General features: G+C 41.5%; 38 protein-coding genes and 2 pseudogenes. 19 read left to right on the top strand and 21 right to left on the bottom strand.

Annotated features, from left to right (window positions below):
* The coding region (locus ENH88_RS12465) for a proline racemase family protein (protein WP_304182570.1) at positions 1 to 999 on the bottom strand (999 nt) is incomplete at its 3' end.
* 217 nt (positions 1,000 to 1,216) lie between these two features.
* Complete coding sequence (locus ENH88_RS12460) at positions 1,217 to 4,210, bottom strand: TonB-dependent receptor (protein WP_304182568.1); 2,994 nt, start codon at positions 4,208 to 4,210, stop codon at positions 1,217 to 1,219.
* A 293-nt stretch (positions 4,211 to 4,503) separates the two neighbouring features.
* On the opposite strand from ENH88_RS12460, the gene ENH88_RS12455 reads away from it, so the two are divergent.
* Together ENH88_RS12455 and ENH88_RS12450 are read left to right on the top strand one after the other, a co-directional pair.
* Positions 4,504 to 5,355 carry a GNAT family N-acetyltransferase gene (locus ENH88_RS12455; RefSeq protein ID WP_283709025.1) on the top strand — a complete coding sequence of 284 codons (852 nt, stop codon included), beginning with the start codon at positions 4,504 to 4,506 and terminating at the stop codon, positions 5,353 to 5,355.
* A 326-nt stretch (positions 5,356 to 5,681) separates the two neighbouring features.
* On the top strand, positions 5,682 to 6,650 hold the full coding sequence (locus ENH88_RS12450; RefSeq protein ID WP_283709024.1) for a dihydrodipicolinate synthase family protein: 969 nt from the start codon (positions 5,682 to 5,684) through the stop codon (positions 6,648 to 6,650).
* Between the two features lie 191 nt (positions 6,651 to 6,841).
* Here ENH88_RS12450 and ENH88_RS12445 read toward each other — a convergent pair whose 3' ends face one another.
* The 6 genes from ENH88_RS12445 to ENH88_RS12420 form a co-directional block, all read right to left on the bottom strand.
* Positions 6,842 to 7,606, bottom strand: coding sequence for a hypothetical protein (locus ENH88_RS12445; RefSeq protein WP_304182566.1), 765 nt, complete (start codon positions 7,604 to 7,606; stop codon positions 6,842 to 6,844).
* Positions 7,581 to 8,420, bottom strand: coding sequence for a hypothetical protein (locus ENH88_RS12440; protein ID WP_304182564.1), 840 nt, complete (start codon positions 8,418 to 8,420; stop codon positions 7,581 to 7,583). Before ENH88_RS12440 ends, ENH88_RS12445 begins: the two co-directional genes overlap by 26 nt.
* Positions 8,421 to 8,860: 440 nt before the next feature.
* The gene (locus tag ENH88_RS12435) at positions 8,861 to 9,529 is read right to left on the bottom strand and encodes a GntR family transcriptional regulator (protein WP_064664536.1); all 669 of its coding nucleotides are present in this window, start codon (positions 9,527 to 9,529) and stop codon (positions 8,861 to 8,863) included.
* A 133-nt stretch (positions 9,530 to 9,662) separates the two neighbouring features.
* Positions 9,663 to 11,159 carry an aldehyde dehydrogenase (NADP(+)) gene (locus ENH88_RS12430; protein ID WP_192540332.1) on the bottom strand — a complete coding sequence of 499 codons (1,497 nt, stop codon included), beginning with the start codon at positions 11,157 to 11,159 and terminating at the stop codon, positions 9,663 to 9,665.
* Positions 11,160 to 11,172: 13 nt separating this feature from the next.
* Positions 11,173 to 12,174, bottom strand: coding sequence for a 4-hydroxyproline epimerase (locus ENH88_RS12425; RefSeq protein WP_064664538.1), 1,002 nt, complete (start codon positions 12,172 to 12,174; stop codon positions 11,173 to 11,175).
* Positions 12,174 to 12,356 carry a hypothetical protein gene (locus tag ENH88_RS12420; protein ID WP_064664539.1) on the bottom strand — a complete coding sequence of 61 codons (183 nt, stop codon included), beginning with the start codon at positions 12,354 to 12,356 and terminating at the stop codon, positions 12,174 to 12,176. Before ENH88_RS12420 ends, ENH88_RS12425 begins: the two co-directional genes overlap by 1 nt.
* 210 nt (positions 12,357 to 12,566) lie before the next feature.
* On the opposite strand from ENH88_RS12420, the gene ENH88_RS12415 reads away from it, so the two are divergent.
* The 3 genes from ENH88_RS12415 to ENH88_RS12405 all read left to right on the top strand — a co-directional run bounded on the left by ENH88_RS12415 (position 12,567) and on the right by ENH88_RS12405 (position 15,894).
* Complete coding sequence (locus ENH88_RS12415; protein WP_283709020.1) at positions 12,567 to 13,856, top strand: NAD(P)/FAD-dependent oxidoreductase; 1,290 nt, start codon at positions 12,567 to 12,569, stop codon at positions 13,854 to 13,856.
* A gap of 25 nt (positions 13,857 to 13,881) precedes the next feature.
* Complete coding sequence (locus ENH88_RS12410; protein WP_304182563.1) at positions 13,882 to 15,102, top strand: M24 family metallopeptidase; 1,221 nt, start codon at positions 13,882 to 13,884, stop codon at positions 15,100 to 15,102.
* Between the two features lie 135 nt (positions 15,103 to 15,237).
* Positions 15,238 to 15,894, top strand: a complete 657-nt coding sequence (locus ENH88_RS12405) for a DsbA family oxidoreductase (protein WP_304182562.1) — start codon at positions 15,238 to 15,240, stop codon at positions 15,892 to 15,894.
* Between the two features lie 58 nt (positions 15,895 to 15,952).
* Here ENH88_RS12405 and ENH88_RS12400 read toward each other — a convergent pair whose 3' ends face one another.
* Both ENH88_RS12400 and ENH88_RS12395 read right to left on the bottom strand, forming a co-directional pair.
* Positions 15,953 to 16,693: an SIMPL domain-containing protein gene (locus tag ENH88_RS12400; protein WP_304182561.1), complete on the bottom strand. Its 741-nt coding sequence runs from the start codon at positions 16,691 to 16,693 to the stop codon at positions 15,953 to 15,955.
* A 121-nt stretch (positions 16,694 to 16,814) separates the two neighbouring features.
* The gene (locus tag ENH88_RS12395; RefSeq protein ID WP_304182559.1) at positions 16,815 to 17,132 is read right to left on the bottom strand and encodes a hypothetical protein; all 318 of its coding nucleotides are present in this window, start codon (positions 17,130 to 17,132) and stop codon (positions 16,815 to 16,817) included.
* Between the two features lie 350 nt (positions 17,133 to 17,482).
* On the opposite strand from ENH88_RS12395, the gene ENH88_RS12390 reads away from it, so the two are divergent.
* A complete protein-coding gene (locus ENH88_RS12390) occupies positions 17,483 to 18,895 on the top strand; it encodes a YfcC family protein (protein ID WP_304182557.1) in 1,413 nt (470 codons plus the stop codon).
* Between the two features lie 111 nt (positions 18,896 to 19,006).
* Here ENH88_RS12390 and ppiC read toward each other — a convergent pair whose 3' ends face one another.
* From ppiC to ENH88_RS12365, 5 genes are all read right to left on the bottom strand, one after another.
* Positions 19,007 to 19,285 (bottom strand): peptidylprolyl isomerase PpiC, encoded by a 279-nt coding sequence (ppiC, locus tag ENH88_RS12385; RefSeq protein WP_064664548.1) that lies wholly within the window; start codon positions 19,283 to 19,285, stop codon positions 19,007 to 19,009.
* A gap of 62 nt (positions 19,286 to 19,347) precedes the next feature.
* Entirely contained in the window at positions 19,348 to 20,256 is a 909-nt protein-coding gene (locus tag ENH88_RS12380) for a hypothetical protein (RefSeq protein WP_304182555.1), read from the bottom strand.
* 17 nt (positions 20,257 to 20,273) lie between these two features.
* Entirely contained in the window at positions 20,274 to 20,699 is a 426-nt protein-coding gene (locus ENH88_RS12375; protein WP_304182553.1) for a thiol-disulfide oxidoreductase DCC family protein, read from the bottom strand.
* Between the two features lie 57 nt (positions 20,700 to 20,756).
* Positions 20,757 to 23,111 carry an alpha-glucosidase gene (ygjK, locus tag ENH88_RS12370; protein ID WP_304182574.1) on the bottom strand — a complete coding sequence of 785 codons (2,355 nt, stop codon included), beginning with the start codon at positions 23,109 to 23,111 and terminating at the stop codon, positions 20,757 to 20,759.
* Between the two features lie 4 nt (positions 23,112 to 23,115).
* The gene (locus ENH88_RS12365; protein WP_064664551.1) at positions 23,116 to 24,879 is read right to left on the bottom strand and encodes an MFS transporter; all 1,764 of its coding nucleotides are present in this window, start codon (positions 24,877 to 24,879) and stop codon (positions 23,116 to 23,118) included.
* A gap of 65 nt (positions 24,880 to 24,944) precedes the next feature.
* Here ENH88_RS12365 and ENH88_RS12360 point away from each other — a divergent pair, with 65 nt between their 5' ends.
* The 5 genes from ENH88_RS12360 to ENH88_RS12340 all read left to right on the top strand — a co-directional run bounded on the left by ENH88_RS12360 (position 24,945) and on the right by ENH88_RS12340 (position 32,070).
* Complete coding sequence (locus ENH88_RS12360; RefSeq protein WP_064664552.1) at positions 24,945 to 27,413, top strand: hypothetical protein; 2,469 nt, start codon at positions 24,945 to 24,947, stop codon at positions 27,411 to 27,413.
* Positions 27,414 to 27,686: 273 nt separating this feature from the next.
* Positions 27,687 to 28,499 carry a hypothetical protein gene (locus ENH88_RS12355; RefSeq protein WP_064664553.1) on the top strand — a complete coding sequence of 271 codons (813 nt, stop codon included), beginning with the start codon at positions 27,687 to 27,689 and terminating at the stop codon, positions 28,497 to 28,499.
* Positions 28,500 to 29,540 (top strand): extracellular solute-binding protein, encoded by a 1,041-nt coding sequence (locus ENH88_RS12350; protein ID WP_304182550.1) that lies wholly within the window; start codon positions 28,500 to 28,502, stop codon positions 29,538 to 29,540. It abuts the gene before it with no gap.
* Entirely contained in the window at positions 29,540 to 31,039 is a 1,500-nt protein-coding gene (locus ENH88_RS12345) for an ABC transporter permease (protein ID WP_304182549.1), read from the top strand. The genes ENH88_RS12350 and ENH88_RS12345 overlap by 1 nt, the downstream gene beginning before the upstream one ends.
* A 14-nt stretch (positions 31,040 to 31,053) precedes the next feature.
* A complete protein-coding gene (locus tag ENH88_RS12340) occupies positions 31,054 to 32,070 on the top strand; it encodes an ABC transporter ATP-binding protein (RefSeq protein ID WP_304182548.1) in 1,017 nt (338 codons plus the stop codon).
* A 61-nt stretch (positions 32,071 to 32,131) separates the two neighbouring features.
* On the opposite strand, the gene ENH88_RS12335 is transcribed toward ENH88_RS12340, so the two are convergent.
* Complete coding sequence (locus ENH88_RS12335) at positions 32,132 to 34,906, bottom strand: collagenase (protein WP_084447939.1); 2,775 nt, start codon at positions 34,904 to 34,906, stop codon at positions 32,132 to 32,134.
* 311 nt (positions 34,907 to 35,217) lie between these two features.
* Positions 35,218 to 36,756 carry an EAL domain-containing protein gene (locus tag ENH88_RS12330; protein WP_304182547.1) on the bottom strand — a complete coding sequence of 513 codons (1,539 nt, stop codon included), beginning with the start codon at positions 36,754 to 36,756 and terminating at the stop codon, positions 35,218 to 35,220.
* A 328-nt stretch (positions 36,757 to 37,084) separates the two neighbouring features.
* Between ENH88_RS12330 and ENH88_RS12325 the strand changes: the two genes are divergently transcribed.
* Positions 37,085 to 38,116 (top strand): LacI family DNA-binding transcriptional regulator, encoded by a 1,032-nt coding sequence (locus ENH88_RS12325; protein ID WP_304182546.1) that lies wholly within the window; start codon positions 37,085 to 37,087, stop codon positions 38,114 to 38,116.
* A gap of 17 nt (positions 38,117 to 38,133) precedes the next feature.
* On the opposite strand, the gene gtfA is transcribed toward ENH88_RS12325, so the two are convergent.
* Positions 38,134 to 39,606 (bottom strand): sucrose phosphorylase, encoded by a 1,473-nt coding sequence (gene gtfA, locus ENH88_RS12320; RefSeq protein ID WP_304182545.1) that lies wholly within the window; start codon positions 39,604 to 39,606, stop codon positions 38,134 to 38,136.
* 176 nt (positions 39,607 to 39,782) lie between these two features.
* Here gtfA and ENH88_RS12315 point away from each other — a divergent pair, with 176 nt between their 5' ends.
* The 3 genes from ENH88_RS12315 (at position 39,783) to ENH88_RS12305 (ending at position 44,654) form a co-directional block, all read left to right on the top strand.
* The gene (locus tag ENH88_RS12315; RefSeq protein ID WP_304182544.1) at positions 39,783 to 41,012 is read left to right on the top strand and encodes an MFS transporter; all 1,230 of its coding nucleotides are present in this window, start codon (positions 39,783 to 39,785) and stop codon (positions 41,010 to 41,012) included.
* Positions 41,013 to 41,180: 168 nt separating this feature from the next.
* A complete protein-coding gene (locus ENH88_RS12310) occupies positions 41,181 to 43,577 on the top strand; it encodes a TonB-dependent receptor (RefSeq protein WP_304182543.1) in 2,397 nt (798 codons plus the stop codon).
* Positions 43,578 to 43,706: 129 nt separating this feature from the next.
* Complete coding sequence (locus ENH88_RS12305; protein ID WP_304182542.1) at positions 43,707 to 44,654, top strand: carbohydrate kinase family protein; 948 nt, start codon at positions 43,707 to 43,709, stop codon at positions 44,652 to 44,654.
* A gap of 84 nt (positions 44,655 to 44,738) precedes the next feature.
* Here ENH88_RS12305 and ENH88_RS12300 read toward each other — a convergent pair whose 3' ends face one another.
* The 3 genes and pseudogenes from ENH88_RS12300 to ENH88_RS12290 form a co-directional block, all read right to left on the bottom strand.
* Positions 44,739 to 45,119, bottom strand: coding sequence for an STAS/SEC14 domain-containing protein (locus tag ENH88_RS12300; RefSeq protein ID WP_304182541.1), 381 nt, complete (start codon positions 45,117 to 45,119; stop codon positions 44,739 to 44,741).
* Between the two features lie 125 nt (positions 45,120 to 45,244).
* Positions 45,245 to 45,712 (bottom strand): annotated as a pseudogene (locus ENH88_RS12295) (cupin domain-containing protein); the annotation flags it as partial.
* Positions 45,713 to 45,858: 146 nt separating this feature from the next.
* The gene (locus tag ENH88_RS12290) at positions 45,859 to 47,322 is read right to left on the bottom strand and encodes a carbon starvation CstA family protein (RefSeq protein ID WP_304182540.1); all 1,464 of its coding nucleotides are present in this window, start codon (positions 47,320 to 47,322) and stop codon (positions 45,859 to 45,861) included.
* A 295-nt stretch (positions 47,323 to 47,617) separates the two neighbouring features.
* Between ENH88_RS12290 and ENH88_RS12285 the strand changes: the two genes are divergently transcribed.
* From ENH88_RS12285 to ENH88_RS12270, 4 genes and pseudogenes are all read left to right on the top strand, one after another.
* Positions 47,618 to 49,156, top strand: coding sequence for a catalase (locus ENH88_RS12285; RefSeq protein WP_304182539.1), 1,539 nt, complete (start codon positions 47,618 to 47,620; stop codon positions 49,154 to 49,156).
* A 77-nt stretch (positions 49,157 to 49,233) separates the two neighbouring features.
* Positions 49,234 to 49,685 (top strand): annotated as a pseudogene (locus ENH88_RS12280) (ankyrin repeat domain-containing protein).
* A 199-nt stretch (positions 49,686 to 49,884) separates the two neighbouring features.
* Complete coding sequence (locus ENH88_RS12275) at positions 49,885 to 50,538, top strand: TetR/AcrR family transcriptional regulator (protein WP_304182538.1); 654 nt, start codon at positions 49,885 to 49,887, stop codon at positions 50,536 to 50,538.
* Between the two features lie 3 nt (positions 50,539 to 50,541).
* Positions 50,542 to 51,024, top strand: coding sequence for a putative 4-hydroxy-4-methyl-2-oxoglutarate aldolase (locus tag ENH88_RS12270; protein WP_304182537.1), 483 nt, complete (start codon positions 50,542 to 50,544; stop codon positions 51,022 to 51,024).
* Positions 51,025 to 51,178 lie beyond the last annotated feature (154 nt).

Genomic DNA, 51,178 nt, shown 5'->3' with positions numbered 1-51,178 from the left:
TGTATGTTTGCCTGTAACAAAAGCTGTGCCTGTAACACGAGGAATAATTGCAGTATGTGTTTTAACATTGCATGACTGCCAAATGTTCACGTTAAATACTGAACCCAAAATACTTTCAATGTTAACACTTTGCCCTATCGCCAACTCACCTTTTGCGAACGCAAGTGCAGCGCGGGCACTAACGCCAGTACCGGTTGGGCTTCTATCAAGCTCACCTTCTGCAAAAATACATACATGTCGGCTAAAATGATTGCTCTGCGATACCTGGCTATTGGAGTAAAAAATAACCCCGTATAAAAAACCAAGTGCCTGATCAGTTGGGTGCTTTGGTTGATATTGTTTTGTTACCTGCTGTTTAATCGTTTTACCAAGACTAATGATCTGTTCATGATTATCTGGTGCTAAGCTTAAATCAACAGTATCAGCATCAACAAACGCATAATAGGCGCCACCAAATGCAATATCACAGCTAACCTCCCCAACCATAGGCAATTTAATTTTCACGTCGAGCTTATCGACAAAACTGGCTACATTATCAAAATATACTTGCTGTAACTGAGCATTTTTAAGCTCAACATACGCTGTAATCAGCCCTGCTGGGGTATCAATCCGTAACTCATTAATTCCATCAATAAAATTAGCAATACCACAGTCTTTTGCAGCCGTAGCTAAGGCTATAATGGCATGCCCGCACATAGTGCTATAACCTTCGTTATGTAGAAAAAGTACGCCAAAGTGGCTACTCTCACGCTCAGGAGCCGTAATTAATGCACCGTACATATCAGCATGCCCGCGCGGCTCAAACATCAATGCTTTTCGTAAGTCATCAAAACGCGCCAAACAATCAGCACGCTTCTGGTGCATGGTTTGCCCTTGCACATCGCTAAAACCATCAACAATAATCCGAAGGGGCTCACCACCTGTGTGCATATCAAGTGTATTTATTGATAACCAATCATTATTTGGCTGTTGCCAGTGAGAGAATAAAGTATGGGTCATATGTCACTCTTTCTATTTTTGTATACAGTATATCTTTTTTATTTATACTGCAATCGTTTCAAGTCTAGTAATAAGAAAAATGCCGAGCAGTTACCTACTCAGCATCAGGGCTGTGTTACTCACTATGAGAATGTGCTTAAACATTTTGTCAATTTTAGCTTTCGCTTGTTAGGTGATATGTACTAAAACGACAACTTACAGCCACTTACCAGGGAACTTAAAATTCTATACGCGCGGTTAACGATACATACCGAGCTCCTTGTCGGCCTGTAACTAAACCATAATCAGGGTTAAGCTCTAAGCCATTATCACCGTACTGAGCGCGTTCCTCATTTATTGATAGCGCGCTATCACCATCAAATAAGTTATAAACGGTGCCTTTGAGTGTCATATCAGAGCCAAAAAAGTCAGTGTAATAAGTAAGCGACATATCTACGTTAGTTAACCAAGGTAAATTGCCTTTACTACCACGAGGAGCTGGGTTACCGTTTTCATCATAATGCGATGCCTGGTCGTAGTATTTACTAATACACGCATCCCAAGGATTACCTTGCTCACAGCTATCTACACCTTCAGGGTGAACTGAGAAGTAACTTTTTGGTCGACCCGATGTTGTTCGCGCAACTAAGCCAACGGTTAATGAATCGGTAATACTGTAGGCACCGCTAAATTTAATCGCATGGCGGTGATCGTTTGGTAAATTACCATAACCATGATCCATCAAATCGCCATAGTCATAAGAAGTTGTCCAGCCCGGATCAGCTTGGTCGTTGTCCGTTTTAACTAAGCCCTCTGTATTACCGTAACTGTGTGACCATGTATATGATGTGTTGATCCGTAAATCATCGGTTACATTGCCATCTAAAGTAAATTCAAGCGCCAAATATTTACGCTGTGCTTCAGGTAATGCTAGCTCTTCAACACTTAAATTAACGTTATCAACTTGCCCATCGCCATCAAAATCATACGACATTTGGATCGCTTCACCTGGGTTATTCAAAACATAGTATGAACCTTGACCTACGTTATCGGTGATCCCCATCTCGGCTAGCTTTTTAGCAAGTACAGGACCTACATCGGTGTCTTCAACACTGCGACCTAAATCACGATAGATAGCGCGTACTCCCGCCGACATAGTATCAAACACTTCTTGCTGATAGCCTATCGTAAACTCATCACTGTACATTGGCTTCAAAGAAGCAGAAGCAATAAGTCCTGGCTCTGTAATACCACGTTGACGCCAGCGTCTATCACGTAACATATCACCTCTGCTAGGTGAACCATCCGCTAATAAAGTAGGTGAACCATTGCCTTCTAATTGATCTAATTCGAAATACTCAAACCACTCAATAGATGCCGATCCTTGAGTAATATTCATGTTGGCCGATACAGGCTGAAAGTAGCGACCAAAGGTTGCGAATACTTTAGCACTACCATCACCACTTACATCATAGATAGCTTGTAACCGCGGTGCGATTTGGTTATCAATATCAACAAAAGCGCGGCCATCCGATACGGTGTTTTCAAATTGACTGTAACGCAAGCCCATATTAAGCACTAAATTATCAGTTGCTTGCCATGAGTCATTAATATAAAACGCTAACGAAGTGGTATCTGAATCGACTTCACGGCTACGCACGCGTCGCTCAATAAAATCACTGCCCAGCGCTGCACCCGAGATATCATTTTCACCTGCGGTTTTTATTGTCCACCAGCCTTGTGCATCACCCACCCCGTTTTGCCCTTCCAAGTAATCAACTTTCACGTTGGTGTAGTCAATACCAAACTGGATTGAATGCATATCCAAGTCCCAGTTAAAATCAATTCTGGCTTGGTCTCGAATATATTCTTCTTCCGTTATATCGGAATTTGTATGCTGACTTAACGTTACAAAGCCATCACGTTCATCCCACACACCTGGGTTAGGTGATGCTACAACGTTTTCAACATTTTCTGTAACACGGCCAACAACAGCTGACACTGAAAATGTATCAGTCAGATAGCCATTGTAGTTAATACTGTATACATTGCCGCCATCTTCGCCAGGTGCATCTACACCCTGTTGGTCACCTACCACATTATCTTGCCAGTTATAAGCGAATGTTTTATCGGTCCACGTACGTTTGTTATTCATCGCAGAGAAACCTACTGAATGGTCTTCATTAATGAACCAGTCGACCTTGGTAAACCAGCGGTCTTCATCACGCTCAAAATCAGAGAAAGTGGTTTGTCCCGCACTGTTAGTCTCTTCTCTGCGTGGAGCAAATAAACCATAGAAGAAAAGCGTATCTTCAATAATCGCACCGCTCGCCCATAACTGTACTTCTTTAAAATCGTCACTACTTTGTTGAGTATTAGTATCGATAGTTCCACTATCTTGGAATATTGAATCATGCTGACTACGAAGACTATCAGGATCCCAGCGCACCTCTGCACCAAATTTAAAATCATTATCACCTGATTTAGATACAGCGTTTACAATACCGCCTAATGCACCACCAAATTCAGGGCTTACACCACCGGTTTTAACTTGAGTTTGAGAAATAGCTTCCCACGGTAGACGAATTGAACCCAACCCTGTGCGAATACTTGTTACATTTAAGCCATTAAAATAGTAGCCATTTTCAGCTGCTGATGAGCCACCAAAACTAGAGGCGCCTTTAAAATTAGAACCACCCGGAGCTGCGGTACCTGGTGCAAGTAACGCAATACTCTCAAACCCCGTATTTACTGGCATTGCTTTAAGCTCAGCATCGCTAAACGTTAAACCAGAGGTTGAAGAAGCCATATCAACACGGCGTATTGCTGAGCCGGATACTGCGATACGCTCAATGTCAGTGCCAGCTTTAAAAAGTTGTACATCAAGAATAATGGATTGACCAATGGTCACAGCCACATCTTCTTCAACCATTGTTTGATAACCATCTTTCACAATAGTGACGTCATAAGTACCCACTGGCACATTACGCAGTAAATAATCGCCTTCAGCATTACTTGTAATGGTATACACAAGACCTTTCGTTTTGTGTTTAAGGGTAATTTTTGCACCAATCAAATCATTGCCAGATTGCGCCACAATATGACCTTTTACAATACTACTGCCATCAACGGCTTGCGCAGCAGGCGCCATCATTAATGCAGCAGTAACCGCCGTTGCTAATAGGGTTTTTACACCCGCTCCCCGAGTTTGCTTTTTATTATATGTAAACATGAAAATGTTCCTTTGATCCTGTTAATTTTTTGTTGTCTGTCTAACCTCTGACGAAAAAAATATACACCCATTACATATTGTATACAATATTAAATATACATTTATTTTTTAGGATCGTCCTAAAATTCCATGCTGTTAATCGCAAGCTGTGGTAAAAACATCACCATGGAAAAATTAAAAATAAGCCTATTATTAAACGCTTGTGTGAAAATAACTGTGCAATTTACACGCTTCGTTCTATGCTTATACGCTCAACAAAAAGTGCAGAATTAGCAAAAATTAAAAGGACTCACATGCAAGAGCAGCGCTTAACCATCAAAGTTATGTCTAAAGAAGAAGTGAATATTGCCGTTGAATGGGCCGCGCTAGAGGGCTGGAACCCAGGCCTTAATGATGCCCATAATTATTATCAGGCAGATCCCCATGGCTTTTTAATTGGCTACCTTGGCGATGAAGCTATCGCAACCATTTCCGTTGTTAAATATGATAACGATTTTGCTTTTTTAGGCTTTTACATCGTTAAACCTGAATATCGGGGCAAAGGTTATGGCATGAAAATTTGGCAAGCGGGCCTTAACTATCTGAAAAACTGTAATATTGCCCTTGATGGCGTACTTGAACAGCAAGATAATTATAAAAAATCAGGATTTAAACTGGCCTACAGTAATATTAGATTTGCAGGAGCCGGTGGCGGTCAATTGCCAAACAATGACGATATTATAGAGCTTGCAAGCTTGCCATTCTCAGCAATAAGCGATTACGAAAAACCCTTTTTCCCAGCAGTTAGAGCAGATTTTTTGCGAAGCTGGATAAGCCAGCCCAATTCTCAAGCTTTGGGAATTTTAGACAAGGGTAAATTAGCAGGTTACGGTGTGATCAGGGCATGTCGCGAAGGATTTAAAATTGGCCCTCTATACGCGAACACTCCTCAATTGGCAGAGTCGTTGTTTCTCGCATTAAAGGCATCAGTTCCTACAGATGAAACTATCTACTTAGATGTGCCTAATATAAACCAAGCCGCAATGGCTTTAGCGCAACGCTATAATATGCAGCCATCGTTTGAAACAGCCAGAATGTATACACAGCCCTCCCCCACTACCCCTTTAAGTAAGGTGTTTGGTGTAACCTCTTTTGAAATAGGCTAAGCCTAGCGCCTATTTATAGCTGCAAGTTTACCGCGCAGCTTTTGCCTCGCCAAGCATTCATTATTAACCTTTATATTCATATATATTCATATTTTCACAACAGTGAAATCGGCCTTAAATATTAAATGCGAGTTAAGTCACTTTAGCATGGCTCATGCTTGCTCTGCATGTTTACGCAAGCTTTCTGGAACACTGCTGCTCTGTTAATTCTTACCAAACTCTAAACTAGGTGTCAGATTTATTTTTATCACGGCTTTGCCAAAGATAATTTAACTGATACACTCTCAATGTATAATGTATACAATATATTCACAAGAGGAATTATAATGGAAACTAATAGTAAAGATTGGCGATACACTGTTATGCCAGCTGTATTTACATGGCTAAAAGAAACTGAATCCGGCACTGTTGAAATTGATCTTGAAGCAACACAAAAATACGCTGCAGATATTTTAAAAGTGCAAGGTAAACATGGAACTAGAATGGGTGGACTAGTCGGCTCAGGTACACTCGGTGAAAATAACTATCTAAGCGCGGAGCAGCGCCTTTCTTTACTAAAAGCCCTCTCTAGCGTTGCGAAAGAGTACAATGTTCCATTGATCAGTGGCGCTGCGGCACAAACAAAAGAAGAACTTGCCAAAATAGTTACAGAGCTTGCGACTGTTGGCGTAGATACCGTTATGGTAATGCCACCAAAAACGAAGGAAGCGCCTTGTGATGAACAAATGTATGCGTATTACGCACTTTCTGCAGCGGCTGCAAAAGCAGCGGGCATAACAATAATGCCCTATAACAACCCTGACGCAGCCGGCTATCATGCGCTCTCAACTGATCTACTTACAAGACTTGCTGCCCTGCCTGAAGTCACCGCGCTTAAAATATCGACTATCGACGTGTCAGTTATTGAAACAATGATGTTAGAGAACAAAAACTTAAAAGTATTGGCCGGTGTTGACACTGTGACTATTCATGCAGGCCTTGCTGGCGCATGTGGTGGCATTACAGGTGTTGGGTGCATATTCCCAAAAGCGAGTATTACTATGCAAGAATATGTAAATAATGGAGAGTGGGCTGAGGCAAATAAAATTTCTCAGGCGATGAATTCTATCTCCTACCTTGATGCACAACCGTTACTTTTAGAGTACCTAAAGTTTGCTTTTGGCATTCATCATAATGATCTAACTGGTGGGCTTCGCACCTTTGGCAAGAAGTTAACCCAACAGCAAATTGATGATGTTCATACAAGGTATACCCTAGCAAAAGAACGACTTGAGATCCTCGATTTACTAGACTGATCTTTTAAAGTATTCAAATCGCGAACTCCGTTGTTACGGAGTTTTTTTGTATCTACAATTTACTGTTGCAATAAAGGAAGTAAACGAATTTTTTTATTGATTTAGGATTGACCGTCAATTTATAAAAACGGTAAAAAAATACTAGTGCCTATTGGCAGAGTTAAGGCTCATTTGTGTTAGCTGAATTTTCATCAGTAGTATCGAGTAAAACACTCTTTATACTCACCATCGTCTAGAGCCGACATAAATAACTGAATCATGTCATTCATAGTTTTGACTGACCAAGCTGCCACTTCTTCGGATTGCAATAAATCAATCCAACTAGTCGTCCCATCAACTTCAGAGATAATTCGTTTGGATTTTAGCTGTCGAATAAACTTAGGGTAAGACTTTAAATCAATATTTGGCTTAGATGCAGCACCGTCAGTAACCATGACCTCGGGCTTATTGTGCACTATCGCATTTCTGACCTCGACAAGGATTTTAAATGATTCGAATACAGATTGTGACTTAAAGTCTTCATTATCAAAAAATAGCTTCAACGCATAAAAGTATTTATCCTGTAATCGTTCTCTTTCAGCGACCATCCTATGCATTTCAAAGGCATACTCTCTGACTGTATAACAACTCCTAGCTCCAGAACCTAAATAGCGCCTGTATTCAAATGATTCATTTATAAATGATTCGAGAACCGATGCGCAAAACACAATACACGGTAGAGATTGAGCAGAATCCAGAGCTACCACTCGCTGTGTATTTATAGCTATATCCCTCAACACTGGTGTGTTTGGGGAAAAATGATATGTTTTAATCATTGATACTCCTGATTTAGCTAACTCCCAGCTCAACTGCGTAGCAAGCTGGCGGGCTTTTTTGGAACAAAAAGCGTGACAGTTTGCGGAGTCAGATTGCAGCTGCTTGTTAAATGCATTACTCCGCTGGTTTCTGAAGTTCATCTACCAGTTGCTTTGAAGATTTATCTTCAAGAAAGCCCCTCTTCGTTTGAAGTTTCTCAAGCAGGTAATGATTTGCTAAATCAAACTCGGCAAATATGGTTCCCCAGGTTTTTACATACCCTTTTATCCGGTCATTTTTGGTGCTGAACACTAGTCCAGGTTCGTTATTAGCATCTGCCGTTTCTAAAGCTGAGTTGATATCGAAATCTTTATCAGAGATTTTTCTACCGACCAGTATTATTTCAAATCTCATTTTCTCCATTGAGAAGCCCGAGTGCTCGGATATTATTCGCGCATAGTCTCGGATTTGCTTAAGATGCTTTTCGTTGAGTGCAACTGCTGGCCTCTTTATTTCGATGATCGTACACTGGTAGTAAGACTCCCCTCTAGAATTGAATCCAATATTCTTTCTAGCTAAGAATAAGTCTACCTGTCGTCTGACCCCCTCAATATCTAACCCACTTTCTAAATCCATTGACTCAAAGTCACCTTCATCAATTGAATCTATTCCTTTTACATGATTCCTAAGATTCAAAGATATTTTTTGGAAGTCATCCTCTTCAGCACCGAGCATTGTGTATTTGTTACCGAAAAGCCAAGTATTACTTTCAATAATTCCTTGCAAATCAGGCGTTTCTAGAACTTCTTTATAATGTTTAACCATTATTTCTCGAAGCTTGTGGACAGCAAATTCCCTCTTTTGAAGGACTTCAATAGTACTAATAATATTTTCTAACGATGAGTTTTTAACCTGCTCCGAGAATTTATTTAGTCGAGAACTGACATTTTTGTTAACCGAGAATAAAGTACGCATATCACAATAAAATCAATCGCTTACTTTAAATTTAAAAAACCAAGCAAGAATTAATGCTAATTACATACCGAGAATTTTAGTATCGAAACCGCAAGCTTCTATTAAAGGAACAACTTAACCTTGTTTTAGCGATACAAAAATGAACCGCACATACAGTTATGAACGCTTGCAAAAAGATACGCTGCACTGTTGAAATTCAAAGTGCTTAGTTAAGTCTCGTTTAATTAGAAAGGCGGTAAAACACAGCGAAAGGGTATGGTTTGAGATATGAAACAAAACCGTTCATTTCATATCTCAATACTTGCTTACTTGCTATCAATGACGTTGCACTCAGTGCACGTATGATGCCTTACTTGGGTGACTAATTTACTGAAAAGTACATCTCTAAGGCAATGAACTATTAAGTGGATACTGCACAGTGCAGCTACAACTTATAAAGGTTACCTTTTCTCGTCTTCAATTTTTAGTAATAGCTTTTTAATGTCGTTTTTGGCGCCTAAGATATGTTTTTTCAAAAAGTCACAGGCTTTTTTAGTGTCTTTTGCGCGGCAAAGCTCTAGTAAAGTACGGTGCTCTTCGGGCGCGGTGGTTAAGCCACCTGCAAGTAAAATATGCATGCGTACATAGCGCTCTGAATTTTTACTATACATATCTACCAGCTCACGGGTTTGTGGCCGTTGCGCGCGCGAATATAATTTACCATGAAATCGACTATTTAAATCGCCTGTGGCAAGGTGGGTGTCGCCCGCATCCATAGCGCTTTCAAGCTCAGTTAAAATAAGCTCAGCGTCGATTAAATCTTGATCTGTTAAACCGTCTATTGAATGGCTTAGTAGCTCTGCTTCAAGTAAGGCTCTTAAATCAAAAATCTCATCAATTTGTGATGCTGAAAGCTCTGTTGCAGTCGCTCCTTTGTGCGCTTCGAAGTTAACAAGCCCTTCTGCTTCTAGTTGAAGAAGTGCCTCGCGTACAGGAATACGGCTTACATTAAGTTCCGCAGCGAGTGCAGCTTGACGTAGCGGATCACCGGCTTTGATCTCACCTGTTAATATTTTTTCACGGATTGCTTCTGCGACTAATTGGGTACGGGTTTTGTGCTCGATCGCCATGGTGAACCTCTTACATTGCATTTAGCATACATTATACGCAAGTTCACCTATATGCCAAGCGAGAATCTGCCTGAACCTATCTAAAAATAAGGAAAGCGGGAATATGCAATTTACCTATCCCGCTCAAGAATAGTTATGCTTGATAACAAATTGGTCGCATAAAACGTAACATTGCATTTGTGCCCACAGAGGTACTGCGTACATCAGTTGAACTTGGGAATGGTCCACCGTGGTTCATTGCAGCGCACACCTCAACACCTGTTGGCAGCTGATTCTTTATCAAACGGCCTACTTTATATTGCAGCGCTTCGATAAGGCTATCAGCGTTGTTTAAATCAGCTTCAGTGCCATGAATACTGGCGGTTAACTGCCCTTGTAATTGGTTTATCAATGTCATGAGCTGCTGTTCACTGTCGTAGCGCACCACTAACGCAGCAGGGCCAAACACTTCTTCTTGCAAAGCTGAGATTGCTAAATAGTCATCAGCATTACAAGCAAATACATGTGCATTTGCATGAAATTCATGCTCCAGCTTGCCTTTACCCAGCACGCTAAGCTTATCAAGCTGAGTTCGCTCTGCTATTTGGTGTTTAAAGGTTTTAACAATCCCTGGGGTGAGTAAAGTGTCTGATGGGGCATCATTAATACACGCTGTTATATGTGCTTCGAGTTCGTCACACCCGGTTGGTACTAACCAAAGCCCTGGGCTAGTGCAAAACTGCCCGTTCCCCATCAGCATTGACTGGCAAAGTGATTGTGCCATCTCTTTGCTATGTTCAATGGCTTTATTGGGTAAAATAACTTGTGGGTTAATACTGCCAAGCTCACCATAAAATGGTATCGGCTCTTCACGCTTGGCAATTGTTGCTTGCAGCTTGCTGGCCACATTAAATGAGCCTGTAAACCCCACCGCTTTTATTGCCGGCGCAGCCACTAATTGATGCGATATGTCGTAGGCTTTGCTTTGTACCATGGCAAACACGCCTAACGGCATTGCACATTCTTTAATGGCTGCAAGCGCCACACGTGCCATCAACTCACCCGTTCCTGGGTGCGCGGTGTGGTTTTTTACAATTACTGGGCAGCCTGCTGCAAGGGCTGCGGCGGTATCCCCGCCCAGTGTTGAAAAGGCGTACGGGAAATTAGATGCACCAAATACAGCCACCGGCCCCAGCGGTAAATAGTTAAGTTCAGTGTGCGGCTTTGGTAACGGTGCTCTGGTGGCATCTGCTTCATCCACTATTTTTAAACCCAGTGGCGATTCAGGGTTGTCACGTAATGCATTAGCAAAGGCTTTAAGCTGATTTACGGTGCGCATACGCTCACCTTGCAAACGTGCCAGCGGTAAGTTGGTTTCTTGCTGTGTTTGCTCAAGTAACTCATCACCAAGCGCTAAAATATGATCAGCAATACATTCTAAAAAATCTGCTCGTTGTGCAAAACTGGTTTTACGATATTCATAAAACGCCGATTGTGCGGCTTCTATTGCACTGTCTAACTCAGTGGCGCTGAGGTTAAAAAAGCGCGTTGCGAGTGGTTCATTGCGGGCGGGGGAAAATGCGTTAAATTCACCATTTCCAGAGTGACCGAGCCATTGCCCTGCTACTAAACTTTGTCCTGTTAATGTCATGCTTTGCTCCTCATTAAATTACTTGAAACCCAAATGCGTATGGGTCATCGTCATCTACGGTGATAGCACTTGTGCCCGTCACCCTAGACCAACCTTGAATACTTGGTAAGATAGCTGTTATGCCTGCGATCTCTGTTACGTGTTCAATGCAACCAATAAACTGGCTGCCAATATAACTTTCGTGAATAAAATTTTGCCCTTGAGCCAACTGCCCTTTGGCAAATAGCTGTGCCATTCGGGCGCTAGTGCCTGTTCCACATGGCGAGCGATCAATGGCTTTATCACCATAAAAAACTGCATTTGCGGCGTCTGAATTGGCATTTTTTGGGGTGCCTGTCCATAAAACATGGCTTGCGCCTTGAACGGTTGAGTCAAGCGGATGAACACATTTAATTTTGGCGTTTATTGCATCACGCACTAGCGGGCTATATTGCAAAATTTGCCCAGCCGTTAAATGTTCAATGCCTTTATAATTACCTTGCGGTTCAACAATAATGTAGAAGTTGCCGCCATAGGCGATATCTACTATCAGCTCGCCCAACTCAGGTACTTCAATAACAATCGACTGGTGTGCTAAATAGGCAGGAACATTATAAATTTTTACCCACTGCACTTTACCACCGGTCATTTCATAATTGATTTGAACACGCCCAGCAGGTGTGTCTAACAATAGGGTCCCTGGCACTTTTGCATGTAACAAACCATGCTCTAAAGCAAATGTAACAATGCCCATTGTGCCGTGGCCGCACATAGGCAAACACCCAGATGTTTCAACAAATAAAATAGCGGCATCGCCGTCTTCCGTGGTCGGTGGATATAAAAATCCTCCCGACATCATGTCGTGACCGCGAGGTTCAAACATCAGTGCTTGGCGTATCCAATCGTGATTTTGCAAAAAATCTTGGCGCTTCTCACTCATGCTCAGTCCGCTCAATTGCGGGTGACCACTGGTTATAAGCCTCACGGGGTTACCACAAGTATGGCCGTCAATACAAAAAAAACTTCCTTTACGCATCACCTAGCCCACTTTAATTTTGTTAGGTTAGTAGGGCTTGCTATAGCCAGTGCAATCATGCCGTGAACAGCTTTGTTGATCAGTTCATCGCTCATGTTTGCTGTTGTTGCAAAGTTAATGGAGTCGTCTGCACTAAACTGAGCCATTACTGCTGCACAGACTCCTTGCCAAGTTACTGTCATTTTAATTACCTGATTGATGTTTAGGCTTGATATCATAGGTATATTGTATACAATAATCAATATCCCAATTTAATATTTTCTTACTTCATTCATAGTACGAGGTGTTTTAGGGCTAGATATTTGACTAATACATTGATAAAAAATGCAATTAATCACAACTCGGCATGCTTTCGGGATAATCAGCAAATTGCATAATTGAGGGTATACATTTTGAAACATCAAAAAACACAGCATGTAGCTGTAGTTGGGGCGGGGATCATTGGTATTTGCTGTGCGTTAAACTTACAACGCGCTGGCTTTATGGTCACTTTATATGATGAGAATGGCTTAGCCCAAGGCTGTTCAAAAGGCAATGCGGGGCACTTTGCCACTGAACAGGTTTTTCCGCTTGCGCACCCATCACTAATAACAAAACTACCGGCCATGCTATTAAACCCATTAGGGCCACTGCACATTGATTGGCGTTACCTATTCAAAGCCCTGCCGTGGTTTTGGCAATTTGTTAGAAACATGCCTACAAAAACCTATCATGCAAACACACAAGCACTTAAAGCATTAAACCAACAGGCTATTCCTGCTTACGAACGACTGTTAAATGACTATGAGTTAGGGCACCTGCTGACTAAAAAAGGCAGCTTGCTCACCTTTGAGACCACTTCACTCAACAAAATTAACAGCTTATTACAAAGCTATGTTGCACAGGGTATTAATGTTGAATTACTTGATGCTGAGCAAGTTCAGTTACTCGAGCCTAATTTATCGAAAACGATTCGCTACGCATTATTGTTTAAAGACGTTGCCCACAGTGTCGATCCACACTTATTTTGCCTAAGCCTCGCTGAGCAATTCAGTACTTTAGGGGGACAGTTCTGCCAACAAAAAATAACGGCTGTACAACAGACTACACAAGGATATGAGCTGATCAGCCAAGCGCAAACAAACATGGCCGATAAAGTTGTGATTGCGGCAGGTGCGTGGAGTAAAGCGTTACTAAAACCACTCGGTTATAAAGTACCACTTGATACTGAGCGAGGTTATCACTGCATGTTGGCAAGTGATCATGGACTTGCACGTCCTGTAGCTTCAGCCGAGCGCAGCTTTATTATGACACCAATGAGCCAAGGTTTACGCTTGGCTGGCACTGTGGAATTTGCTGGGATAAAACGAAAAATGAACAATAAACGCGCCTTAGCATTACTGCCAAACGCAAGAGCGCTGCTTCATCCATCAACAGCTTCGTTACATGCAAAAAGTACCTGGATGGGTTGTAGGCCATCGCTACCGGATTCATTGCCCGTTATTAGTAGAGCCCCAAACCACGACAACCTGTACTTTGCTTTTGGCCATCAGCACTTAGGATTAACCCAAGGCGCCGTGACCGCAGAGCTAATAACCGCCCTGTGTTTAAATCGCCCGCCGCAAATAGATATACACCCTTATTGTGTGAGTCGCTTTTCAACGCAACCCGCTTGCAGTAAAGCACAGCCACACGCACAATAGCCGCATATAAATAAAGGAGAGCACCATGACAACATTCGGAATTGGTACGCAAACTAAAGAACAAGCACTCGCCAGTTTAAGCAATATGACTGACGACTTAACCCCCATTCAGGCAGATGAACATCTAGCACGCATTGCCAAAGCGCAAGCCTATATGCAAGCTAATGGTATTGATGCCATCTACTTGAATGCTGGCACCAACTTAACCTATTTTACTGGCATGCGCTGGTACGCTAGTGAACGACTAGTTGGTGCTATTTTACCCGCCAAAGGTGATGTGCAATACATAGCGCCATTTTTTGAGATTGGTTCGCTGAACGGCTTTAAAGTCATAGACGGGCCCATTCGCGGCTGGCAAGAGCATGAAAGCCCGTATGCTCTGTTTGTAAAAATAATCACTGAAATGGGCATTGCTGCCAATGGCACTGTGGGAATTGACGAAAGCGCGCAGTTCTTTATTTTTGACGGTATCAATAAAGCGCAAACAGGCTTAAAGCTTATCAATGCACAACCTGTCACTGCGCACTGCCGTATGCATAAATCAGCAAATGAATTAGCGCTGATGCAGCGAGCGATGGATATGACCTTAGCTGTGCATCAAGCCACTGCAAGTATGCTTTATGAAGGTATTAGCACCACCGAAGTGGAAGCCTTTATCAAGCAATCCCACCAAAAAGTTGGGGCGCCAGGTAACTATTTTTGCATCGTATTATTTGGTGTAGCAACCTCGTTTCCCCATGGCGTGAAAGACCCACAAATTCTTAAAAAAGGCGATATGGTTCTGATCGATACTGGCTGTAAAGTACATGATTACTTATCAGATATTACCCGCACCTATGTATTTGGTGAAGCAACTCAGCGCCAACGCCAGTTTTGGGACTACGAAAAAGCCGCTCAAATCGCCGCGTTTAATGAAGCAAAAATTGGCCAACCATGTGAAGCCGTGGATGCTGGCGCCCGTAACTATTTGGCCGCCCAAGGGTTAGGCCCAGAATATCAAACACCGGGTTGCCCACACCGCACCGGCCACGGTATCGGTTTAGATATTCACGAATGGCCTTATTTAGTAGGCGGTAACAAAACCCCTCTCGCAACTGGCATGTGTTTTAGTAATGAACCTATGCTAGTGGTGCCTGACGAGTTTGGCGTGCGCTTAGAAGATCATTTTTACATGACCGACAACGGCCCAAAGTGGTTTACCGAGCCTGCTCACAGTATTGAAAATCCGTTTGGTTTAACCGATTGATCTAAACCAGAACATAGTAAACCACTGCACGGTAGTTTCCCCCGTGCAGTTTGTTAGTTAAAAATACTCAGCTCTTGAATTAACGCCCCCTCGCCTGCATATCCCAGTTACATTTGGTAAAAAATAGGCTCACTCATGAAAAAGCTTAAAATCGACATCGTTTCAGACGTTATGTGTCCGTGGTGCATCATTGGTTATAAAAATCTTGAAACCGCATTGGCGCAATTAAGTGACGAATTTACAGCTGAGATCAGCTGGAAGCCATTTGAACTAAACCCTGATATGCCAGTTGCAGGGCAAGATTTAAATGAGCATTTAGCGCAAAAATACGGCCTAAGCGAACAACAAGGCGATGAAAACCGTCAACGTATTTTAGAGATGGGTGAACAGGCAGGCTTTGACTTTAATTTTGACGGCAAGCGCATCATGATCAACAGTTTTGATCTACATAGATTACTAACATGGGCTGCCAGTGAAGGCAAACAAACTGAATTAAAACTGGCATTTTTTAAAGCACACTTTACTGATTTAGTGTATTTAAATGAGCAAGATACGCTGCTTGATGTGGTAGCAAGTGTTGGTCTTGATAGAGCCCGCGCAAAACAGATTTTAGACTCAGGCGAGTATTTCCAAGACGTTCGCAGCGAACAAAATACGCTACAACAAATGGGCATTACCTCAGTGCCAACCTTTATCATCAACGATCAATTCGCCCTCACCGGCGGCCAACCAAGCGATGCATTTGTGCAAGCATTTAAGCAAATCGCCGAGCAAGAAGCGCAACAACAGTAATAAAATTAAAAGCCATGTAACAACTAAGTTATCTGGCTTTTTACCCTAAGTGCCAACTTTAGGGAGCTGTCGGATCTGTGAGTTCTAAATCAAATACGGCACTGACTGATGCCGAAAAAATAATATTTTCCTGCAAATACTTACCTGGACTTGCAAATTGCTGAGCCCGATTACCCGTCACTACAATCCGTTCAATAGCTTGATTTTCGCCATACCGATTAAAACTATTATTGGTCGCCGAGTTGATACTATAAATGCCCCCAAGCCTCGCACCAAACGCCTTGGCTAATGAAATAGCCTTCTCCTTGGCATCACTCACAGCCAGCACATTGACTTGCTCTTTTAGGGTCTTCGCTGCGGATGATTTTAGCTCTATACTTTTAATTGCATCAACTTTTACGCTCAGTGCAAAATCCAGGAGTGCATTCAGGCGCTTAATATCCGTTAATGTTACTTTAATACTGCGGTTAGCTATATAGCCTTCCAATTGCTGTTTATCATTCTCGGAATACGAATAGCTTGGCTGCGTGTTAATAGTTGAAGCAGAAACATTCGTCTCATCAATATTAAAGTTAGAGATGCCAGCTAAAAAACTATTGATCCTATTATCAACATCCTTTTTCGCATCTAAACTAGAGCCTTGCAAACTTTCTACTTCTAAGTTAATCACAGCAATATCTGGTTTTGCTTTTAACTGCGCCTCCCCGATGACTGCAATATGTCGGTTTGCGGGCAAAGCCGTATTTGCATTGACACATGAAGTAAAAATCAAGAAGGCAAAAATACTAACGTAGTTCATAATATCCCTTTTCCAAAATCTAAATTTGTAGCGACAAGGCAACTTTACGGCGTTTCTGTTTTGATTACTCTAATATTGCTAAACCAACGATAGCAGCTTTAAGGGTATCGCTGACGATGAATTATTTAGCTGTACTGCTTGCTTCCACCTCAGTTTTATTTTCGCCACATTTTATTTCTTTCTCTCCAAGATGATAAGTATTATTAACTAAAACATAAGTACCAGAAATAATAGCAGATGTAGGAATGAGGATCGGTGATAAAATCAACCCACCAACTGAATAAAAAGAATTGGTCTCTTCGGCTACATCAACTATTTTGAGGACTTTCATATTTGTTGATAATTCGCATTTATGCGTATGAGATTTATCAACAACAGGCACGGTAATACAGCCATATAATAAAGTTGTCAGTGAAATGATCAAAATACATTTTTTCATGATCTATCCTTGAAAGTGATGATACTCACTAAAACATAACGAGCATATAGAAACACTTGATTTTAATTTATTTTTTATTGATGGTTCACCATAGCTGAGTTCCTATTTGGGTTCAATTGTTTACTTTAATTTTATGTAAAAGCTTTATTGTTCACTACGCACCAGCCATTTCTCAGCAAATTTAACTAACACCTTTCATGCACTTTCTTTAATGAAGCTCATAATTTCAACTTAGTTACATTCCTTTACAGTCCACGTTGCTATTTTTATTGTGATTTTACAACTCGTGTTATCCTTAACAAAAAACAGCGAAGCTTCATTCGCTGTGCCAATTATAAAATGGAGAATGTATGAGTAACTCTTTCAAAGTGCCGCATACTTTGATTTTACTGCTGGGTATGATGGTCACTGCGTTAGTTGCTACCTGGTTAGTACCACAAGGCTTTTTTACTACCACACTATCTGATTCAGGCCGTGAAATGGTCGTTGCGGGTACCTACCAAACGGTTGCAGAGCGTCATTATTTGACCCCTTGGGATTTATTAACAGCAATACCGCGGGCATTTGCAGCGGCGCAAGATGTGATATTTTTTGTATTGATTGTTGGCGGTGTTCTTGCCATTGCCCGCGCTACCGGCACGGTTGATGCGTTAATTGGTCGCTTACTTGAGCGTCATGGCAAAAAACCGCAACGACTTATATTTATGGTGGTATTTTGTTTTGCTTTAGCATCAAGCAGTATTGGTACTGCGGGTGAATACATTCCATTTGTGCTAATTTTAGTGGCTTTATGTAAAGCCATGCGCCTTGATGCGATGACTGCGGTGGGGATGATTGTCGCAGGTTACGGTATTGGTTATGGGGTGTCTGCGTTTAACCCATTTACGGTACTCATCGCGCAACAAATTGCTGAAATCCCAGTTTACTCTGGTTTATGGTTACGTTTAGCGATTTTCGTACCATTTGTACTCATTGGTTTTCATCATGTATGGCAATACACCAAACGTGTTGCCAATGATCCCAGCAAATCAATGATGTTGGATGTACCCTGCCCACTTAATGATAAAGCCACGCCAAATTATCCTGAACTTGCACTGCGTCACAAACTGATTTTAGGCAGTTTTATCATAACCCTTGCTATCGCGGTATGGGGCATTGCCACTAAAGGTTGGTACTTATACGAATTAGGCGGGGTATTTATTGCGTGGGGTGCTGTGGTTGCAGTGCTTGGCAAATTATCAGCGGATGAAACTGCAAATCGTTTTATTGAAGGGGTCTCAGATCTCGTCACTACTGCTATTTTAATCGGTGTAGCTCGAGGTATCGCTTTAATTTTAGAAGATGGGCAAATACTGCATAGTTTAGTTCATGGCATGTCGCTACCGCTTTCGTATGTGAGTGCGGAGATTTCCGCCATTGGTATGTTAGTTATTCAAACAGTGCTGAATACCTTTATTCCATCGGGCTCAGGGCAAGCGTATGTCACTATGCCATTAATGGCACCACTGGGTGATTTAGTCGGTGTGCCACGCCAAGTCGCTGTGCTTGCCTATCAATTTGGTGATGGTTTTTCCAATATGATTATCCCTACAAATGCGGTATTGATGGGTATTTTAGGTATGGCAGGTGTGCCCTATGGTCACTGGTTCCGTTTTTGTTTACCACTGTTGATCAAACTGATGGTCGCGGCTTCCATTGTATTAGTGCTTGCAGTGATGTTTGGTTACGGTTTAGATGTACAACCTAGTGCCGTTGGCAGTTAAATAGTTTGGCTATTTAAACGTAAAAACCACCTTTATTGGTGGTTTTTACGTTTAAATCAAAGTCATTCGTTTTTCTAGCTAACTTTACTCTCACTAACTCGTCACTAAATTCTAAGTCCTGTATAGCACTTTAACTACATGCCAACCGAATTTGGTTTTTACTAAATGCGGTTCAAGAATTTCTCCGCTAAAAGCCACTTTATCAAACTGCGGTACCATTTGGCCGCGTTTAAATTCGCCTAAATCACCGCCTTTTTTACCCGATGGGCAAGTAGAATGCTTTTTTGCCAGCACTGGGAACTTAGCGCCTTTTTTTAACTGTTTGATGATGTCTTCAGCAAGCTCTTTATGCTTAACTAAAATATGTAATGCGTGGGCGGTGCTAGCCATGATCTGTCTCTACTAAATTAAACTGTTGCGATTTTAACACAACAAATCTGCAATGATCATTATCACTGGCCATAATAGCCAATTAAACGAATAGCTAACCCAATTTCATCGCGGTAGTTTAGCTCTTCCCGGTATTCTACAAAGGGCTCCACTTCAAAGAATAGCCAACTGTACTGTGCTTGCTGGCGATAACGATACGAGAGTGTATAACGGGTTAAATCATCAAAGCTATTTTGTACATTAGCGCCAAATACCATGGCCCTTTGCGGATCGGGTATATAACTTAAGTACACTCCAGAGCGTAATTCACTATCCATTTCATCGGCAATTTCGCGGTAATTAGCAGATATATTGAGAGCGTAAAATTCATTTATTTTTGTATCGCTTGAGAGCTTCACAAAATAACCAAAGCCATCGGAGAAGTAATACTCCGCGCCAGCGGATGCAGAATATAAGGTGTTGTTAAATTCTTTTTTCCAACTAACCGCACTGCGGCCATATAACTGACTGCGTGATACACCAATACGGTTTTCAAACTCTAAATTAGCAGTGCGCTCAACTAAAAACTGCAATGCGGCATTTACTTCGTCATCGTCTTGATTTAGGCCTGAGTTTGTTTCAAATGGTAGGCGGCTGAATTCATCTGCGTCATTATCGATTATCAGGTTTATGCGGTTTTCCCAACTAGGTAAGCTCAAAGACACTTTAAATCGCGCTTCGGTATCAGCCAAATCAGCACTGCGTGGCGCCCAACCTAACTGTAAATATCCCTTGGCATGAGCTTGACTCTGAGTACTGTCATCACTTAACAGATCATCTAGCCATTGGGCCGTATTTTGCATTCGCAAATTAAGTTTATCACGCATATCGACCATCATCGGTGCGTCATTGTTTTCGTCACTTTTGGCACACACACCAAGACTCAATAACAGTGAATACAACACACTTAATTTCACTAAATAACCCAACAACTGTATGCCTTTAATATTTACAAGTAGTGTTGATCATACTCATCACTTGGCAGCACGCAATAATTATATTGGCCAAATAATCGATAGCGATTAAACGCAATACGATCATATGCCCAATCGCGGACACCTTTAGGAATTATTCGCAGTATTTTAACAAAGCGCCACGGCCCGCCAAGTTGTGATACTACATTGATCACCCCATCGCTTTGTGTGATGCATTGACTATTTGCAACATAGATCATGGTTTTGAAGCTATCCGTTGGGTAGCTAAAGTGCTCAAGTATTGCTTGGCCTTTTAGAGACTGCACACTGCATAATTTAAACTGTAGTTTGCTATCGTGTTTAATAATAAAATTGCACCACGCACTGCAGAGCCGACACTGCCCGTCAAATAAAATGATTTTATTGTTCTTAATCAGTTGGGGGACGTTAAATGAATACATAAGCTCTCTTACTTGCTACAAGGAAAATGCCCTAACCAGCTATAATAAGCAGTGTATTTAATCACACCACTTTCCTTGCTTTTGTACAATGAGTAGTAAATGCGCGGCACTCCAAGAAAAATTTGGCGCGCCTTGTTGCTCGCCTGTCAAAGGATTGTAATTTTCACGAATAGGCGCACTTGCTAATAAGCCATCAGCATGTGTAAGTAGTTGCTCGCTTAGCTGCTGCGCTTTTTCACAATAACCATAATGGCTCATTCCAACTAAACCAAAATAAACTTGGTCAAGCCATACTCTGCCACGCCAGTATATATCGGCCCCAAAGGCAGGATTGGTTAATGCGGCACTACCAAACGGCACATGGGTATTGAATTCGCGTGGATCCAGCATTGCATCAACCACTTGCTGCGCTTGTTCAACCGTGGCAACTTGATTAAATAACGCCGACCACCCTTCAGGACCTTTTCCACGCTTAATTAAGGGTTTACCCGCGCAACCATTTTCAAGCGGCTGCGGCGCAATTTCTATGTCGTAATAAAACCCTGTCGTTGTATCAAACATGCAACGGTTAATATAATCTCTTAATCGTGTGGCTTGTTTTAACAAGTAACTAGCCTGGCGAGGATAATTCAGCTCTTTAGCCATTTTACTTAAATAGCGATTATCTGCTGCCATATATGAAGCCTGATCGACTGATTCTTGCAGTAGTGAGTAGCCAATCAAACGCCCCGAGTTATCAAAATTTTGTGCAAAATCAACATGCCAATCAGTGGCTTGACCGCCATTTTTTATATACCTTGCGAGTTGTTCGCTGTTAATGAATCCAAACACCGCAGCGTCATCTCGACCAGACTCCCACGATGCAGCGGTTTGCGCAGGAATTTTTACTTGCCCTTGCGGGTTTGTTTTTAATGCATTTTGGTAGTTTGTTAGGCCACTGAACGCTTGCCAACCATTAGCTGTATTGACCTCAAATCGTAACTTGCCATCACTTGTATTGTGGGCTTTATCAACCGTTGCACCATACTCTGGTACACCATTATTGTTGTGATCACGATTTGTTAACCACCAATGTCGATACGCAATCAGCTTTGCAAACATTTCCTCAAGCCATTGCTTATCATTTGTGTATTGATAAACTTGCCACACAGCCCAAGCGGCTAAGCTCGGTTTGGTATTTCGTTCATTCCAATTTATACCATCGCCACCACGCTCAGGGCTTAAATTGTAAGCCACTAAGTCTGGAATAAACCCAGCATCCCAAGGTCTTACAGCATCATTTGCGGTTATTTGGTGTTCAAATACCGCATTGAGATTTTGCTTTGCTAGTTCTGGGTGAAAAGTCGCCAGAGCAAAAGCTTGCTTATAACCATCCCACGGCCAGGTTTGATTACCGGAAAACCAGCGACCCGTCACGGCAGGACTTACGGTATCAAACCCCACAGCACCGGCTTTACTACGCCAATTACCTATCAAGGTCTCTACACTTTTTACCGCCAATCGTTGATAGCTTAGATCGTTATTTAAAATGGGTCTGATCGCTTGTTCTATATAATGTTGCCAACGTTTTTTGCTGCCTGATAAGTAGTTCTCTGGTTGCTTTAGAATATCAGCAATCTTGACCTGTTCTCTCGCTACCTCTTGGCTATCCAACAGGTATGAGTAAGTAGTATAAAAAGTGTGATCACCAGCGATATTAGTGTCACTTACATAACTCAGCTTGCCGTGTGTGGTTTTAACCGGCAAGGTTTTATGTAATTGTAGCTGTGAGCTACCCGAGGTGAGTAGCTGGCCAAAAGCACGTACTTTACCAAAGCTCAACGTTATATTACCGTCTGTTACTTGCCACTTTGGCTGTAATTGTGGATATACCGCAAACGGTGAACGTGCATCTTTTACCTTGCCATTTTTAGCACTCATATGCTCAACAAGCTGCCCTTCGAACTGTAGAATAAGTGGCTTCTCGGTGATAATTTGGGTTTTCACCAAAGACGTACGATTTGTAACAAAACGCAGGATCAAGTTGATTTGCACCCCGTCTCCCCTAAGCTCTTGTACTAAAGCGCCAGGCAGACTGTATGCCTGCATAGTGAGCTTAACTTTATTAGCATTGCTAATTTCCCCACCTTTATAAACAGTGAGCTTTTCAAAATACGGAGCAATAAAATTAAGGTACTCTTCAGTTATAATAGCAGGCCCAGTGAACGCGCCGATATTTTCTTCAGTTGGCAACATATGCCCATGCCATGCGCCTAAATCAAAAAGTGGACTAAAGCGTTGATGCCCACCATGTTCAAAGTCTTGCAAGTAATAAGGGCTACCCACTCGATCTATTAAATTTCTATAATTAGCATCATTTGCATATATGCTCTGAGTGTAAAATGTGATTATTAGAAAGGTAAAAACACACACATATTTAAACTTCACGATTCGAATCCTTTTTATACCGTGCTAACAAATAAAAACCCAAGCCAGTTATCAAAGCAATAAAAGCAAACAATAACCACATCAGTTCAGGCTGTTGCCGAATTTTGACTAAGTAGCCGTAACTCCAGCCAGATAAAAAACCAGCAAATAAAAAACCAAGCGCCATAGAAACAAAGTAATAGCCCATAAACATTGCTGCATTACCTTTGGGGGCTATGCTCGCAACATACTCCTGACTTTTTGGGGAAGTTAGCATTTCGCCTAATGCAATCAATAGGATCACCGCGACAATGGTGGCTCCCCCCAAGGTTGACGCAAATAAATCTGTACTCATTAAGAGTAGTAGCAAGAACGCCCCTGCGGTAACAATTAAACCACTAATTAATACTGATATTACTTTAAAGTGTTGGCACTTAACGCTAACGATTATTTGTAATAATACAATAGCAGCAAAATCTAAGTTTATAAGGTATTCAGGGTTAATCTGACGGTAAACTAGCCAATTGGCAACGAGTTGGCGGCTCTGCTCCTCACTAAAATGTGATGTGTGTATATGCTCTATAAACAAAGCTATTTCATCAATTGGTACATTCACTTTTAAGTGCACCAGTTCTAAACGGATCTGTTCTAAGCTGACATCAGCTATGGGTATTGCACTGTACTGAGCTGCAAGAGCTTGCAATTTACTATGTAAAGCTTGGCTGTCCACATAGGCAAAAAAATCCACCGCGGACTGACCAAAAAAAGCCATAAAAGCTACCAAATCCTGCGTATCAATATAATCTCGAATAAACAGCGGTAAGGTATAGAAAAGTTGATTATAGACAGTCCAGAACCCTGTTAAAATAGCTAAGTAGAGGGCAAAATCGCGATTGCTCACTCGTACTGGTTGGTAAAACCATTGACTACTTTGGTTACTGCTAAGTGCTTTATCCCATATCCAATTTAAAGCCAACCAAATCGCGATAAATAAGAATGCCTGCGAGTAACTTAACCAGCTCACTCCTGCTGCCATTAGAATAACTACACTCACAAATAGTAATAAGGCGAAGCGGCTATTTCCCAATACGTGTTGAGCTTGTTGTAAAACCAATTTCAAACTGGTTTCATCACGTTCGCGGCTCGATTCCCGATAAAAAGCAAGGGGTATAAAGTTTATCAGGATCCATACCGCAGACATTATAAATACTGCGTCCCAGCTAATTGCTCGTAAATATCCAGCAACTAGAGGGCCTATAAAACCACCTAAATTAACCATAGTATAAAAAATACCAAAACCTAGACCACGGTTTGAGTCATTGGTATTTTGACTAATGGTACCAACAACCACAGGCTTAAAACACGACGCGCCAAATGCCACCAACATTAAAATCATAAAAAATGGCCTGAACTCAGTTACTTGTCCTAAAAAATAGTAACTAGGCGCCATTAATATAAATGAAGCAGCAAACATTTTTTTGTAACCATACCTATCTGCAAGTGCCCCGGTGATCACTGGTAACAAGTATAAAAAGAAAGGAATTATTCCTTGCACGGCTCCGCGCTGTGCATCACTAAACCCTACGCCACCTTGTTCTATAGGTGTGGTCATATAGACAGATGAAACAGCAAAGAAGCCATACCATGCTAAGCGTTCGAATATTTCCATGGTGTTAGCAATATAAAAAGCTAGACCAAAACCTTGCCAGCCCCCTTTCACAGTTTTACTAGGTTGCTTTGGCGCAGTGGATTTTAATGGTTGATTGTTATTCATAGTTTACTTTTTAAATTAAACACAGTATTTTATATTGCATACAATATACAAATAAAACAACCATAATGATAAAAAACATATTCTTTTTAATAACTCTCGCACTACTAACAGCTTGTGGCACTGAACAAAGTGATATTGCACAAGACACCACCATCCCCTTGGCCAAAGTAGATAAAACATTAAAGGCTGACATCTCAGTACAGGGCTATACCAGTACCATGAATAACATTGATATTGAGTTTTTAGGGCAGACAATCCCTTCGACTTACAGCGATGGTAAAATAGGGAATAGTCGGGGTTATAATTGGTGGATAAGTAAGCATTTCGCGCTAAAAAGCGATCTTCCTGAGGAAAAAGTCACCCTATATTTAGAGTTACTAGAAATGGCTTATCCCCATTATGTTGCTTTATTTGGCATGGAGCCACCTAATATTGGACGTCAACGCATTGCCGTAGTATATGGTAGTAGCCGCGCAAGGGTGCGTGAAGCAATGCTAGATGATGGTTTTTTACGTGGTGTTCATAAAACCGCTGGCGGTGAAACCATGTTTTATAATCGTGCTGGATATAACTTCCCCAGTCACCGAGAGCATCATCAACGTTATATTGTGATTCACGAAACCATGCATGCTTTTCACATGGCTCTTAATGGTCACTCAACCTGGGCTCCTAATTGGATCACAGAAGGTTTAGCAGACTCTGTAGCTCATCATGTTTACGATCCAAAACAAAAACAGCTCACCGTTATGGTGTTTGACCGCGCGCCCATGAACTATATTGAAACGGGTTTAAAACAATATTACAGTGCTAATAAACCCACCATTGAGCAAATAAACGATGATCCTGCACTCAAACGCGGGCTTAATTTCTTTATAATTCATTACCTTTTAAGTTCGCCCGAAAGAGCACAATATTTTGCCTATTTTTTAGAACAACTTAGGTTAGCAAACCCACATAGTGAAGCCACGCTGTCAACAGCTAACACACTACTTAAACAAACATTTAAAGATTGGCAAGCAATCGAACAAGGGTTTGCTGACTTTGTTAAAGAAATAAAACCGAGCTTTCATATTGTCTCAGGCCCATGGGAGCAAAATGGTAACGCTTATTGGTTAAGAAACACCGACTCAGATAAACTAGCGCGATTAGATATAAACCCCGCTAACACTGCTACTCACCCCGTCATGGATTTCCCTGCTCCCGCTAAACATGAGTTAATCAATATTGCCAATAACAACCAAGTTGCTGCTTTAATTGAATTTGAAGCTTCACACATACATCGAGGCGAAATAGGGATTGCTTTGCAACTAGCACGTAGCGAACATAATAAACAATACCGCACTACGTTTATCGGCACAGAACGCCCCAAAGAAGATCATTTGCTATCGTTTACAGTCATTGATGGTGAACGAATCGTTATTGAGAGTAGTCATAGCGAGGAATTGAAAACTTTACAAATAGCTTTAACACCTGAAATAAAACACGCTATAGCGCAAAATAATCTGCTTGGATTAAATATTGAGATAGACCAATCGCAGCTCAACATTACCGTAAAAGCTAAATATAATCAGGTCATTAAACAACAGTTTGCGATTCCTTTAACCAAAGCATTAAGCAAAAGCTTGGATGCTGAAAAAATAAGTTTATTAAGTAAAAATAATAACCATGCAATTACACCATACCTTTTTTCGCATATATCTTTAAGGCAAAGAGTTTCAGGCCATACACAGGTAACTAACCCTTGGTTATTTAAACAATCTAATTTACTGAGTCGCCTATTTAAAACCTGCCAACAGCACTTGTCTCAACTCAATAACTGCGACACTGAACTGAGCAATTTAATGGCCAAGATACCGTCAACTGAGCAACATACAAGTATTCATACCGAATTGACTTTAATTCTCCACCATTACATAAAACAATTAGGCCATAATGGATTTAAAACATTATCAGGTTTCGACTCACACATTTACTTTAATCAACAAGACGCTTTTTTAAGAGTTTATAATCCAAGCGACTTTGATCTAAAAATGTCTGCCGATGTAAGCTTCCTTAATGACAATAAAGAGATTATAAATACCCAACACATTAGCAACGTATTAAGCTCGGGGACGCACAACCTTGATTTAGTCCTTCCTAAAGACACGGCGCGCATTGTGGTAGAACAACAGCTACAGTGGCAATCACTAAACTATCAATCAACTTTACAGCAAACACTTCCCTTTTTTAATGGTGTAGAACTGACTGTAGAGCACAGTAAAAGTGATAAGGGTAATTGGTTATTCAATGTCACATTATCTGGGCCCTACTCAGGAAGAACCACAGGGACATTAACTTTGTCTGCCAACTCCTATGAACAAGCTATTGCGATAAATTCACAGCAACAGGCTGTCGAAATAGTCCCTTATGAAGACAAAACCTACCGCTTTGAATTAGCACCTAATCGCCTGCTTAACTTAGTAACCGTTACTGCGCTATTAGATGTAGATGGCGAAGCTATAAAAATAGTAAAACACGTTAAGCTAAGTCACTAAAATTATAAAACGTTTTAAGTTATGAGAACTAGCTTAAAACGTTTACTTACTTGCGCATTAATTAAAAAATAAGTGTATTATTTTGTTACTTTTGTTCAATATATCAACAACTGCACATCTAAACCCAACCCAAGTACCTCGCTACTTTCATTAAGCTATTTATTAATATAGAAAAAATAGGATTTTAAGTGTAAATTTAGGTATATTGCTTTTAATCATTTTTATCGATATGATAATGGCTATCATTTACAATTACCTTTCGGATCCTCAGTTATGAAAGCAGTATTCAAATCAGCTACAACTTTAGGTGTCAGCCTTCTTTTAATGTCAACATTTGTTGCACAACCTGTATTGGCAAATGGCCCAATTGGCGAACATGTAAATCACCTACAAGCAAATATTAAAGATTACTCTGAAGAAGTTGAATGGATGATCGGCAAAGTCGATACCATGGTCAGTGACTACGAAAGCAAAGGCGCTAAGGCCGTTAAAAGCGACGACCTAATTGAATATTGGGAATCAGTTAAATTCCACAGCGCAATTGAAACAAATTACGTACCTGTATACGCCTCTATCTGGCAAGGTATTTACGGCGTAAAAATGGCCATTGATAACAACAAGCCAGCGAGCGACGCTCGTAAGCAACAAGCTGCTATGAATGCCGCATTGTGGCAAGGCCTTGGCGCTGTTAAACTAGCTGCGCAATTCCAACAAAAAGGCTTGCTCGCAAACGTAAAAGCGACCGCAACAGCCGGTATGACTCAAAGTGCCACGATTGATGAAATTAAACATAAACTTGACCGTGTTGTTGCCAAATATGCAGAGCGCTTAAGCGATGAAGCCACCAACATTGTTCACGATACTTATCTGCACTTGTTTGAAGGTGTTGAAGGTACGCTCATCGAGCAAGATGCAAAACTTGTTGAAGTACTAGAAAAAGACTTTAACGTGACGCTACCTAAAGCAATTGCCGATAACAAAAGCGTTGATGAAGTACGCGATGTGATAACTGACATGCACACTAAATTAGACCGCGCAAAAGTATTACTCGAGAAAGCCGAGAAAGCACGTAAGGATGTATTTTAAGTGAAACGTAGGACCTTTATCCAAGGCCTAGCTGCGTTTGGGGCAATTGGTACATTACCATTGCCTTTGTCTCGCGCACTAGCAGCCAGCATTGCGAACCCTGTTTCTGTGGATGACTTACCCAAGCTAAAAGGTGAGCTGACCCTTTATTTAGGTCGTGGTGAAGGGGGGTTATACGAAAATGTGCTACAAGCAATTGAGAAAAAGAACCCTGATTTTAAACTGGGTATTCGTCGCGGTCCTACGGCTGCGTTAGCAAATACTATTGTCGCTGAAGCAAAAGCCGGCGTTCGCAGAGCCGATTTATTTTGGGCTGTTGATTCTGGTGCGATTGGCTTGGTTTCTGATGCAGGCCTTGCACAACCAATGCCTAGTGATTTATCAGCACAGTTACAGCCACAATTTCGCTATAAAGATTGGGCTCCTATAACAGGCCGTATTCGTACTTTACCGTATAACACGTCACGTTTAACAAAAGAGCAAATTCCAACCAGTATTATGGAAATTGCTGACAGCGACTTAAGTATTGGTTGGGCGCCTGCCTACGCATCGTTTCAATCATTTGTCACCGCAATGCGTATTCTCGAAGGTGACGATAAAACAGCGAAGTGGCTGAAAAAAGTTAAAAAACGCGCTAAAACCTACGCCGGCGAATTAGGTGTAGTGATGGCGGTTGAACGCGGTGAAGTGGATATTGGTTTTGCAAATCATTATTACACGCTGCGTTTAAAATCAGGCAAACCTGATGCTAAGCTTGATTTAGCGTTTACCGAGCAAGATGCTGGATGTTTAGTCAATGCTTCGGGCATTTTAGCGCTAAGCGACGATCCACTTGCGACTAACTTTATGCGCTACTTATTAAGCACTGAAGTGCAAGGTTATTTAGCCCGTGAAGCGTATGAGATCCCACTAGTTAATGGTGTAGCATTACCAGAGGGGTTACCTGCTTTGAGCAGTATCTCGCCACCTAAGATAGACTTAACTCAGCTCGCTGATTTACGGCCAACGATTAATTTGATGCGTAATAACGGCGTACTGTAATGCGACTACCCCCTTCTTATCCAATGGCGCTGCTTGCAGCGCTCATTACGTTAACCCCTATTGTTATTTTAATTACGCTGGCCACTGATGCCAGCTCTTTGTTTGATAGCCATAATTTAAAAATTCTCAGCAATACACTGTCATTAATGGTACTCACCGTTATTGGCTCTATTTTGATCGGAGTACCGCTGGCTTTTATTAGTGCGTATGTCCATTTGCCTTTTAAAAAGCTGTGGCTGGTGTTTTTTGCAGCCCCTTTAGCTATCCCCAGTTATATTGGCGCCTTTACCCTTTATGCCGCTTTTGGCTCTGGGGGGGAAATCCATAACCTACTCGGTATTGAACTGCCCTCGATGGATGGTCTCAGCGGCGCCGCAATTGTGATGACGCTTTACACCTTTCCATTTGTAATGATGACCACCCGCTCGTCTTTACTCAGCCTTGATGCAAGCATGGTTAATGCAGCCCGTACGCTCGGTATGTCGATGACGCAAAGTGTGTTTAAAGTTATTTTACCACGGGTGGTAAATGGTATTGCCGCAGGTTCACTGTTGGTTGCGCTGTATACGTTGTCAGACTTTGGTACGCCAGCGATGATGCGCCTTGATACCTTCACTCGAGTTATTTATGTTGAGTACAATTCCTTTGAATTAAGTCGCGCAGCCATGTTGTCGTTACAATTATTGGTGATCGTTGGCTTTTTACTGCTGATTGAATCACAAATTAAAACCGCCAGCGAACGCCACGGCCGAGCGTTAATGTTATTCCCTAACAAATGGCAACTCGGCGCCATGTTTGCGACCTTTGCGCCGGTTTTATTGTTAGCTATCGGCTTACCACTGACGATATTTTCACTGTGGCTCGCTCGCGATGGCTTTAGCTCATTTGATTTTAGTATTGCATGGCATTCAGCGTATGCATCGGCTATCGCTGCCGTGGTGGCTGTCATAGTCGCAATACCTGTGGCGCATGCCGCACTCAGTGGTAAAGCCGGTCGAATGATGGAGCGGGTCACTTACTTTGGCTTTGGTATTCCAGGCATAGTGATGGGTACTGCCTTAGTGTATGGCGGCCTGCAACTGCCATTTTTATATCAAACCTTAGGGTTGTTAATTATTGCCTATATGCTGCGCTTTTTACCTTTAGCGGTTGGCTCAGTACGTACCAGCACCGAACACCTTGACCCTAGTTTAGTTAAATCTGCACGGGTCCTCGGTGCCAGCCCTCGCGAGGCTTTTACCCGTATTACCTTGCCATTGACGATGCGCGGCATCATCGCAGGCGCTGCTTTAGTGTTTTTAGAATCAATGCGTGAATTAGAAGCCACGTTATTACTTGGCCCAACCGGCTTTGAAACACTATCGACTTATTTATGGCGTGTTTACGAAGCGGGCTATTTTGGCCGTGCCGCTATTCCAGGGTTATTATTAGTACTGATCTCTGCGTGCGGTTTAGCTATTATGATGTCTGGCGAAAAACGTAACCAACCCGAACATTGAGGATTTAAATACAAATGCTATCTGTAAGCCAGTTGTCTATAGATTATGGCAGTAACCGTGTAGTAAGCGATCTAAACTTGGCGCTTGGTGAAAGTGAAATACTCATGCTTGTAGGCCCTACAGGCTGTGGGAAAAGTACTATTTTGCAAGCTCTCGCTGGGCTTATTCCGATCAGTGCAGGGGAAATAAACTTAGGCAAATGGCGTGCAACGCCAAAGCTTACAGTCCCTCCTGAAAAACGTAGTGTCGGTATGGTATTTCAAGACTTTGCATTATTTCCTCATTTAACTGTTGAGCAAAACATTTGCTTTCGCTTAAAAGACACCGCTATTGCTGATCATTGGATCACCTTACTTGGTCTTGAGGCATTTCGTAATAAAAAGCCGGCCACCCTTTCAGGCGGACAAAAACAACGCGTCGCCCTTGCGCGCACCCTTGCCCATCAGCCTGACTTTGTATTACTTGATGAGCCACTTTCAAACCTTGATGCGGCACTCAAAGATATGCTGCGCTGGGATATCCGCAATGCGCTTAAAAAAGCGGGCGTACCGGCAATTTGGGTCACTCATGATCAAGAAGAAGCCCTGTCAGTAGGCGATAGTGTGGGTGTGCTCGATGGCGGTAAAATCCAACAAATTGATACTCCTGAGCGTTGTTTTAGCATTCCTAATAACCGCTTTGTTGCGCGCTTTTTAGGTGAAGCAAGTTTTATTCGCGGTCAGTTTGCAAATCACCAAGCAACCACTGCAATTGGCAATGTACCCGCTCACGGCGTTGATTGCCAGCAAGGTGACGTAGACGTGTTACTGCGCCCTGACGATGTGATGCTAGTGCAAGGCGAAATTGGCAATAATGGTGTAGTTGTATGGGTGCGCTTTGAAGGTGGCAGCCGCTTATGTGCGGTAGAACTTAGCTGCAAAACCGTTGTGACAAGCCGAGTAAGTCATGAGGTAGTAGTCAGCCCTGGCGATAAAGTACATGTCTCTTTAAGTACCTCTCACCCGTTAGCTGTCTATAAGCGCGAAGATTAACAAAAAAAGCCCATTTTCATGGGCTTAGGGTAGGAATTTTATTCCTTAAAATAAAGTGTTATTAACGACAGCCTTGGCTATTAAAATCAACTACCAAGCTTGCGCCATTACTATTTCCTGCGACTTTTAAATAACCCCAGTATTCATTTTGAGCAGAAATATAAATACATTCGCCATTGCCACTATTATTCGAATGAGCGATTTCATTACTACCATTTGGCCAACCACTGGCGGCATAACTTAAGCTGACATCACCACTACCATTAGCGCTGGTTATAGCAATCCCATTTTGGCTTTGCACATCAGCAATGCTAAACCACATCGGACCGCTATTACCTAAGCAAATCACTTCGCCATCATTTAAACGGCCATTGCTGCGACTCCCTTGAGTAGCGCATACGTCTGGCACATTAGCGGTTGCTTGCGTAAACGATGCTGTTAGCTGAACATTATCAAACGCATTATAACCGCGTAACATTATTTGATATGTGCCTTGTTGGGCTGGTTCAATAACACATTGCTCATTATTGCCACCAAGATAAGGGCGGCAATCGTAAACAGCTTCACTAGGTGTGGCTTCATAACTCACATATAAATCTGCATCACCTGTGCCGCCAGCAATGTTAAACATGAGCTCACTTGCGCCTTGCGACACTTCGAAAGTGAAGTACTGCAGTTCATCCTGCTGGCCACTCACACTAATTGATTGACCATTTTGAAGTACGTCATCTTCACCACTGCTGTCTTGATCGATACTCGCGGTTGTCGTCACCGATGTACTGGCACCTTCGTTATCAACTACCGTTAAACCAACGCTGTATTCTCCGGCACTGGCATAAGTATGAAGAGGGTTTGCTTCATTAGATGTACTGCCATCACCAAAGTCCCATTGATAACTTGCAATAGAACCATCACTATCTATACTGCCGCTGCTGGTAAAGCTTATTTCATTGTTTTGTACACCGGAGTAAGGGCCATTTATTTGCGCTGTTGGCGCACTATTGGTTGGTGTACCCGCAACTAAATCATCGCACCATTGTACAAATTCATTCTCGTAACTATTAGCCCATTGGTCTGTTTTAGCCTTATAAGCACTCCAATCACCCACTCGAGTATGAGCAAGCATGGCATTTACTTCATCGTTATGGCGTTCAAACATAAAACGTACAGCTAAATAACCCCAACGGTAAATTCGATCTTGATCAAAACCATCATAAGTAGTGGCAAAAATTTGCGCTAATGTAAATCGTGAGCCATCACTAATAGTTGCTTTTGCTGCATCATTGTTATTTAAATTAGCAACGTATTCTGCAATACCTTCTGACCACCAGACAATATCTTCAGTGGGTGAGTTAAAATTTCCATATAAATCGAAACGACCATCTAGATAATGCACATATTCGTGTTCTAAATTCCATACATAATGCTCTGCGTTGGCATAACTTGCTTCATAGGCAATAAAGTTTGCTTGATTACCTACTATCGCAGGATTACCTTCTAAATACATCCCACCATTATTGGTATCAATACCAAATATAGCTCCCGCATATTTACCGTAATCGTCACTGCTATCGAAAATATTAACTTGTAAGAAGCTGTTGTTATCATCCGCAACAGGGGTATTATTGGTCGCCAGTTTATTATGAAATAACCCCTCTTCAGCGCCCATTGCATCACACGCTGCTGCATGCTGAATTGCGGTCATGTTTTGTGAGCGAATTTTAATAGTACTGCTACAGCTATAACTTTGAGATAAGGCTTGTGCAATTAAATCATCAACAAAGCCACATATACCATAATCATTACAATCAGCGTAGTAGCTTACTGAATCTGCTGCTGCAAGCCATACCGCATCACCATAACCAAAGCTGCTATAGGTGCTAAAAATTGCCTTTAAGCCATTATCCACACTGGTTTGTATCGCGGTGCCTGAATACTGTTTTAATCTTGCAAGTTCACTGGCCGCATTAACAATTAAATACTGTGCATCAGATCCAATCATCCACTGCTTTTGAGTAAATGCACTGAGCTTAGCGACGAGATCGTTATCTGTGCCAATTGCAGTTACGAATGCATCATTCCACTGCCCGCGGTAAAGCAAAGTAAAAATACCATTTACAGCGCTGCGCATATTCCATTTTGCTGCGTAGCTTTCATTAAATCGGGTTAGCCATTGCTTAACAACATTCAAATAACGATGCTGTTGCTCTGCGCTATCCATGGTAATGATGACTTCAGAAAGTGTTTTACCATGACCATCATTGTCATCATAAAAGTGGCTATTGTTTACAAAGGCATCAATTGCACCAATAACTGCGGGCGTTACCCATGTACTAAAACTTACACTATCGTTATAAAATTCAACATAAAAACCCGCGCGTAAGTATAAAAATAGCGCCTCTAGCTCAATATCCCCGCCGCCAGCGTAAGTCTGTGAGAGCGACTTAGCATGATTGGCTACGGCATACATATTATCAGAGCTAAACACTTGCCCCTGAATTGACGCAGGGGCGCTAAATAGCTGATTAACACAATTAGTTCCCTGGCTTTTAAGCTCAGTAATAATGCTGCTAGTACTAGCATTAGCAAGTGCAGTTAAGTCACAGCTCACTGTGGCTGCTTGACTACGCATCATCACATTACTTAATTGTTGCGGTTGTGTTTGTAACTGGGCAATGGGGGCTTTGTCATTATGGTGGAGCTCAACACCATGATGATGAGCACGATCGACAATCGCTGTTTGTGGCGTAAACAAACGCTCATTAGTGGTGTTTGCAAGCGCCATTGTACTTGCTCCAAGTATCGGTAGCGCCAGAATCAATGTATTAATTTTCATAATTTACCTTCGATAATTTTTATTATCTCAATCCAGAACGGGTTATTGAGAGTATAGTTTGTAACATTTATTTATCATTGTATACAATATATTTTATATAACTTTAACGAATATCAATATATTTGTTTTAGAAAAATAATAAAAATCAATTCTTTATAATTACATTCCGACTACTTCTAAAGACCTGAAATATACTCATAAAAAGAATGGATTAACGGTGTGAATAACCTGAGCTCTGGATAATCAATATATTAGTAAACATCTTAATCAGAGTTCAGGCTAAATAAGAATAGAGTCAATATGGTTGGGTATTAGGAGTTTTTTTGGGTACCCATAAACTGTTTAAATTGTTTTATTGGCATGGGTTTGCCGTATTTCCAACCTTGCCCATACTGCACACCCGCCGTTTTTAAAATAGCTTCTTGCTCTTGCGTTTCAATACCTTCAGCAACACAGGTATAGCCAAGCTTGGTTACTAGCTCCATAATATTTGGGATCATTGAAGCTTTTAAGCCTGCGGTAGCAATATCTTGTACAAAGGTGCGATCAATTTTAAGTTGATGAAAACTTAAATTTTGCAAATTAGCTAAATTAGAATAACCGGTGCCAAAATCATCAATTGATAGCGTAAACCCAGCATCAGCCAAACTTTGTAAATGGCTATGGGCAATGTTTGAATCGAGGTATTCATCTTCGGTGATCTCTAAACAAATACTGAACCGAGACTCGAGTAATGCTGGCATGTGGATCAGTTCTGATAATCGACCTTGTTGAACATCATACGGAAAAATATTTACCGAAACCTTAAATTTATCAGGCAGCTCTTTAGCTTCACTCAGCTCGTGTAACATGGTGGTGATCATGGTTTGCGTAAACAGCCATGTTTGTTGATGCTTACGAATTAAAGGAATAAATTCATCGGGAGTAAGCGCGCCAAACTTATCTTCAAACCGCGCTAAGACTTCGCAACCAATCACCTGTTGCGTTTGTAAATTTATGATCGGCTGATAAGTCCAGTAAAAAGAATGTTGATGTAATCCTCGACGTACCCTACGCCATGTTGAACGTTTGGTCGCCAGATAATAATTTGCCATTAAACCGGCTGATAAGCCCGCTAACACACATAATGTAAGACAGATCAAGAACAGCATACGTTTTTTGCTAATGAATTCCCGCCATGGCGAAAATACTGCAACACAATAGTTCGGGGTCACTTGGCTACAGAGCGTTAAACTCTCATACGGTAACACCATAGATGAGCTTACTTTTTTATACACGCCTTCAGTGCCGGTTAAGTGATTTATCGTCTGATCACTTTTGAAAAATACCTGCCAAGTCTTAGCATGCACGCTGTGTAAATCAATTTTAGAGGGTTGAAGGATGACGTTATAATTATGTTGGCGCACAATAACCACCTGCATAATACGCTCAGGAAATAAGATCAGAGAAAATTCTGGAGCGAACCTAACTCGCACTCCATCACGTTCAATGTAATCAGGAGCTCTATCATCAAGTGGATTTGCGAGTATGCCATTGCCTGCAGTACAGACCAACTTATCGTTTTGAAAAAAGCCGATATCAACCACATAGGTTGCGTCAAACAATGCTCTACGCATAGCCAGTAGTGTACTGTCATTGCATTGCGTATAATTATACGCATTTAAACTAGACAGTAACTTTTCCCGTTCAGCATCAGCAGCATCAATATGGTTAATTAATAACTTTGCATCGGTCTGTATTTGCTGGCCGAGCCGTTGCCCTGCTAAGCTCGCTATAATAACAACGCCAAAAATAAACACGATAAAACCGAATAATCCAGCAAGCAATGATTTTTTTTGGTACTTTTTCATGAAAGCTACGTCACTATCCCATTATTATTGTTATTAGCGTATTTTAAAGTTTAGGTTATTTGATACTTTTTAGCTATCCAGCAATGTAACATTTTAATGGTAATAAAAACTATATTTTTTAAAATCATATAGTTAAAATATCATACAACAGATTAAATCAATCCTTTTGTAGTAGTTAAAGTGCATTGAAAAAGCAATACTTTTGAATTAAAAACAACAATAATAAACAAACTCTGCACAATTTCAGCCTAGCGTAATTAACGCTTTGATTTAAATTCAAATATGTTAGTTTATCGACTATAACAAGTTGACTATTTTTGAGAGTGGTATGAGTAAAAAAAATCATTGGACATTAAAAAGCATCGCAAAAGAACTTGGCGTTTCTAATGCAACTGTTTCCAATGCTTTTAATCGTCCCGACCAATTATCAAAAAGCCGACGCGAAGCTATCTTAGCTGCTTGTAAGGAGCTGGGGTACTTCGGTCCAAATAAAGCAGCTCAATCATTACGCCGTGGTAAATTTAATATTGTTGCGCTGGTACTCCCCGACAGTATTGAGTACATGGTGTCAGACCCTGTGGCCAGCAGTTTTATGCGTGGGGTGGCTTCTGTACTGGAAAAAGACGGTATCAATCTTTTGTTATTTTCAGGCAATAACGACAACCTAAATAATGTCGTTGATTTTGTTGATGGCTTTATTTGTTATGGTCGCCCGCGCAATCAATCATTAGTCGAACAACTAAAAACAGTGCCTAAACATGTAGTTACTGTTGATTTTGATATAGACCGAAATGCCTCCGTTAATATAAATAACGAGCAAGCAAGCTACGAAGTGGCAAAACATGCTCTACATAACAAAGACGATCAGGTCGCTATATTAGGACTGCGTTTGCTGGATGAAAACGTGCTGTGCCGCGTCTATGAGCATCATGAATGTGAGGCAGGCCAATCGATAGCTCATCAACGTTTACGTGGTTATCAAAAAGCACTCACAGAGCTTGATATCCCCATCGCCGAAGACCGTATTTGGAATATTCCAGAAAGTAGTGAACGCTTCGCCAGCATTGCTGCTAAAGAAGCACTGTGTAGCTTGCCGCGTCCTTCTGTAATGCTGTGTATGAGTGATTTAATTGCCCTTGCTGCAATGCGTGAAGCACTCAAGTTAGGCTTAAAAATACCTGAAGATATTCGCATTGTTGGTTTTGATGGCATTGATGAAGCACGGCGATTCGTGCCTAAACTAACCACAATTCATCAAAACAGTGAAGAGAAAGGCGCGCTAGCCGCCAATTTATTTATTACTAAAGAAGAGCAAAAAGCACTCATTAACTATGAACTACAATTAGGCCAAAGTAGCTAATAAGTGCTTAGATAAAACTAGTTTAATAAATCGCTTAATGATGTCAGCACTTGCTCTGTCGAATTATGTTCAATAATTAACGCTTCGCGAGATGCAAAGTTGATCTTCAGCTCAATAGCTTGCTCGCCTTGCTGCCATTTTAGGCTACAACTATTAGCACTGCCTGCAACACTAAACTCTCCGCCAAAAGCACTGTGATTATTACGAACTGCGATTAACTTTAAAAGTCCTTTTACAACCGGTTTAGCAAGTGCTTGCGATATAATTTCAGCATCTAAATATGGCCGATTAATATCACGACCAACATTAGATTTCGCCAATAACGCCATGTCGTTTTCGCAGCCGAAAAGGCCGCCGTAATAAACTTGCGGCACACCTGGGGCAAAAAATTGAATCGCGCGCGCAACTAAATAATCTAAGTCATTTGCGCCTAACGCATTGTAATAGGTGCAATTTACTTGGTATAAATCAACATTACTGGCGGCAGCCCCAGTTGCTTGGCGGCTTTGGTTATTGCTATTTGCATGAATGGTTTCAACTAGATTATCAATTTGCGCTGCATTTAATAATCCTGGCTTATCACCCATCGGACCCGCATCAATAATGCCAATACCATCGTGGGTATCCAGTACCGTTAGGCAATTACGTGGCGAAATATTTAACCACTGTACCAGTGCATCACTATTATTGGTAAATAAGCTGTGCAAAATCAAGGGCGGTAATGCGAAGTCATAAACCATATTGACCCGCTTTGCGACGTCAACTTGAGTTTGATAATGACTGTGAATTTCAGCAATTGTTTCCATGCCCAATGCATTAGCTTGCGCCGATAACTTATCTAAATAATCAAACGTTTCATCTAGCATAAAGCAGTTTGTGCCCGCTTGCTTAATCGCGTAACCCGCCGCATCTAAACGAATAATATTAACGTTATTAGCAGAGAACTTCGTTAATACATTATTTAAATACGCAACGCCCGCAGCGACTTTAACGTTAATGTCGATTTGATTATCGGTAAAGGTGGTCCAAAAATCATACGTTTGACCATCACCACATAGCATTGGAGTAAAACAACTGCCTGGGCGCGGGCGGTAAATCGCTTTTTGCTCGGCGTCGCTCATCTCATTTGGAAAGACATCTTCTTTCGTTAAAAATAAATCCCAAAACGGTGATGCTTTACCTTTTGCTAGTACGTCCTGAAACTGAAAAGATTGCGCCGATACATGATTTACAATCAAATCGGCCATCAGATCATAGTCTGCCCCTAACACTTGAATGTCTTGCCAAGTACCGATCCGTTCATCCACGGCACTATGATCAATAGGGTCAAAGCCTGCATCACTACCATCAATTGGATTATAGAAGGGCAATAGGTGCACACCTCCAAATACGCCGTGTAATGGGCCATTTAAAAGTGTGGTCAAGGCGTTGATATCTTGACCAGTGATCCGATCAGCGTATGTGATCAATTGAACTTTATTCTTCATCATTGTGTGATTACCATGTTGAAACTTAATCGATTAAGATATATCTTTAACTAGCAAGTGAGAATTTACAAGTAATTTTTAATAATTTTACATACAAAAATCGTGGCTCACGTAATACTACAATAAGTAACTAACTGACTTACTGAGTGTTAACTGAGCATTTAACGAGGAAAAAGTACATGACAAAATCACACACACACGTAAGCAGCGATCCGTTGCAACAAATACGCTGGCTTACATATATGATGTTTTTTATGTTTGCCATGACTTCTGATGCGGTAGGCATGATCATACCCGAACTTATTAAAGAGTTTGGTTTAAGCATGACCCAAGCAAGCGCATTCCATTATGCACCTATGGCGCTAATTGCTTTTAGTGGATTGTTTTTAGGTTTTTTAGCCGACAGTTTAGGCCGTAAAACAACCATCATGCTGGGCCTTTTAATATTTTCAGCAAGTTGTTTTTTGTTTGCGTTTAGCACCAGCTTTGCCTTCTTTTTATTGCTACTTTGCTGCATAGGCTTAGCGATTGGTTTATTTAAAACAGGGGCGCTTGCGTTACTTGGTGATATTTCACATAGTAACGAAGATCACACTAAAACGATGAATAAGGTAGAAGGCTTTTTTGGCATTGGCGCCATTGTAGGGCCAGCTCTGGTGGGCATCTTACTGGTGCAAAATGTAAGCTGGACTTACCTGTACATTATTGCTGGTGTAATGTGTTTAATTCTCGCTTTCCTGGCGTGGCATGCAGACTACCCGCCCGTTGTAAAAACCACCGCAAAGCCCACTTCGCTTGCCACCACCATGAAAATGATCAAAGATCCATATGCGCTCGGTTTTTCGCTGGCGATTGCCCTTTACGTAGCCACTGAGGTTGCTATTTATGTATGGATGCCTACGCTGTTAAAAGATTACACCGGCTCCTGGCCACTACTTGCAACCTATGCACTGACGATATTTTTTGTACTGCGTGCCGCAGGGCGATTTATTGCCGTATGGTTATTAAACCGCTATAGCTGGCAAGGTGTTATGGCCTATTTAAGCTTAGGTATTGCGCTGTGTTATGTCGGTACATTATTCGGTGGCGTTGATTGGGCTGTGAGTTTACTGCCACTTTCGGGGTTATTTATGTCGATGGTTTATCCCACTTTAAACTCTAAAGGTATATCCTGCTTTGCAGTGCAACAGCACGGTGCTGTGGCGGGGGTGATATTATTTTTTACCGCACTTTCAGCCGCGTTAGCGCCTTTATTTATGGGTATGATCAGCGATTACTTTGGCCATGTGCGTTACGGTTTTTACTTAGCTACGGGCTTTGCTGTGATTTTATTTTTAGCGATGCTGTTTAATTATTTTAAAGATCCATCAGCAACGGCTTTACAGCAAGGTAATCCTGTAACTGAGTAAAGCTATATTCTAAGACAATAAAAAATACTTTATAAATCAATGAATGAATAAAAAAAGAGCAAATTAAACACAAAATAATTTGCTTCTTGTAAAATATTTGTTATTTTTACTTAATCGATTAAGTAAAAATAACAAATCCAATTGGGTTCAACACAACGAGGCGTAACCATGACAACACACAACACACCTTTATATTTAATCAGTGCATTAGCACTTGCCGTAAGCCAAGGCGTACATGCACAGCAAGAAGAGCAAAATTCTCAAGTACAAGCTAACAAAGGTCTTGAAACAATCGTTGTAACTGGTGTACCACGTCGTACAACAATTATGGCATCAAGCGTATCTGTCAGTAGCTTGTCGCTTGAACAAGTTGAAGTGTCTACTCCTCGCTCAACCGCTGAGGCATTTAGAATCATTCCGGGTATTCGCGCAGAATCGACCGGCGGTGAAGGTAACGCAAACATTGCTGTGCGTGGTTTACCTGTTGCATCTGGCGGTGCCAAATTTTTACAATTACAAGAAGACGGTTTACCGGTACTGCAATACGGTGATATCGCTTTTGGTAACGCTGATATTTTTATGCGCTTAGATAATACCGTACACACTATCGAATCAATTCGTGGCGGCTCAGCATCAACAGCGGCAAGTAATGCACCTGGCGGCATTATTAACTTTATTTCTAAAAATGGTGAAAACGAATCAGGCAGCGTATCAACGACGCTGGGCCTCGATTACGATAGCGTTCGTACAGACTTTGAATACGGTACTTACTTAAGCGATAGCGTACGTTTTCATGTCGGTGGTTTTGTTCGCCAAGGTGAAGGTCCGCGCGAAACAGGTTACACAGCAAATAAAGGCGGGCAAATTAAAGCCAACCTAACCAAAGAGTTTGAAAACGGCTATGTGCGAATTTATTACAAGCACTTAGATGATAAAAGCGTAGGTTACTTACCGATGCCAATGTATGCAAATGGCGATTCTATCCCTGGGTTTGACGCACAATCGGATACACCACACTCGGCATTATTTACAAAAACAGTGCGTCTAAACGGCGAAAACCAAATTAGCAGTGGCGATATTCGCGATGGTATGAACCCTAACGTTGACTCAATTGGCTTTGAAGCAGTATTTGACTTAGACAATGATTGGCGTATCGAAAACCGTTTTCGTAAATCCTCTGTAAGCGGTAACTTTAATTCACTTATTCCTGCACAAGTAGGCAGTGCAACGTCGATTGCAGAAAGTATTGGCGGCGCAGGTGCAACACTCAGCAATGCAAATACTGGGGCTGCATTTAATGACGATTTAGCCATGCGTATCCATACGTTTGACGTGACAATGAACGACTTTGACTCTATTGTGAACGACTTCAAACTAACTAAATCGCTTGATGACGACACCAGCATTACGTTTGGTTACTACGCATCAACGCAAAACATTGCCATGTCGTGGTTATGGAACTCTTATCTAATGGAGCTTAAGGGTGACAATGCTGCCTTACTAAATGTTACCGCTGCCGATGGTACTGCATTTTCTGATAACGGTTTGTACGCTTACGGCACACCTTTTTGGGGAAGTGACTGTTGTCAGCGTGATTACGACACAGAATACGACACCCGCGCCCCGTACGTTGCATTTTCTACAAAACTTGGCGATGTAAGTATTGATGCAAGTGCCCGTTATGATAGTGGCGAAGCGCGCGGTAACTACGCAGGTGCAGTAACCTCTACAGTTGATATGAATCGCGATGGTGAAATATCCGTACCTGAACAAAATGTTGCAGGTATTGATATTACTAATGCCAGCCCAGTTAACTACGACTGGAACTACACCTCTTATTCAATTGGTGCTAACTATCAAATTGATCCAAGCCTAGCGACATTTGCTCGTATCAGTAAAGGCGGACGTGCAAATGCTGACCGACTTTTATTTGGTAAAGTGCGTGCAGATGGCTCGGTTGCTAAAGAAGATGCTGTAGATGAAGTTAATCAATATGAGTTTGGGGTTAAAAAACGTTTTGATTCCTTCTCTGTATTTGCAACTGCTTTTTATGCAGAAACGGAAGAGCAGAATTTTGAAGCCACTTCACAAAACTTTTTCGACCGTGAATATGAAGCGAAAGGGATTGAGATTGAATCAACCTACTTCATTGATGCATGGGATTTTCGCGGTAACCTAACTTGGACCGATGCGGAAATTGTTAAAGATGCACTCACGCCTGAAGTGGTAGGCAATACGCCTCGACGCCAAGCAGATTTAATTTACTCACTAATGGCGCGTTATAGCTACGAGAAAGGTGCAGCTGGTGTAAGCTTTATTGGCACTACCGATGCATACGCTCAAGACAACAACGACCTTAAATTTGCTGGTTACACCCAAGTTAACGGCTTTGTAAGCTACGATTTATCTGAAAACCTGAGCATCGCGCTTAATGTAAATAACCTATTCGATACAGTCGGTATTACAGAAGCCGAAGAAGGGTCTATTCCAGATAATAATATTATTCGTGCCCGCACTATTAACGGCCGTACAACGTCACTAACGCTTAAATATCTATTTAATTAACCGAGCTTTAGTGTTTTTAAGCGCTGAGTAATGTATGTTCAGCGCTTAAACCCCTAACATCCATTTACCTTAAATGACTCTCCCATTACTTTTGACCTAGCCCCGGCTAGGTTTTTTAGGATTTACAACATGACCAAATTACTTAGCCTTGGCGAGCTGCTTATTGATATGCTGCCACAAGATCCTCAAAACAGTGCTTATTTACCCATTGCTGGCGGTGCTCCTGCCAATGTAGCGGTAGGTTATGCCAAATTGGGCGGCAAAGCGGCTTTTTGTGGCGGTATGGGCGATGACTATTTTGCTACACAATTAAGCAATGCGCTGGCACAATACAATGTCAGCACTGAATACTTATTTACGATTAAAGGTTCCCAAACGGCAATGGTTATTGTCAGCTTAGATGAAACCGGTGAGCGCAGTTTTAACTTTTATCGCCACAATACCGCTGACTTACTGTTAACCTGTGATCATTTAGCACACATACAGTGGGAAGATTTAAGCACACTGCACTTTTGCTCAAATACGCTGACAGATAAAGCCATTGCAAACACCACTGTTAATGCCTTAAAGCTGGCTAAAAATAACCACAAGCTAATCAGCTTTGATGTGAATTTACGCTATAGCTTGTGGCAAAATAGCAATGACATTGAGCACAACGTACGCGCATGTTACGCCTATTGCGATATCGTTAAGCTATCGCGGGATGAGCTAAACTTTTTAGCTGAGCAAACAAAGCAAGCACCTGATGATTACTTGCAATCTATTCTAGATACGGATGTTAGCTTGGTGTTTTTAACCGATGGTCCCGCGCCTGCCACCGTTTACCATAACGCATTTACGTTTACTGAAGCTGCACCAACTATTACTGCGGTTGATACCACCAGTGCGGGCGATGCGTTTATTGCCGGAGTGTTGTATTACTTAAATCATAATGATGAAGATGTATTGCTTATGGATAAACTCAACAAGCAGCAAATAGTAAAACGTGCTTTAAATTTCGGCCTTCGCTGTGGTGCAAAAGCCTGTTTAGCCAAGGGCGCATTTCCCGCATTACCAATTTTGGTTGATGTGATTTAAACGATTAAAGTAATGCCAGTCAATGAGTATTGACTGGCAGTAAACGACAGCAGCGCTTGGTATTTATAGTGTTTTATAAATACCCTACTCTTGTAGCCAATCAATTGCAGCCGTCGCATTTTCAAAATAGGCCATTTCACCTGATACAACGCGGTTGCCTATTTTAGCAATATTGGACTGCCATTTTTTATTGCCATATATAGCAACTTTTTTCAGCTCTTTATTATGCTTTATACCTAACTTTAAATCATCCCATGCGGCTCTAAAGCCACCGCCCTGAAACTCGATACTGTCAATGAGGACATTTATTATTGGCTGTTTTACTTGCGATAGGGCTGAATCAATCATCGGGGGAATGGTTTTATAATCTTCGTGAGTAAGCTTACCAACTGCTTTTAATGTTAAGAAAAACTCACGGCCTGCGCCTTCAATATCAATAGATAAACCATGGTTTAAATGTGTCATAACTTAGTCTCATTTATACGTTAAGCTTTGAGCATACGTTAAATTAGATTAATAAATTATGAAGCGAATCAAAATACAGCAGGAAAAGTAAAAAGTGAGCATTTGCTCACTTTTTTATATAAGTTTTAAGGGTTTGCTAACCGAGAAATTTGCTTATCAACATCCGTTAAATGGCCTGTTTTAAGCCAGACTTTTGCGCCTTCACTGCCTGCTTTAGCATTAACTATGCTGTTTATGGGAACCCTTAACCAACTATTTTTTACAAGTGTATTCTCTTGTTCCTCAAGTGAACCTTGAAGTACTAACAACTCAGCCCCACCCGATGCATTTATTGCCATCTCGGCGTGCGCTTTAAAATGCAGTAAACTCACCTCTTCAAAGGCATCTTTGTACAAAGCGGTTATCGCTATATGTTTGAACTTTGGATGTGCCACATTTTGCAGCAAATCCGTTTGTAAACGTACATGCTCTCTATCTTCTGGCTGAAACTGCCACAGTTTTACAAATATAACGCAGCCGTGTTCAGAGCCAGGGGTATGCTTTGATTCGGGCGGATTACGAATATAGGAGCCTTTAGGAAAATCACCATGCTCACTTGGAATAGCTATTTTCGCAAAGCCCTAAACGATATTAGTTGCTTTGAGCAAGCTATTTTCTAACAGCCATACCGTCACTTTGAAACTATAAAAAAAGCGAGCTTTGCAGCTCGCTTTTTAGATCATGGAAAAACGATAGTGTATTAAGCTATACGCACTTTATGTTTTGAATGCACAATAGCTAAGGTAATAAACCCTATAACAGCAACCACAAGACCAATCGGTTTACCTAAATCGCTTGATAAATTAAATCCTATTGCAGCGGTCATAATATATGAAAGCGTTACGGCTGAGGCTATTACCGCCGGAACACTGGCGATCCAGTGGAATGTGCCGCGATCAAATAAGTACTTAGTGGCAAGCCACAATACACTGGTTGATAACAACATATTTGAAAATGCAAAGTAACGCCAAATAACGGAGAAATCGAGCTTAGTCATAAAGTAGGCAATGGTCAAAATTGGCACTGCTAGTAATAAGCGATTACGCAAACTTTGTGGAATATTAAACGCATCAACAACCGTTAAGCGCAGTGAACGAAACGCTGTATCACCCGATGTAATAGGGAAAACAGCAACTGCAATAATCGCCATAATACCGCCAAACACACCTAAGTAGCTATTCGCAATGTGGTTAACAACTAACCCTGGTCCACCTAAATCCAGCATGGCTTTTAAGCCTGCATAGCCTTCTGGGAATGCGGCAATACCCGCCAGTGCCCATACACAACCTACAATACCTTCACACATCATTGCGCCATAATAAACTGGCCGCACGTATTTTTCGTTAGTTAAACAACGCGCAATAATTGGCGCTTGTGTTGAGTGGAAACCACTAATTGCACCACAGGTAATGGTGATAAATAACAATGGCCAAGTCGGTAGACCATCTGGGTTTGGCTCTAAAAAGTCATGGGCATGATCGGCTTCAAAGTAAGCTAAAAAATCGCCTGCTACCGGTAAATGCGGCGCATTCATTAACAATGAAGCGGCAACGGCAACTGTCATTACAATCATTAACAAACCAAAGATTGGGTAAAATCTGGTAATAATTTTATCAATAGGAAGTAAGGTTGCTAAAAAATAATAAGCTAAGATAAGCAATACCCAAAAAGTGTTATCAGCTAAAAAAGTGTCTTTAAAAACATCTAAATTACTCAATAAGCCCGCTGGGCTCATAATAAAAACCACGCCCACAAAAAATAACAGCATGGCCGTAAATATCAGCATAAAGCCTTTAAATACAACATTGTAATATTTGCCTGCAATTTCAGGTAAGCTTTTACCATCCTCTTTAATACTCATTACACCTGAGTAAAAATCGTGTACAGCACCACCTAATACATTACCAAGTACAATCCATACTAAGGCAATTGGGCCATATAAAGCCCCTAAAATTGGACCAAAAATTGGGCCGACACCGGCAATATTTAAAAACTGAATTAAAAATGCCCGCACTGGATGGATCGGTACATAATCTACCCCTTCACTAAAGCGTTTTTGCGGTGTATCAATGGTGGCGTCCATACCGGCTTGTTTTTCTACAAAAGGACTGTAGAACTTGTAGCCTAGTATTAAAATAGTCAGGCAGATAAAAAAGATGATCATAAGCACGTTTCTCTTTTTGTATTTGTATTATAGAGCGCGTTGTCGGCCGCTCCGAATTTCAAACTATGGATAATCGCTGAACGGTAGCAGAGCAGTCAACAGCAAGCAATTAGACCTTGTGGTAATGGTAATACGACTGCTAATACTGAAAAACGCAGTAATAAACACCAGTCATTCAAAATACAAATCACACCAATCCAAACAATCAATTTTACCGAACGAAAAGCTTTTCATACACTGGGCTCAGTTAAAACGCTTGCATGGCGCAAGCGAGTAAATTACATGAGGTCAACACATGAATACTCAATTAAACAACAGCAACAATAAATCGACTCTTACACTAAGTGCACTTGCTCTAGCAATGGTATTACCTGCAACGGCTGCCACAACTTTGACAAAAGATAACGGTGCACCAGTAGGTGATAACCAAAATTCCATCACTGCGGGTGAGCGCGGCAGCGTGTTACTTGAAGATGTACAGTTAATTCAAAAGCTCCAACGCTTTGCTCGTGAGCGTATTCCTGAGCGTGTAGTACATGCACGCGGTACAGGCGCACACGGCGTGTTTGTAGCAAGTAAAGAGTTAGACGACTTAACGATTGCAGCACCGTTTAGTGAAGCTGGCAAAGAAACTGAGGTATTTGTACGCTTCTCATCGGTTATTCATTCTAAAGGCAGCCCTGAGACGCTGCGTGATCCACGCGGTTTCGCAACTAAGTTTTATACTGATGAAGGCAACTGGGATCTAGTGGGTAACAACCTCCCCGTGTTCTTTATTCGCGATGCGATTAAATTTCCAGACATGGTGCACTCTTTAAAGCCATCTCCGGTTGATAACATTCAAGATCCTAATCGCTTTTTTGACTTTTTCTCCTATGAGCCAGGCTCTACGCACATGTTAACCTGGGTTTACAGTGATTACGGTACACCGGCAAGCCTGCGTAAAATGGATGGCTGGGGCGTACATGCATACAAAATGATTAACCAAGCAGGCGATGTGAAATACGTTAAGTTTCACTGGGTAAGCCAACAAGGTATAGATAACCTTGATGCCAAACAAGTGGCTAAAGTGCAAAGCCAAGACTTCCAACATTTAACTCGCGATTTATACGCTGAAATAGGTAAAGGCAACTTCCCGAAATGGGATCTGTACATCAAAACACTTGATCCGTCGCAACTTGATGACTTTGATTATAACCCGTTAGATGCCACTAAAATGTGGTTAGATATCAAAGAAACAAAAGTCGGCACTATGACTTTAAACCGTATGCCAACTAACTTCTTCCAAGCGACGGAACAAGTTGCCATGGCACCGGCTAATATTATCCCTGGGATTGAGCCATCTGAAGACCGCTTATTACAAGGTCGCGTATTTTCATACGCTGATACGCAAATGTATCGTTTAGGTGCGAACCATCAGCAACTGCCTATTAACCGTGCAAAAGTTGCGGTGGTTAATTACAACCAAGACGGCGCAATGAATTATGGTAACACCACCAGCAACGTGAACTATCAACCAAGTCACGAGCATGTGCGTGAAAACCCAATTGCCCGTAGAAGCCAAACGCAGCTGCAAGGCTATGTACAACAAGCTGCGATTAAAAAGCCACAAAACTTTGCTCAAGCCGGTGTGCTTTACCGTAGCTTTTCGAAACAAGAGCGTACCAACCTGATCAATAACCTTGCTGGTGATTTGGGTAAAGTACAAAACAGCGATGTTAAACACAAAATGCTCAGTCACTTCTACAAAGCGGATAGCGAATACGGCACGCGTTTAACTAAAGCTGTAAACGCTGATATTAAAATGGTTAAACAGCTGGCAAGCAAACTATAGCATTCTGCCCACTATTTATGAGGAAGGACGTTCCTTCCTCTTTTTTACAGGACATTCATATGCGTAAACTATTAATCATGCTTATTGCCATTTTTGGCCTTCAGGCTATTGCTGATGAATCGCCAAATAATGACGCGCAATCACGTTACGACAACCTACTCGCCTATTACTTTGCAGCGGCACGCACTGACGATCAAGAAGTGATCAAGCAATTCGTATCTGCTGGTATCCCTTCGACAGCTATAACGATAAAGGTTACACAGCGTTAATGATTGCCACCTACCACGGTAATAATAACACGGTGAATTCGCTATTAAATTTGGGCGCAAACGCGTGTCTAGAAGACAAGCGCGGTAACACAGCACTCATGGCGGCTATTTTTAGAGGTGAATTTAGCATTGCCAAAACCTTAGTAAGTCTTGATTGCGATACTGCACATAGCAACAAAGCGGGGCAAACAGCTGAGCAATTTGCACAAACTTTTGGTCAACAAAAGGTACTTGATTTACTCGCACAGGTTAAAAAATGACAACTGTTCTTAAAAAGTTATGCGCCCTTTGTATAAAGGCCGTATTACTTTTTATAGCTTCAATAACTCTGTTGAAAATCTTTAACACCTCCCCCTGAGCAACTAATTTCAATAAACTAAAAAATCAGCCAACTCAGTAATTGACCTTTCGGTCAATAAAGCTACAATCAATCAACAGCTTAAACATATACACTCAATAATGACCACACAAATAAAGCCAAATAAAAAAGAAGTCACGCGAGAAAGAAACCAAAAGCTCATTTTAAATGCTGCCGAACAATTGTTTTCTCAGCTTGGTTACGAAGGTGCCAGCATGAGTATGATTGCTACAGCAGCGCAAGTGCCCAAAGCCAATATTTTATATTACTTTAAAAGCAAAGATGGCCTTTATGAAGCTGTCATAGATCGCATCATTGCCCACTGGAACTTAGGCCTCGATAATGTAACAGCTGATGATGACCCCGCAACTGTGCTTTATAACTACATAAAAAGCAAAGTTATACTGGCAATCAACGAGCCTCTTCAGTCGCGCTTATTTGCCAGTGAAATACTGCGCGGCGCGCCCTATTTGCAAAACTATTTTAGAACCAACACTCGCCCTTGGGTTAAGCAAAAGGTTGATGTGTTTCAGGCATGGATGGACGCAAAAAAAATAGACGCTATCGACCCATACCATTTGCTATTTACTATCTGGGCAACCACCCAGTATTACGCTGACTTTCAAAGTGAAGTGTTATTGGTCATGAACAAACTAGAATACGACGAAACAGATGTGGCACACATTACGCAATCAATTGCCCACATTATTTTAAAAGGTATTGGTGTTAAAGTACCCGAGCAAAGTGAGGCATAAACCATGGATAACTTTACTACCCCTGATCTTTACGACGATCACCGCAACAAGGTACAAGTCGCTGACAGTGGCTTGCGCCACTTTGGTAAAAAAACCACATTCTGTGGTCAGGCTGTGACTGTTACCTGCCCAGAAGACAACTCGTATGCCGCTAATATTCTTCATGAAAATGGCCAAGGAAAAGTTCTGGTGATCGACGGCTTTGCCAGTAAGCGGTTTGCTTTTATAGGTGACATAATGGCAGAGCGCGCTTTAAAAAATGGTTGGGAAGGAGTCATTATCAATGGTTGTTGCCGTGATATAGAAATTCTCGCGACCATGGCGCTACCCGTTATGGCACTTGGCTCTACCCCCCGCAGCACACTAAAGCGAGACTTTGGTGACAAAAACCAAGCTATCACCATGTTAGGTACAACAATCAATCCCGGTGATTGGTTATACGCTGATATAAACGGCTTAATAATTAGTAAACAGCGATTAATTTAAACGCTTTTATTCCAAAAAAAACCCTTATAACAACAACCAAATTGGTGCAAGCTCGCACTAGTTTGGTTTATTTTCATTGCCAACACCACACTCATCCTAGCCACTAATTTTTAAAAACAGGCTTTCAGCCCAGCAAAGCTGACCAAACGGACAG

Source organism: Pseudoalteromonas prydzensis, from assembly GCF_011050055.1.
Taxonomy (GTDB): Bacteria; Pseudomonadota; Gammaproteobacteria; order Enterobacterales; family Alteromonadaceae; genus Pseudoalteromonas; species Pseudoalteromonas prydzensis_A.
Note: the sequence above shows the minus strand (reverse complement) of the source record. Positions and strands in the feature narration are given on the sequence as shown.

Coding starts and splice junctions, on each gene's coding strand:
- ENH88_RS12460 (WP_304182568.1), bottom strand. CDS start 4,210: ATGTTTACATATAATAAAAAGCAAACTCGGGGAGCGGGTGTAAAAACC.
- ENH88_RS12455 (WP_283709025.1), top strand. CDS start 4,504: ATGCAAGAGCAGCGCTTAACCATCAAAGTTATGTCTAAAGAAGAAGTG.
- ENH88_RS12450 (WP_283709024.1), top strand. CDS start 5,682: ATGGAAACTAATAGTAAAGATTGGCGATACACTGTTATGCCAGCTGTA.
- ENH88_RS12445 (WP_304182566.1), bottom strand. CDS start 7,606: ATGAACTTCAGAAACCAGCGGAGTAATGCATTTAACAAGCAGCTGCAA.
- ENH88_RS12440 (WP_304182564.1), bottom strand. CDS start 8,420: ATGCGTACTTTATTCTCGGTTAACAAAAATGTCAGTTCTCGACTAAAT.
- ENH88_RS12435 (WP_064664536.1), bottom strand. CDS start 9,529: ATGGCGATCGAGCACAAAACCCGTACCCAATTAGTCGCAGAAGCAATC.
- ENH88_RS12430 (WP_192540332.1), bottom strand. CDS start 11,159: ATGACATTAACAGGACAAAGTTTAGTAGCAGGGCAATGGCTCGGTCAC.
- ENH88_RS12425 (WP_064664538.1), bottom strand. CDS start 12,174: ATGCGTAAAGGAAGTTTTTTTTGTATTGACGGCCATACTTGTGGTAAC.
- ENH88_RS12420 (WP_064664539.1), bottom strand. CDS start 12,356: ATGACAGTAACTTGGCAAGGAGTCTGTGCAGCAGTAATGGCTCAGTTT.
- ENH88_RS12410 (WP_304182563.1), top strand. CDS start 13,882: ATGACAACATTCGGAATTGGTACGCAAACTAAAGAACAAGCACTCGCC.
- ENH88_RS12405 (WP_304182562.1), top strand. CDS start 15,238: ATGAAAAAGCTTAAAATCGACATCGTTTCAGACGTTATGTGTCCGTGG.
- ENH88_RS12400 (WP_304182561.1), bottom strand. CDS start 16,693: ATGAACTACGTTAGTATTTTTGCCTTCTTGATTTTTACTTCATGTGTC.
- ENH88_RS12395 (WP_304182559.1), bottom strand. CDS start 17,132: ATGAAAAAATGTATTTTGATCATTTCACTGACAACTTTATTATATGGC.
- ENH88_RS12390 (WP_304182557.1), top strand. CDS start 17,483: ATGAGTAACTCTTTCAAAGTGCCGCATACTTTGATTTTACTGCTGGGT.
- ppiC (WP_064664548.1), bottom strand. CDS start 19,285: ATGGCTAGCACCGCCCACGCATTACATATTTTAGTTAAGCATAAAGAG.
- ENH88_RS12375 (WP_304182553.1), bottom strand. CDS start 20,699: ATGTATTCATTTAACGTCCCCCAACTGATTAAGAACAATAAAATCATT.
- ENH88_RS12365 (WP_064664551.1), bottom strand. CDS start 24,879: ATGAATAACAATCAACCATTAAAATCCACTGCGCCAAAGCAACCTAGT.
- ENH88_RS12360 (WP_064664552.1), top strand. CDS start 24,945: ATGATAAAAAACATATTCTTTTTAATAACTCTCGCACTACTAACAGCT.
- ENH88_RS12355 (WP_064664553.1), top strand. CDS start 27,687: ATGAAAGCAGTATTCAAATCAGCTACAACTTTAGGTGTCAGCCTTCTT.
- ENH88_RS12345 (WP_304182549.1), top strand. CDS start 29,540: ATGCGACTACCCCCTTCTTATCCAATGGCGCTGCTTGCAGCGCTCATT.
- ENH88_RS12340 (WP_304182548.1), top strand. CDS start 31,054: ATGCTATCTGTAAGCCAGTTGTCTATAGATTATGGCAGTAACCGTGTA.
- ENH88_RS12335 (WP_084447939.1), bottom strand. CDS start 34,906: ATGAAAATTAATACATTGATTCTGGCGCTACCGATACTTGGAGCAAGT.
- ENH88_RS12330 (WP_304182547.1), bottom strand. CDS start 36,756: ATGAAAAAGTACCAAAAAAAATCATTGCTTGCTGGATTATTCGGTTTT.
- ENH88_RS12325 (WP_304182546.1), top strand. CDS start 37,085: ATGAGTAAAAAAAATCATTGGACATTAAAAAGCATCGCAAAAGAACTT.
- gtfA (WP_304182545.1), bottom strand. CDS start 39,606: ATGATGAAGAATAAAGTTCAATTGATCACATACGCTGATCGGATCACT.
- ENH88_RS12315 (WP_304182544.1), top strand. CDS start 39,783: ATGACAAAATCACACACACACGTAAGCAGCGATCCGTTGCAACAAATA.
- ENH88_RS12310 (WP_304182543.1), top strand. CDS start 41,181: ATGACAACACACAACACACCTTTATATTTAATCAGTGCATTAGCACTT.
- ENH88_RS12305 (WP_304182542.1), top strand. CDS start 43,707: ATGACCAAATTACTTAGCCTTGGCGAGCTGCTTATTGATATGCTGCCA.
- ENH88_RS12300 (WP_304182541.1), bottom strand. CDS start 45,119: ATGACACATTTAAACCATGGTTTATCTATTGATATTGAAGGCGCAGGC.
- ENH88_RS12290 (WP_304182540.1), bottom strand. CDS start 47,322: ATGATCATCTTTTTTATCTGCCTGACTATTTTAATACTAGGCTACAAG.
- ENH88_RS12285 (WP_304182539.1), top strand. CDS start 47,618: ATGAATACTCAATTAAACAACAGCAACAATAAATCGACTCTTACACTA.
- ENH88_RS12275 (WP_304182538.1), top strand. CDS start 49,885: ATGACCACACAAATAAAGCCAAATAAAAAAGAAGTCACGCGAGAAAGA.
- ENH88_RS12270 (WP_304182537.1), top strand. CDS start 50,542: ATGGATAACTTTACTACCCCTGATCTTTACGACGATCACCGCAACAAG.